General features: G+C 67.0%; 55 protein-coding genes and 1 pseudogene (2 of these 56 running past the window's edge). 27 read left to right on the forward strand and 29 right to left on the reverse strand.

Features of this window, described 5'->3' with window-relative positions; all coding sequences use genetic code 11:
• Nucleotides 1–265: the final stretch of a sulfurtransferase gene (locus EGM71_RS06835; protein WP_188488672.1), read on the forward strand. Its footprint begins 638 nt before the window's first position; 265 of the gene's 903 nt are visible here — the last part of the coding sequence; its start codon lies off the left edge, out of view; its stop codon occupies nt 263–265.
• 322 nt (nt 266–587) lie between these two features.
• On the opposite strand, the gene EGM71_RS06840 is transcribed toward EGM71_RS06835, so the two are convergent.
• A complete protein-coding gene (locus EGM71_RS06840) occupies nt 588–1,154 on the reverse strand; it encodes an N-acetylmuramoyl-L-alanine amidase (RefSeq protein ID WP_188488674.1) in 567 nt (188 codons plus the stop codon).
• Between the two features lie 72 nt (nt 1,155–1,226).
• Between EGM71_RS06840 and EGM71_RS06845 the strand changes: the two genes are divergently transcribed.
• Complete coding sequence (locus EGM71_RS06845; protein ID WP_014036558.1) at nt 1,227–1,754, forward strand: alpha/beta hydrolase; 528 nt, start codon at nt 1,227–1,229, stop codon at nt 1,752–1,754.
• Nucleotides 1,755–1,899: 145 nt separating this feature from the next.
• Nucleotides 1,900–4,038, forward strand: coding sequence for a bifunctional 23S rRNA (guanine(2069)-N(7))-methyltransferase RlmK/23S rRNA (guanine(2445)-N(2))-methyltransferase RlmL (gene rlmKL, locus EGM71_RS06850; RefSeq protein WP_188488676.1), 2,139 nt, complete (start codon nt 1,900–1,902; stop codon nt 4,036–4,038).
• Between the two features lie 155 nt (nt 4,039–4,193).
• On the opposite strand, the gene EGM71_RS06855 is transcribed toward rlmKL, so the two are convergent.
• From EGM71_RS06855 to EGM71_RS06885, 7 genes are all read right to left on the reverse strand, one after another.
• Complete coding sequence (locus EGM71_RS06855) at nt 4,194–4,523, reverse strand: DUF3325 domain-containing protein (RefSeq protein WP_188488678.1); 330 nt, start codon at nt 4,521–4,523, stop codon at nt 4,194–4,196.
• Nucleotides 4,520–6,157 (reverse strand): PepSY-associated TM helix domain-containing protein, encoded by a 1,638-nt coding sequence (locus EGM71_RS06860; RefSeq protein WP_188488680.1) that lies wholly within the window; start codon nt 6,155–6,157, stop codon nt 4,520–4,522. Before EGM71_RS06860 ends, EGM71_RS06855 begins: the two co-directional genes overlap by 4 nt.
• Nucleotides 6,154–6,468, reverse strand: coding sequence for a DUF3649 domain-containing protein (locus EGM71_RS06865; RefSeq protein WP_188488682.1), 315 nt, complete (start codon nt 6,466–6,468; stop codon nt 6,154–6,156). The genes EGM71_RS06860 and EGM71_RS06865 overlap by 4 nt, the downstream gene beginning before the upstream one ends.
• 107 nt (nt 6,469–6,575) lie before the next feature.
• Nucleotides 6,576–8,798 carry a TonB-dependent siderophore receptor gene (locus EGM71_RS06870; protein WP_188488684.1) on the reverse strand — a complete coding sequence of 741 codons (2,223 nt, stop codon included), beginning with the start codon at nt 8,796–8,798 and terminating at the stop codon, nt 6,576–6,578.
• Between the two features lie 292 nt (nt 8,799–9,090).
• Nucleotides 9,091–10,377, reverse strand: a complete 1,287-nt coding sequence (locus tag EGM71_RS06875; RefSeq protein ID WP_188488686.1) for a DUF445 domain-containing protein — start codon at nt 10,375–10,377, stop codon at nt 9,091–9,093.
• Nucleotides 10,378–10,490: 113 nt separating this feature from the next.
• On the reverse strand, nt 10,491–11,369 hold the full coding sequence (locus tag EGM71_RS06880) for a plasmid replication/partition related protein (RefSeq protein ID WP_188488688.1): 879 nt from the start codon (nt 11,367–11,369) through the stop codon (nt 10,491–10,493).
• Nucleotides 11,370–11,432: 63 nt separating this feature from the next.
• A complete protein-coding gene (locus EGM71_RS06885) occupies nt 11,433–12,785 on the reverse strand; it encodes an aspartate aminotransferase family protein (protein WP_188488690.1) in 1,353 nt (450 codons plus the stop codon).
• 104 nt (nt 12,786–12,889) lie between these two features.
• Between EGM71_RS06885 and EGM71_RS06890 the strand changes: the two genes are divergently transcribed.
• Entirely contained in the window at nt 12,890–14,386 is a 1,497-nt protein-coding gene (locus EGM71_RS06890; RefSeq protein WP_188488692.1) for an aldehyde dehydrogenase, read from the forward strand.
• Nucleotides 14,387–14,433: 47 nt separating this feature from the next.
• On the opposite strand, the gene EGM71_RS06895 is transcribed toward EGM71_RS06890, so the two are convergent.
• Complete coding sequence (locus EGM71_RS06895) at nt 14,434–14,628, reverse strand: hypothetical protein (RefSeq protein WP_188489931.1); 195 nt, start codon at nt 14,626–14,628, stop codon at nt 14,434–14,436.
• Here EGM71_RS06895 and EGM71_RS06900 point away from each other — a divergent pair.
• A pseudogene (locus tag EGM71_RS06900) lies at nt 14,558–15,851 on the forward strand (MFS transporter). The gene EGM71_RS06895 and the pseudogene EGM71_RS06900 sit on opposite strands and share 71 nt — an antisense overlap.
• Here EGM71_RS06900 and EGM71_RS06905 read toward each other — a convergent pair.
• The 4 genes from EGM71_RS06905 to EGM71_RS06920 all read right to left on the reverse strand — a co-directional run bounded on the left by EGM71_RS06905 (nt 15,832) and on the right by EGM71_RS06920 (nt 19,682).
• Complete coding sequence (locus EGM71_RS06905; protein ID WP_049416324.1) at nt 15,832–16,293, reverse strand: bacteriohemerythrin; 462 nt, start codon at nt 16,291–16,293, stop codon at nt 15,832–15,834. The pseudogene EGM71_RS06900 and the gene EGM71_RS06905 overlap by 20 nt on opposite strands.
• Nucleotides 16,294–16,378: 85 nt before the next feature.
• Complete coding sequence (locus EGM71_RS06910) at nt 16,379–17,722, reverse strand: diguanylate cyclase (protein WP_188488694.1); 1,344 nt, start codon at nt 17,720–17,722, stop codon at nt 16,379–16,381.
• Nucleotides 17,723–17,817: 95 nt separating this feature from the next.
• A complete protein-coding gene (locus EGM71_RS06915; protein ID WP_188488696.1) occupies nt 17,818–19,380 on the reverse strand; it encodes an MASE1 domain-containing protein in 1,563 nt (520 codons plus the stop codon).
• Nucleotides 19,350–19,682 carry a hypothetical protein gene (locus EGM71_RS06920; RefSeq protein WP_188488698.1) on the reverse strand — a complete coding sequence of 111 codons (333 nt, stop codon included), beginning with the start codon at nt 19,680–19,682 and terminating at the stop codon, nt 19,350–19,352. Before EGM71_RS06920 ends, EGM71_RS06915 begins: the two co-directional genes overlap by 31 nt.
• A 187-nt stretch (nt 19,683–19,869) precedes the next feature.
• Between EGM71_RS06920 and EGM71_RS06925 the strand changes: the two genes are divergently transcribed.
• The gene (locus tag EGM71_RS06925; RefSeq protein WP_223224544.1) at nt 19,870–20,328 is read left to right on the forward strand and encodes a hypothetical protein; all 459 of its coding nucleotides are present in this window, start codon (nt 19,870–19,872) and stop codon (nt 20,326–20,328) included.
• 159 nt (nt 20,329–20,487) lie between these two features.
• Here EGM71_RS06925 and EGM71_RS06930 read toward each other — a convergent pair whose 3' ends face one another.
• Together EGM71_RS06930 and EGM71_RS06935 are read right to left on the reverse strand one after the other, a co-directional pair.
• Nucleotides 20,488–22,080: an MASE1 domain-containing protein gene (locus tag EGM71_RS06930; protein ID WP_188488700.1), complete on the reverse strand. Its 1,593-nt coding sequence runs from the start codon at nt 22,078–22,080 to the stop codon at nt 20,488–20,490.
• 225 nt (nt 22,081–22,305) lie between these two features.
• On the reverse strand, nt 22,306–23,583 hold the full coding sequence (locus tag EGM71_RS06935; protein WP_188488702.1) for an NAD(P)/FAD-dependent oxidoreductase: 1,278 nt from the start codon (nt 23,581–23,583) through the stop codon (nt 22,306–22,308).
• 160 nt (nt 23,584–23,743) lie between these two features.
• On the opposite strand from EGM71_RS06935, the gene EGM71_RS06940 reads away from it, so the two are divergent.
• The 7 genes from EGM71_RS06940 to EGM71_RS06970 all read left to right on the forward strand — a co-directional run bounded on the left by EGM71_RS06940 (nt 23,744) and on the right by EGM71_RS06970 (nt 31,608).
• A complete protein-coding gene (locus EGM71_RS06940; RefSeq protein ID WP_188488704.1) occupies nt 23,744–24,505 on the forward strand; it encodes a gamma-glutamyl-gamma-aminobutyrate hydrolase family protein in 762 nt (253 codons plus the stop codon).
• Nucleotides 24,502–25,899 carry a glutamine synthetase family protein gene (locus tag EGM71_RS06945; RefSeq protein WP_099555094.1) on the forward strand — a complete coding sequence of 466 codons (1,398 nt, stop codon included), beginning with the start codon at nt 24,502–24,504 and terminating at the stop codon, nt 25,897–25,899. The genes EGM71_RS06940 and EGM71_RS06945 overlap by 4 nt, the downstream gene beginning before the upstream one ends.
• 91 nt (nt 25,900–25,990) lie before the next feature.
• A complete protein-coding gene (locus EGM71_RS06950; protein WP_188488706.1) occupies nt 25,991–27,100 on the forward strand; it encodes a polyamine ABC transporter substrate-binding protein in 1,110 nt (369 codons plus the stop codon).
• A gap of 155 nt (nt 27,101–27,255) precedes the next feature.
• Nucleotides 27,256–28,392 (forward strand): ABC transporter ATP-binding protein, encoded by a 1,137-nt coding sequence (locus tag EGM71_RS06955; protein ID WP_010486163.1) that lies wholly within the window; start codon nt 27,256–27,258, stop codon nt 28,390–28,392.
• Entirely contained in the window at nt 28,389–29,321 is a 933-nt protein-coding gene (locus EGM71_RS06960) for an ABC transporter permease subunit (RefSeq protein ID WP_188488708.1), read from the forward strand. The genes EGM71_RS06955 and EGM71_RS06960 overlap by 4 nt, the downstream gene beginning before the upstream one ends.
• Nucleotides 29,318–30,160, forward strand: coding sequence for an ABC transporter permease subunit (locus tag EGM71_RS06965; RefSeq protein ID WP_100439086.1), 843 nt, complete (start codon nt 29,318–29,320; stop codon nt 30,158–30,160). The genes EGM71_RS06960 and EGM71_RS06965 overlap by 4 nt, the downstream gene beginning before the upstream one ends.
• 83 nt (nt 30,161–30,243) lie before the next feature.
• Nucleotides 30,244–31,608, forward strand: coding sequence for an NAD-dependent succinate-semialdehyde dehydrogenase (locus EGM71_RS06970; protein WP_188488710.1), 1,365 nt, complete (start codon nt 30,244–30,246; stop codon nt 31,606–31,608).
• Nucleotides 31,609–31,733: 125 nt separating this feature from the next.
• Here the strand turns inward: EGM71_RS06970 and EGM71_RS06975 are convergent, their stop codons facing one another.
• The 7 genes from EGM71_RS06975 to EGM71_RS07005 all read right to left on the reverse strand — a co-directional run bounded on the left by EGM71_RS06975 (nt 31,734) and on the right by EGM71_RS07005 (nt 37,730).
• On the reverse strand, nt 31,734–32,756 hold the full coding sequence (locus EGM71_RS06975) for a magnesium and cobalt transport protein CorA (protein WP_188488712.1): 1,023 nt from the start codon (nt 32,754–32,756) through the stop codon (nt 31,734–31,736).
• Nucleotides 32,757–32,762: 6 nt separating this feature from the next.
• On the reverse strand, nt 32,763–34,025 hold the full coding sequence (locus tag EGM71_RS06980) for a DUF4105 domain-containing protein (protein WP_188488714.1): 1,263 nt from the start codon (nt 34,023–34,025) through the stop codon (nt 32,763–32,765).
• Nucleotides 34,022–34,903 carry an HlyC/CorC family transporter gene (locus EGM71_RS06985; protein WP_188488716.1) on the reverse strand — a complete coding sequence of 294 codons (882 nt, stop codon included), beginning with the start codon at nt 34,901–34,903 and terminating at the stop codon, nt 34,022–34,024. The genes EGM71_RS06980 and EGM71_RS06985 overlap by 4 nt, the downstream gene beginning before the upstream one ends.
• 64 nt (nt 34,904–34,967) lie before the next feature.
• The gene (locus EGM71_RS06990) at nt 34,968–35,534 is read right to left on the reverse strand and encodes a hypothetical protein (RefSeq protein ID WP_188488718.1); all 567 of its coding nucleotides are present in this window, start codon (nt 35,532–35,534) and stop codon (nt 34,968–34,970) included.
• Nucleotides 35,535–35,611: 77 nt separating this feature from the next.
• Complete coding sequence (locus EGM71_RS06995; protein WP_188488720.1) at nt 35,612–36,223, reverse strand: hypothetical protein; 612 nt, start codon at nt 36,221–36,223, stop codon at nt 35,612–35,614.
• Between the two features lie 38 nt (nt 36,224–36,261).
• Nucleotides 36,262–36,747 (reverse strand): rRNA maturation RNase YbeY, encoded by a 486-nt coding sequence (gene ybeY / locus EGM71_RS07000; protein WP_188488722.1) that lies wholly within the window; start codon nt 36,745–36,747, stop codon nt 36,262–36,264.
• A complete protein-coding gene (locus tag EGM71_RS07005; protein WP_188488724.1) occupies nt 36,744–37,730 on the reverse strand; it encodes a PhoH family protein in 987 nt (328 codons plus the stop codon). The genes ybeY and EGM71_RS07005 overlap by 4 nt, the downstream gene beginning before the upstream one ends.
• Nucleotides 37,731–38,212: 482 nt before the next feature.
• On the opposite strand from EGM71_RS07005, the gene EGM71_RS07010 reads away from it, so the two are divergent.
• Genes EGM71_RS07010 through EGM71_RS07020 form a run of 3 tightly spaced genes read left to right on the forward strand, consistent with a single transcriptional unit; the run spans nt 38,213 to nt 41,222 of the window.
• Nucleotides 38,213–39,169 carry an HlyD family secretion protein gene (locus EGM71_RS07010; protein ID WP_188488726.1) on the forward strand — a complete coding sequence of 319 codons (957 nt, stop codon included), beginning with the start codon at nt 38,213–38,215 and terminating at the stop codon, nt 39,167–39,169.
• 20 nt (nt 39,170–39,189) lie between these two features.
• Nucleotides 39,190–40,113: an ABC transporter ATP-binding protein gene (locus tag EGM71_RS07015; protein ID WP_188488728.1), complete on the forward strand. Its 924-nt coding sequence runs from the start codon at nt 39,190–39,192 to the stop codon at nt 40,111–40,113.
• Nucleotides 40,110–41,222 carry an ABC transporter permease gene (locus EGM71_RS07020; RefSeq protein ID WP_188488730.1) on the forward strand — a complete coding sequence of 371 codons (1,113 nt, stop codon included), beginning with the start codon at nt 40,110–40,112 and terminating at the stop codon, nt 41,220–41,222. Before EGM71_RS07015 ends, EGM71_RS07020 begins: the two co-directional genes overlap by 4 nt.
• A gap of 66 nt (nt 41,223–41,288) precedes the next feature.
• Here EGM71_RS07020 and miaB read toward each other — a convergent pair whose 3' ends face one another.
• A complete protein-coding gene (gene miaB, locus EGM71_RS07025; protein WP_188488732.1) occupies nt 41,289–42,707 on the reverse strand; it encodes a tRNA (N6-isopentenyl adenosine(37)-C2)-methylthiotransferase MiaB in 1,419 nt (472 codons plus the stop codon).
• A 179-nt stretch (nt 42,708–42,886) separates the two neighbouring features.
• Nucleotides 42,887–43,507, reverse strand: coding sequence for a glutathione S-transferase family protein (locus EGM71_RS07030; RefSeq protein ID WP_012510589.1), 621 nt, complete (start codon nt 43,505–43,507; stop codon nt 42,887–42,889).
• 80 nt (nt 43,508–43,587) lie between these two features.
• Here EGM71_RS07030 and EGM71_RS07035 point away from each other — a divergent pair, with 80 nt between their 5' ends.
• From EGM71_RS07035 to EGM71_RS07065, 7 genes are all read left to right on the forward strand, one after another.
• Complete coding sequence (locus EGM71_RS07035; RefSeq protein ID WP_188488734.1) at nt 43,588–44,556, forward strand: helix-turn-helix transcriptional regulator; 969 nt, start codon at nt 43,588–43,590, stop codon at nt 44,554–44,556.
• A 46-nt stretch (nt 44,557–44,602) separates the two neighbouring features.
• Nucleotides 44,603–45,502 carry a lytic transglycosylase domain-containing protein gene (locus tag EGM71_RS07040; protein ID WP_188488736.1) on the forward strand — a complete coding sequence of 300 codons (900 nt, stop codon included), beginning with the start codon at nt 44,603–44,605 and terminating at the stop codon, nt 45,500–45,502.
• Nucleotides 45,503–45,738: 236 nt separating this feature from the next.
• Nucleotides 45,739–46,359, forward strand: coding sequence for a ubiquinol-cytochrome c reductase iron-sulfur subunit (gene petA / locus EGM71_RS07045; RefSeq protein ID WP_004151998.1), 621 nt, complete (start codon nt 45,739–45,741; stop codon nt 46,357–46,359).
• Entirely contained in the window at nt 46,359–47,618 is a 1,260-nt protein-coding gene (locus tag EGM71_RS07050) for a cytochrome b (RefSeq protein ID WP_006429450.1), read from the forward strand. The genes petA and EGM71_RS07050 overlap by 1 nt, the downstream gene beginning before the upstream one ends.
• Nucleotides 47,611–48,360 (forward strand): cytochrome c1, encoded by a 750-nt coding sequence (locus EGM71_RS07055; protein ID WP_188488738.1) that lies wholly within the window; start codon nt 47,611–47,613, stop codon nt 48,358–48,360. Before EGM71_RS07050 ends, EGM71_RS07055 begins: the two co-directional genes overlap by 8 nt.
• Nucleotides 48,361–48,494: 134 nt before the next feature.
• Nucleotides 48,495–49,130, forward strand: a complete 636-nt coding sequence (locus EGM71_RS07060) for a glutathione S-transferase N-terminal domain-containing protein (protein WP_188488740.1) — start codon at nt 48,495–48,497, stop codon at nt 49,128–49,130.
• An 84-nt stretch (nt 49,131–49,214) separates the two neighbouring features.
• Entirely contained in the window at nt 49,215–49,667 is a 453-nt protein-coding gene (locus EGM71_RS07065; protein WP_188488742.1) for a ClpXP protease specificity-enhancing factor, read from the forward strand.
• An 87-nt stretch (nt 49,668–49,754) separates the two neighbouring features.
• Here EGM71_RS07065 and EGM71_RS07070 read toward each other — a convergent pair whose 3' ends face one another.
• The 4 genes from EGM71_RS07070 to EGM71_RS07085 all read right to left on the reverse strand — a co-directional run bounded on the left by EGM71_RS07070 (nt 49,755) and on the right by EGM71_RS07085 (nt 52,406).
• Complete coding sequence (locus tag EGM71_RS07070; RefSeq protein WP_005415950.1) at nt 49,755–50,105, reverse strand: DUF3301 domain-containing protein; 351 nt, start codon at nt 50,103–50,105, stop codon at nt 49,755–49,757.
• Between the two features lie 67 nt (nt 50,106–50,172).
• The gene (locus EGM71_RS07075) at nt 50,173–51,174 is read right to left on the reverse strand and encodes a DUF2272 domain-containing protein (protein WP_188488744.1); all 1,002 of its coding nucleotides are present in this window, start codon (nt 51,172–51,174) and stop codon (nt 50,173–50,175) included.
• Nucleotides 51,175–51,288: 114 nt separating this feature from the next.
• Nucleotides 51,289–52,140, reverse strand: coding sequence for a carboxylating nicotinate-nucleotide diphosphorylase (gene nadC, locus EGM71_RS07080; RefSeq protein ID WP_100439070.1), 852 nt, complete (start codon nt 52,138–52,140; stop codon nt 51,289–51,291).
• A complete protein-coding gene (locus EGM71_RS07085; protein ID WP_005408847.1) occupies nt 52,137–52,406 on the reverse strand; it encodes a Trm112 family protein in 270 nt (89 codons plus the stop codon). The genes nadC and EGM71_RS07085 overlap by 4 nt, the downstream gene beginning before the upstream one ends.
• Before the next feature lie 58 nt (nt 52,407–52,464).
• Here EGM71_RS07085 and purE point away from each other — a divergent pair, with 58 nt between their 5' ends.
• The 3 genes from purE (at nt 52,465) to EGM71_RS07100 (ending at nt 54,580) form a co-directional block, all read left to right on the forward strand.
• Entirely contained in the window at nt 52,465–52,968 is a 504-nt protein-coding gene (purE, locus tag EGM71_RS07090) for a 5-(carboxyamino)imidazole ribonucleotide mutase (RefSeq protein ID WP_005412808.1), read from the forward strand.
• On the forward strand, nt 52,965–54,113 hold the full coding sequence (locus EGM71_RS07095) for a 5-(carboxyamino)imidazole ribonucleotide synthase (protein WP_188488746.1): 1,149 nt from the start codon (nt 52,965–52,967) through the stop codon (nt 54,111–54,113). Before purE ends, EGM71_RS07095 begins: the two co-directional genes overlap by 4 nt.
• Nucleotides 54,114–54,238: 125 nt before the next feature.
• Nucleotides 54,239–54,580: a carboxymuconolactone decarboxylase family protein gene (locus EGM71_RS07100; protein ID WP_188488748.1), complete on the forward strand. Its 342-nt coding sequence runs from the start codon at nt 54,239–54,241 to the stop codon at nt 54,578–54,580.
• Nucleotides 54,581–54,693: 113 nt separating this feature from the next.
• Here EGM71_RS07100 and EGM71_RS07105 read toward each other — a convergent pair whose 3' ends face one another.
• The gene (locus EGM71_RS07105) at nt 54,694–55,272 is read right to left on the reverse strand and encodes a superoxide dismutase (RefSeq protein WP_188488749.1); all 579 of its coding nucleotides are present in this window, start codon (nt 55,270–55,272) and stop codon (nt 54,694–54,696) included.
• 120 nt (nt 55,273–55,392) lie between these two features.
• Here EGM71_RS07105 and grxD point away from each other — a divergent pair, with 120 nt between their 5' ends.
• A protein-coding gene (gene grxD / locus EGM71_RS07110) for a Grx4 family monothiol glutaredoxin (RefSeq protein WP_005415957.1) crosses the window boundary here: on the forward strand, nt 55,393–55,666 show its 5' portion. 47 nt of this gene lie beyond the right edge of the window; the window shows 274 of its 321 coding nt (coding positions 1–274); it begins with the start codon at nt 55,393–55,395; its stop codon lies off the right edge, out of view.

A 55,666-nucleotide genomic window follows, 5' to 3' on the forward strand; every position in this document is an offset into this window, starting at 1 on the left:
CGTGCCGGGCGCGGTCAACCGCCCGTTCGCATTGAATGTACTCGACGGCCGCCTGCGCGACGCCCAGGCGCTGCGCGCCGAACTGCAGGGCGTGATCGGCAATCGCGATCCGCAGCAGGTGGTGCTGATGTGCGGCTCCGGCGTCACCGCCTGCCACCTGTTGCTGGCGATGGAAGCGGCCGGTCTGTCCGGCGCACGCATCTACGCCGATTCCTGGAGCGGCTGGGTGAGCGACAACAGTCGTCCGGTCGCCACCGGCGCCTGAGCAACGCGGGGTCGGATCCGTTTTCCAACGGAAAACGGCTCTGACCCCATCAACCGAAAATCGGGGTCAGAGCCCGTTGCGTAGCAACGGGATCCGACCCCGTGTCGACCAAGGTCGACACCCACCAACAGCAGCGGGAAACTGTCGAAGGCGGGGTGGGGCCGGTTGCGGGGGTGTCCGCGGCATGGATGCCGCGGCCAAGCCCCCATGGACGGGTTTACGGCGTCCCCCGCAACCGGACCCACCCCGCCATCCCACGCAATGCTGCTGTTGTTCTTGCTTCGGCTGTTGCCTCTGCGGGTACAGGGCGCAGCCCTGTCGATCAATCCAGCCCCTGCAACGGCACCTTCGCCAGGATCCGTGCCCACGGGAACAGCGGCCCCGGATCGCGCTTGCGCGCCACCGTCAGCGTCGCATCGTCGCTGGCCGGGACCTGCTCCAGGTCCAGCTGGTCATGCCCGGCAATCCGCCGCAGCGACGGATAGTGCGCCACCAGCGCCAGCAGCAGCCGTTCCAGCGCCTGCAGCTGTGCTTCGGTGTACGCCTCGTCCATCGCCTGCTGGCGGCTGTCGAACCAGTGCGGGTAGCGCCCGGTGTTGACCAGTTCGATGCCCAGCGTATGCGCGTTCATGCCGCGCACGTGGTGGGCCACGCGTTCCGGTGCCACGTACTGCACCACGCTGCCATCGCGGTCGATGTAGAAGTGGCCGCTGTTGCCGGCACCGCTGTCGTACAGCACGCGCTCACCGTACTCGCGGGCCATCGCCAGGTCGGGCAGCTCGGTGCAGTGGATCACCACCATCTCCAGCGTGGCCGGGTCGCGCAGTGGCAGACGGTCTTCGTAGGGCAGGGGCTGCAGTTGCAGGCCGGGCAGGAGCGGGTTGGGCATCCGGCGATGCTAGCATTGCGGCATGAACCTGCCTTCCCTTTCCTCGTTGGCCCGCGCCCACGGAGCACGCGCATGAGCCGCGGCCACTGCATCCTGTCCCATGGCTTCGAGAGCGGCCCGGAGGCGACCAAGGTCACCGCGCTGGCCGACGTGGCGCAGCGCCTGGGCTGGACCCATGAGCGCCCGGACTATACAGACCTGGACGCGATGAGCGAGGTCAGCCGCGTAGGTGACGTGCCGACCCGGCTGCGCCGCCTGGTCGAGCGCACCGCCATCGCCGCCCGGCAGGGCCCGGTGGTGCTGGCCGGTTCCAGCCTGGGCGCCTACATCTCCGCCATCGCCTCGCTGCAGGTGCCGGTCGCCGGCCTGTTCCTGATGGTGCCGCCGACCACCATGGGCCCGATGCCGGCGCTGGACGCCGCCGCCGTGCCAACCACCGTGGTCCAGGCCTGGCATGACGACGTGGTTCCGGCCGCCGGGGTGATTGCCTGGGCGCAGGCGCGTTCGGCGCAGCTGCTGCTGGTCGACGACGGCCACCGCCTGGAGCACCACGTGGAGGCCTCCGCGCAGGCCTTCGAACGCCTGCTGCGGCAACTGTGAAGCCCGGGCGCACGGCGCGCCCACCCGCTTTGACTACAATGGCAGCCCCGCCGCCCCCGGCGCGGGCCTGCCGGCCGTGCCTACGGCCCTCCTTTCCGACCGGCCCGGCCCCTGTGCCGCGCCCGACCACCTGCGAACCGATCCCGTGAAATTCTTCGTCTCCTGTGCCAAGGGCCTGGAATACCTGCTTGCCGATGAACTGTCGGCCCTGGGCCTTGGCAAGGCCACTGCCACCATTGCCGGCGTCAACGCCGAGGGCGAACTGGAGCAGGCGCTGCGGATCGTGATGTGGTCGCGCCTGGCCAGCCGCGTGCTGTGGCCGATCGACGAGTTCGAGTGCCCGGACGAGCAGGCCCTGTATGACGGCGTGCGTGCGCTGCCGTGGCACGAGCACATCAAGCCGGAGATGACCCTGGCGGTGGACGCACATGTGTCCGGCGACAAGATCACCCATGCCCGCTTCGCCGCGCAGCGGATCAAGGACGCCATCGTCGACCGCATGCGCGATGAAGGCCTGGAGCGTCCTTCGGTCAACACCGATCTGCCCGACGTGCGCGTCAACCTGTCGCTGCGCAAGGGCCGCGCCTCGTTGTCGATCGACCTCGGTGGTGGCCCGCTGCATCGCCGTGGCTGGCGTGGCGCCGCCCACGAGGCACCGCTGAAGGAAAACCTGGCCGCCGCGCTGCTGCTGCGCGCGCAGTGGCCGCGCCTGCATGCCGCCGGTGGCGGCCTGCTGGACCCGATGTGCGGCAGCGGCACGCTGCTGATCGAAGGCGCGCTGATGGCCGCCGACGTTGCCCCTGGCCTGATGCGCCACGGCAGCCTGCCGCCGAGCCGCTGGCTGGGCTTCGACAAGGCGGCCTGGAAGACCATCCAGAGCGAAGCACGCGATCGCGAGGCCGCTGGCCTGGCCGCGCTGAAGCCGGTCATCCACGGCAGCGACATCGACCCGACCGCGATCCAGGCGGCACGCGAGAATGCCGAGGTCGCGGGCGTCGCCCACGCGATCCGCTTCACCCGTGCCGACGTTGCCGACCTGGCCGCGCCGGAGCAGGAGATCGGTGCGGTGGTCTGCAACCCGCCCTACGACGAGCGCCTGGCCGCGGATCCGGCGCTGTACCGCGCATTGGGCAATGCCCTGCAGAAGGCCGTGCCGCAGTGGCGCGCCAGCCTGCTGTGCGGCAACGACGAACTGGCCTTCGCCACCGGCCTGCGTGCAGGCAAGAAGTACCAGATGTTCAACGGTGCGCTGGAATGCGCGCTGATCGTCTGCGACCCGATCGCCGTGCCGGGCCGCGACCCGGCGCAGCCGCGCGAACTGAGCGAAGGCGCGCAGATGGTGGCCAACCGCCTGCGCAAGAACCTGAAGAAGTTCAAGAGCTGGCGCGCCCGCGAGGACATCACCTGCTTCCGCGCCTACGACGCCGATCTGCCGGAGTACGCGGCGGCCATCGATGTCTACGAGGAAGACGGTGGCAAGCGCCGCACCTTCCTGCATGTGCAGGAATACGCTGCACCGGCGGCGATTCCGGAGAACGACGTGCGCCGCCGCCGCAACGAGCTGCTGGCGGCCGCGCGCGAAGTGTTCGGCGTGCCGCCGGAGCAGGTCTCGATGAAGTCGCGCGAGCGCGGCAAGGGCGGCAGCAAGTACGGCCGCTTCGAGCAGCGTGAAGAGTTCATCGTGGTGCGCGAGAACAACGCGCTGCTGCAGGTGAACCTGTTCGACTACCTGGACACCGGTCTGTTCCTCGACCACCGCCCGCTGCGCCGGATGATGGCCGAGCAGGCGCGTGGCAAGCGTTTCCTCAACCTGTTCTGCTACACCGGCGTGGCCAGTGTGCAGGCGGCGGTGGCCGGTGCCGCCAGCACCACCAGCGTCGATCTGTCGGCCACTTACCTGCAGTGGTGCTACGACAACCTGGCGTTGAACGGGCAGGGTGGCAACCAGCACCTGCTGGTTCAGGCCGATGCGATGGCCTGGCTGGAAGGCGACCGTGGGCAGTACGACGTGATCTTCTGTGACCCGCCGACCTTCTCCAACTCCGCACGCGCCGATGACTTCGACGTACAGCGCGAACAGCTGAAGCTGCTGCGGGCAGCGGTGGCACGGCTGGCACCGGGTGGCGTGCTGTACTTCTCCAACAACTTCCGCCGCTTCAAGCTGGAAGAGAACGCCATCGCCGAATTCGCCCAGTGCCGCGAGATCACCGCGCGCACCATCGGCCCGGATTTCGAGCGCAACGCGCGCATCCACCGCGCGTGGGAACTGAAGCGGTTGGGGTAAGTCCGGTAGTGCCGGCCGCTGGCCGGCAATGGTGTCAGATCCGCAGAGGGTTCATGGGCGGCCGGCCAGCGGCCGGCACTACCCATATCTGGCCGGCACATCCGCGCCATGCATGGATGGTTGTTCAGTAGATCCACGCCATGCGTGGATGGCGGTTACAGCACCGCCACCACCAGCCCCAACACCGGCAGCGCGATCGCCAGCGGCGCGATCCACTTCGGGCGGTACGGGTACAGCCCGAACGACAGTGCCACGCCGCCCACGGTCATTGCGCCCAGCCACAGCACCGGGCCCATCGCCCAGCCGTGGTCGGCAACGCACAGTGCGAACGCCGCGGTCAGCAGCGCCCAGCCCAGCACCCGCCACTGCGTGCGCCGTGCGGGTGCGGCAGCGGCCTTGCCGTGCAGGTCGTGTTGGTGCTTTTCCATCGCCAGCGACAGCGCGGTGAACGCGGAGAACGACAAGGTCAGTGCCAGCAGCATCATGCGCTGGCCTCCGCTTCGGCCGCTTCCGCCGCTTCGACCGGTGCCTTGGGTGCAGCCGCGGCGGCCGCGCGCTTCTTCTTCTCGGCCGCAGACAGCGGTGGGGTCCAGCGCTGCATGCGCCAGCCGCACAGCGCCAGCATTGCACCGAACGCGATCATCGAAAGATCGAAGCCGGCCAGCACCCAGTCACCATTGCGCAGGGTGATGCCCAGATGCGCGTGCGTGGTCAACGCATTGACCACCGGCACCAGTGCGAACGCGGCCGCACCCAGGTAGAGCTGCCACGCCCACATCATCCGCTTCGGCCAGATGAAGGCAGCCAGCAGCGCGCCGCCCCAGGCGTAGAAGAACACGTTGGCTTCCGCACTCGAGCGCTCGGCAATGTCCAGCGGCAGCAGGCGGTTGCCCCAGAAGTAGGCCGCGAAGGCGATCGGCAGGCCGGCCACGGTGCCGATGTTCAGCGCATCGACCAGGCGCAGGCCGAAGCCGGTGCGCCCACTCTTGGCATGCTTCGGCCGTTCCTTCACCGCCCACAGCACCACGCCGCTGGCGACCATCAGGCAGCCGACCAGGCCGGACAGGAAGAACAGTGCACGCAGGCCCCAATCGGCAAAGCGCGCCAGGTGCAGGCCATACAGCACGCCGCGGGTGGCAGTGGCGCCGCCGGACGGCGGCGTTTCCTCCAGCAACGTGCCATTGACCATGTCGTAGCGAACGGCGGGAGTGTCGGTGGACAGGCGTTTGCCGTCGCGTTGGCGTATGTCGATCACGGCATTGGCTGCGCCCGGATTGGACACGGTGAAGCCGGCCACTTCCACGCCGTGCCAATGTGCACGCGCGCTGTCCAGCAGCTGCGCGATCGGCAGCGGGGTGGCGCGGCCTTCGGCCGGCGCAGTCACCTCCGGCATGCCACCGAAGGCTTCGCTGAAGAATTTGTCCTCGTCCTGCGGGTAGGCCACCTTCACGCCCCACGGCAGGTACATGATCATCAGGGTGACGATGCCGGTGTAGGTGATCATCGCGTGGTACGGCAGCGCCATCACCGCGCTGACGTTGTGGAAATCGAGCCAGGACCGCAGGCCCTTGTCCTTGCGGAAGGTGAAGAAGTCCTTGAATATTTTCTTGTGGGTGATGACGCCGGTGATGATCGCCACCAGCATGAACATCGCGCAGAAGCCGACCAGGTAGCGCGCCCACAGCACCGGGATGTAGTGCAGGTCGAAATGCAGGCGGTAGAAGAAATCACCGCCACGCGTTTCGCGCGCTTTCAGTGCCTGGCCGGTGTTCGGGTCCAGCGTGGCGTCGCCGAAGCCACCACGACGGCCGCGGCTGGGGTCGGCCAGTTCCGGTGGCAGCCGCCAGAACATCTGCATGGCCGGGTTGCGCGGCTGCGGCAGGGTGACGAACCAGTTCTCGGCCTGCGCGGCGTTGGCCTGCAGGTAGTCCACGGCGCGCTGCGCGGCGACGTCGATGCTGACGTTGCTGGACGGCAGTTCCGGACGCATCCAGCGGCTGATTTCTTCGCGGTAGTAGCTGGCCGTGCCGGCCATGAAAATCAGCAGCAGCAACCAGCCGACCAGCAGGCCGGTCCAGGTGTGCAGCCACGCCATCGACTGGCGGAATCCATTCTTCATGCCCAGGCCCCCATCAGGCGCGAAATGGCTGCCATCAGCAGGGTGGGGGCGAGGATGCCGACCCAGGCGCGCAGCGCGCTGCGGGTGGCGAACGCCCACAACGCCGCGCAGGCGGCCACCAGAATGGCCAGCAGCATGCCGGTCAGCACGGTCTGGCCACGTGCGCCGGGCAGTGCCACCGCGCAGAACACGCTGGTCACCGAGGCCAGCGCATAGCCGCCGAAGATTGCAGCCAACGAGCGTGACAGCACGCCCCAGCGCGGGTTGGAGAAGAAGGTGCGGGGGCTGGCGGTTGCGGGCGAGCGGTCCACGGCGTTCCTGCAGGTTTCAGTGAAAAGGAACCGGTGCACCGCAGTGCACCGGGGTTGGCCATCCCTGGCCGGGCAGCGGTCGCAGAACCGGTGCCATCCATCCAGGGTCAGAGCTTCCAGCGCAGCGTCATCGTCACGTTGCGCGGTTCGCCCCAATACACGCCGTTGTAGAAACCGACGTTGTTGAAGTACTTCTTGTCGAGCAGGTTGTTGATGTTCAGCTGCGCGCTGAAGTTCTCGCTGAAGCGGTAGCCGCCGGCGAGATTCACCAGGTAGAACGCGTCCTGGGTGATCTGCGCGCGCTCGGTGCGGCCGCTGGTGAGATAGTCGGCGGCCGGCTTCGTGCTGTTGTTCCAGAGGCGGCTCTGCCAGGTCACACCACCGCCCAGCCAGAAGCGGCCATCGATGCCGCCCGGACGCCAGCTGGTGTTGAGGCGGAAGGTGTCCTGCGGGGTGGTGGTCCGCTGCAGCACGCCGGCGTTGTTGCGGATGACGGTGTGGGCGAAGCCCGCCGAGACATTCCATTGTTCGCCGATGCTGCCCTGGGTCTCGACTTCCCAGCCCTTGACCTTGTTGCCCTTGCCGGTGGACCGATAGGCCTGGCCTCCGTCGGGCAGTGAATTCAGCGGCACCGAATCGTCGATTTCGGCCACGTTGTCCTGCTTGCCTTCGAACACGGCTGCCGAAGCATTCAGCAGGCCGCCGAAGAACTCGGCCTTGACGCCGGCTTCATACATGTCACCGACCACCGGTTCCAGGTAGTTGCCGTTGTGGTCAAGGTAGTTCTGCGGCTTGAAGATATCGGTGTAGCTGACGTAGGCGCTGAAGGTCGAGTTGAAGTCATAGACCAGGCCCGCGTATGGGGTGAGCATATCGTCGGGCTTGTAGCCGGTGCGCGTGGTGCGGTTGCGGTTGCCGGCGGCGTCGTAGCCATAGGCCCAGTTACGGGTTTCCCAGCTGCCATAACGCGCGCCGACCACGGCCAGCAGCGGATCGGCCAGGCGCAGGCGCGCGGCGATGTAGGCGGCGCGCTGGCGCAGCTCGTTTTCAGAGGCCAGGCGGCCGAGGCGGGTGACCGGCAGTACCGGCACGTTGCCGGTCCAGTTCCGCCAGTCAGGCACCACGGCATAGGCCGTGCCGTAGTCGAAGTCCATGTCTTCGGACTCGCCCTTGCGCACCGACTGGCCCAGGCCGAACACGAGTTCGTGTTCGCGCCCGAACAGCTTGAACGGCCCACCCACGTTGATGTCGAACACATCCATTGTGCTGTGTTCATTGAAGTGGGAAATGTAGGCGGTCACGCCGGTGCCGTCGGTGCGCGGATAGCCGGCCGCGCCGTACCAGACGCTGCCGTCGGTATCGCGTACCGCATGGCTGACGTTGCCCTTCACCGACCAGCCGTTGCCCAGTTGCTGTTCCAGGCGCGCGAAGGTGGTCTTTTCCACGATCGGCCAGGCGCTCCAGGTGGCCGACAGGTTGGTCGAGCGCGGCAGGTTGGCCGGCGCGCCGTTGGCGCCCCAGTACGGCACCACGCCCCAGGTCACGCCGGTGGTATGCGGCGACTGGTACTCGTAGCCCACCTCGAACAGCGTGCTGTCGCTCAGGTCGGCCTGGACGATGCCGTAGAACACGTCCTTGTCCAGCGCATAGACATCACGGAACGAGTCGCTCTGCTGCTTGGCGGCGACCACGCGGGCGCGGATGCGCCCGTCCCAGGCGACGGGGCCGCCGAGGTCGGCTTCCAGGCGACGGTTGCCCCAGCGGCCGAGGGTCAGGTTGGCACCCATCTGGAAGGTATCGGTCGGGCGCTTGCGGATCATGCTGATGGTGCCGGATGGATCGCCCGCGCCGGTGGTCAGGCCGGTGGCGCCGCGGATCACCTCGATGCGCTCGTAGATCACGTTGTCGGTGTTGGTCTTGACCGAGCCACCGAAGGTGTTGAGCATGCCGTCGATCTGGAAGTTGTCGATGGTGTAGCCGCGCGAGACGTAGTTGATGCGTTCGCTGTCGGTGACCGACACGCTGACCCCGGTGACCTGGCCCATCACGTCCGACAACGAGAACAGGCCCATGTCATCCAGGCGCTGGCGGGTGATGACCGTCACCGACTGCGGCGTCTCGCGCAGCGACAGGTCGAGCTTGGTCGCACTGCGCGCGCTCTTCACCGTGTAGCTGTTGGGAATCTCGCCGTCGGCGGTCACCTTCACGGTGTCCAGCGTGCGCGCGGAGGATTCGGCAGTGCCGTCGGCATGGGCCAGCGGAGCGATCATCAGTGCGGTCACGGCCAGGGCCAGCAGAGTAGGACGAGGGGGATTGAGCGGCATTGCCATCGGTGCGATTCCATGCAGGACGAAACAGGCGATGGAATGCGCAGGCACGGCAGCCATGCGCTCCGCGCACGTCGCCCAGCGAGTCCCATCGACGATGCGCCGCCCGCGCAGTGCGGGCGACCCGGTAGTCGGGGGATGTACACGGGCGAAGGGGCGGGCGGGTACGTGCTTCCGTGCCCCGCTTGGCTAAGCGTACAACCGATTAGCAAATGATAGGCATTCGCATTTCGTTAATCAAGCGTGACGGCTTGCCGCGTTCCGGCGGTCGCGAATCGGATGGCCGGGCGCGCGTCTAGAACCTGAACACCACGGTTGCCGCATGCAGCAGCAGGCCGATCAGCCCGCCCACCAGCGTACCGTTGAAGCGGATGAACTGCAGGTCGCGACCGACGCTCAGTTCCAGTTGCTCGACCAGGTGCCGTTCGTCCCAGCCCTTCACGGTCTGCGCGATATGCGTGGTTACGCCCTCGCGCAGGCGGCCGGTCAGGCGCTGCGCACCTTCCAGCAGATGCTGGTTGAGGGCCTCGCGCAGCGCCGGGTCGGCCTGCAGGCTGCTGCCCAGTGACGCGAGGCTGCGCTGCAGGTGGCCGACCAGCGCCGAGTCCTCGCGCTGCAGGTCGGCGCGCAGGCTGGCATGGATGCGCGCCCACAGCCCCTGCACGTACTCCTGCAGGGCGGGGTGGTCGATCATTTCCTGCTTGAGCTGTTCGATGCGCTCGGCCAGGGCCGGATCCTCGCGCAGGCGCTGCACGTAGTTCTGCAGCCAGGTCTCGTAGTCCTGGCGCAGCGGATGCTGCGGCTCGGCCAGCACCTGCTGCAGTTCTTCCAGCACCGCCCGTGCCAGGCGCTCGGCCAGGCTGTCGCCGATCTCGTCTATCGGCTTGACCCAGTTCACCGTGCTCGACAACGTCGGCCATTCGCGCTGGATATAGCGCACGATCAACTGCGAGGCGCGTTCCTTCACCTCCGGTTGTTCCAGCCAGCGCCCCAGCCGTTGCAGGCCCTCGTCCAGCACGCGCTGGTGGCGCCCATCGGCGGTCAGCAGGGCCAGCAGTTCACCGGCGGTGGCGGCGGCATTCCACTGCCGCAGCTGCTGCACCACGAAGGCATGCAGCTGCCGGCGCACCGCGGTTTCGTCGAAGAAGTCCAGTGCCTGCAGGGCCCAGCCGCGGGCCATGTCGGCCAGCATCCGCGAGCGTGCCGGGTCGGCCAACCAGCTGCCGAGGCGGCTGGCCGGATCGAACACCTGCAGCTTGGCCAGCAGCACACCCGGTTCCAGGAACTGGTCGCGCACGAACAGGGCGAGGCTGTCGCCGATGCGCTCCTTGCTGCGCGGAATGATCGCGGTGTGCGGAATCGGCAGGCCCATCGGGCGCCGGAACAGGGCGACGACCGCGAACCAGTCGGCCAGTGCACCGACCGCAGCCGCCTCGCAGAACGCCGAGACCCAGGCCCAGATGCCGCGCTCGCCCTGCCAGTGGCTGACCGCGAATCCGGCCAGCATCAACAGCAGCAGGCCGAGCGCGAGGGCTTTCAGGCGCCGCAGTTGTGCGCGGCGCGGATCGTGGGCAGGCGTCATGCCGGAAGTCTACCTGCCACTGGATGAGCACCGGGTAGTGCCGGCCGCTGGCCGGCACCTGCAGTTCACCCGATACGTTCATGGCGTTGCCGGCCAGCGGCCGGCACTACCGGTTACTGGATTTCGAGCTGCTTGCGCAGCGCGGCCAGCTGCGCGCGCAGGGTGTCGTTCTCGCGGGTCAACGCGACCACGCGACGGCGCAACGCCGGTGCATCCTCGCCCAGCTGCTCCAGCGCCGACAGCACTTCGGCATCGCGGCTGGCGATCTGCTCCTCGTCCGCGTCCTCGAAGTCCATTTCGGCCGCTTCCGGCTTTGCTGCGCGAGGCTTGCGCTTGGACTCGCGCACGCGCTTGGCGGCCTGCTTCAGCTCGTCCTTGCCACCGGCGGCGGCGGCGCGCTGCTCGTCTTCCGGCAGGTCGGCCACGGCCGCGGCGGCGCTGATCGAGATCATGCCGGCCTTCACCGCTTCCACCACTTCGGCCGCAGCCTGGGCGTGAATGCGTTCGATCATGCCGACCTGGCTGGTGCTCAGCTTGGCTTCGCGGGCCAGCTCGGCGCGGCTGATCTTCGGTGCCGGTTCCCACGGCGGGCTGTCTTCCCCGGCCTCTTCGACGACGTCGGCGGTGCCATCGCTCTCGCGCTGCAGCTGCGCCTGCTCCACCTGCTTGCGGGCGGCCAGGATGTCGCGCTTGCGCAGTGCCAGCACGCCGCGCTGGAAGTCGGACACGCTGCGGCGGCCCAGGTGCTGCTCGATCATCCACAGATGCACGTCTTCCATGCTCTGGAAGCGGGTGTTCTGCACGGTGTTGAAGGGCAGGCCATGCTTCTGGCAGATGCCGAAGCGGTTGTGGCCGTCGACCAGCACATCGCCCCACAGCACCAGCGCATCGCGGCAGCCTTCGGCCAGGATGCTGCGCTCCAGCGCGTCATGTTCGTCCGCGGTCAGCGGGTCGATGTAGGCCTTGAGTTCTTCTTTGACGACGATATCCATGGGCACGGCAGCGAGCAGGAGCGGAACCGCCCATTGTACCCGCTCGCCACCCCCGGCCCGGGCTCAGGCGGTGGCCCGGATCATCTCGCCCAGGGTGCCGGTGATCTGGTCGATCTGCGCCTTGTCCACGATCAGCGGCGGCGACAGCGCGATGATGTCGCCGGTGCAGCGCACCAGCAGCCGGCCGTCGTGGAAGCAGCGCCGGAACACCTCATAGCCACGGCTGCCGGGGGTATCGCGGCGCGGCGCCAGTTCGACCGCGCCGACCAGCCCGAAGTTGCGGATGTCGATCACGTTGGGCAGGCCCTGCAGCGCATGCAGTCGTTCCTGCCAGTACTCACCCAGTTCGATGGCACGTTCGAACAGGCGTTCCTCGACATAGACCTCCAGCGTCGCCAGCGCCGCTGCGCAGGCCAGCGGGTGCCCCGAATAGGTATAGCCATGGAACAGTTCGATGGCCTGTGGCGGTGCCTGCATCAGGGTTGCATGCACGGCGTCGCTGGCCAGCACGCCACCCAGTGGTACCGCGCCGTTGCTGACCGCCTTGGCGAAGGTCAGCAGGTCCGGAGTGACCCCGAAGCGCTGCGCGGCGAACGGCATGCCGACCCGGCCGAAGCCGGTGATGACCTCGTCGAACACCAGCAGGATGCCGTGGTGGTCGCACAGCTCGCGCAGGCGCTGCAGATAGCCGGGCGCGGGCAGGATGACCCCAGCGGAACCGGCAATGGGCTCGACGAACACCGCCGCGATGGTGGAGGCATCATGCAGTGCGATCAGCCGCTCCAGGTCGTCGGCCAGCTCCGCACCCTGGCGTGGCAGGCCCTTGCTGAACGCGTTGCGCTGCAGGTCCAGGGTGTGCCGCAGGTAATCGATGCCACCCAGCTGCAGGCCGAACGGCTTGCGGTTGTTGGGCAGCCCGCCCAGCGCCATGCCGCCGAAGCCGACCCCGTGGTAGGCCTTCTCGCGGCTGATGAAGCGGGTGCGCTGGCCCTCGCCACGCTGGCGATGGTAGGCCAGCACGATCTTCATCGCGGTATCCACCGCCTCGGAGCCGGAACTGGTGAAGAACACATGGTTGAGCGGGGCCGGGGCCAGTGCCGCCAGCCGTTGCGCCAGCGCGAAGGCCGGCGGCGAGCCCATCTGGAACGCCGGCGAGTAGTCGAGCGTGCGTGCCTGTTCGACGATGGCCTCGACGATGCGTGGGCGGGCGTGGCCGGCGTTGCAGCACCACAGGCCGGCAGTGCCATCGAGGATCTGGCGGCCGTCGACATCCTCATAGTGCATGCCTTCGGCGCGCACCAGCATGCGTGGTGCCGCCTTGTACTGGCGGTTGGCGGGGGACGGCATCCAGTACGCGTCCAGTGACTCGGGGCGCTGGGTGGCCAGGTCGTGCAGGTCGCTCGCGGGATGCTTCATGCCAGCTCCGTCGGGTCCGATGCAACGAATGTAACGCAGCCGCGTCACGGCGGAGTCGCGGCGGCCCCGGTATAACCAAGGCTTGTTGAATGTTGGAGCTTCCCATGGCCGATTCCCCCGACCGCAGTCATTGGCAGGCGCTGGCCCTCCAGCTGTCGATACCCGGCCAGGCCTTCATCGATGGCCGCTATGTCGATGCCGCCAGCGGCGCCCGCTTCGACTGCATCAGTCCGATCGATGGCCGCGTGCTGGGCGCGGTCGCCGACTGCGACGCGCAGGATGTCGAGCGCGCGGTACGGGCTGCGCGACGCAGCTTCGAGGCGGGCCACTGGTCGCAGGCCACTCCGGCCCATCGCAAGCGCGTGCTGCTGGCACTGGCGGCATTGGTGGAAGCGCACGCCGACGAACTGGCCCTGCTGGAAACCCTGGACATGGGCAAGCCGGTGCGCGATGCGCGCCGCATCGATCTGCCTGGCGTGGTGCGCTGCCTGCGCTGGACCGCCGAAGCGGTGGACAAGCTGTACGGCGAGGTCGCGCCGACCGGCCCACATGAGCTGGGGCTGGTCACGCGCGAGGCCGCGGGTGTGGTGGCGGCCATCGTGCCGTGGAATTTCCCGCTGCTGATGGCCTGCTGGAAGATTGCGCCGGCCTTGGCCATGGGCAACTCGGTGGTGCTCAAGCCATCCGAGCGGTCGCCGCTGAGTGCGCTGCGGTTGGCGGCGCTGGCCGCCGAGGCTGGGCTGCCGGAGGGTGTGCTGAACGTGCTGCCGGGCCACGGTGCGCGCGTCGGTGAACCGCTGGCCCTGCACATGGATGTGGACGTGCTGGCCTTCACCGGCTCCACGGCCACCGGGGCGAAGCTGCTGCAGTATTCAGGGCGCTCCAACCTCAAGCGGGTATGGCTGGAGTGCGGTGGCAAGAGTCCGCATGTGGTGTTTGCCGACGCCCCTGATCTGGATGCCGCCGCCAAGGCGGTGGCACAGGGCATCTTCTTCAACCAGGGCGAAGTCTGCACCGCCGGTTCGCGGTTGCTGGTGCAGCGTTCGATCCGTGAGGATTTCGTGCACCAGGTGGTTGCCTACGGCCAGCACATGCAGCCGCAGCATCCGCTGCAGGCCGATGCGCCGATGGGCGCGCTGGTGGATGCCGCCCACCTGGCCAAGGTGATGGACGATATCGCACGCGCCGAACGCGAGGGCGCCCGGTTGCTGCTGGGTGGGCGGCGTGCCGAGGTGGAAGCCGGCGGCAGCTACGTGCAGCCCACCGTGTTCGACCAGGTGCGGCCGGAGCAGGCATTGGCACGCGAGGAAGTGTTCGGGCCGGTGTTGGCTGTGCTTGGTTTCGAGGACGAGGCCGAAGCGGTGCGCGTGGCCAACGACAGCCGCTATGGCCTGGCCGCCGGCCTGTGGACGCGCGATCTCGGTCGCGCCCATCGCGTCGCCCGCCAGCTGCGCGCCGGCAGCGTCTGGGTGAATGGCTGGGATGGCGGCGACATGACCGCCCCGTTCGGTGGCTACAAGCAGTCCGGCAACGGCCGCGACAAATCGCTGCATGCGTTCGACAAGTACAGCGAGATCAAGGCGACCTGGATCCAGCTGTAACGACACCTGGCTTTGCGCTCGCCTGCAGGGCCGAGCCCTGCTCGACGCTAAAGGAGAATGGCGCCTGCCCCCTCGTTGGCATCGGTGTCGGCTGAAACCATCGTCCCGTGCGGCCGCCAGCCCGTGGCAGAATCGGGCGATCCGCCGTTACCCGTGTTGCCGATGTCGACGATCACCGCTGCCGCGCCGCCCGTGAATTCCCCCAGTCGAGTCCTGCTGGCCAGCCTGATCGGCACCACCATCGAGTTCTTCGATTTCTATATCTACGCCACGGCTGCAGTGCTGGTGTTTCCGCACCTGTTCTTCCCGGACAGCAGCGAACAGGCAGCCCTGCTGCAGTCCTTGGCAACGTTCGCGGTGGCGTTCATCGCGCGTCCGGTCGGCTCGGCGGTGTTCGGCCACTTCGGTGACCGCATCGGACGCAAGGCCACCCTGGTAGCGGCGTTGCTGACCATGGGCGTGTCCACGGTGCTGATCGGCCTGTTGCCGACCCATGCGCAGATCGGGCTGTGGGCACCGGCGCTGCTGGCGCTGTGCCGTTTCGGCCAGGGCCTGGGGCTGGGGGGGCGAGTGGGGCGGGGCGGTGCTGCTGGCCACCGAGAACGCGCCGCCTGGCAAGCGCGCCTGGTACGGCATGTTCCCGCAGCTGGGTGCACCGCTGGGCTTCCTGCTGTCGGCCGGTATCTTCCTGGTGCTGGGCCGCTGCCTGAGCCAGGACGATTTCCTGCAGTGGGGCTGGCGCATTCCGTTCGTGGCCAGCGCGCTGCTGGTCGGCCTCGGCCTGTGGGTGCGGCTGAACATCCACGAGACCCCCGACTTCAAGAAGGCGCTGGAACAGAAGGCGCCGGTGCGGCTGCCGATGCTGACGGTGCTGCGCGACCACCCGGTGCCGATGCTGCTGGGTACGCTGGGCGCCTTTGCCACCTTCGTGCTGTTCTACCTGATGACGGTGTTCAGCCTCGGCCACGGCACGGCGGTGCTGGGCTACAGCCGCGAGCAGTTCCTGCTGATGCAGATGGCCGGCATGCTGTTCTTCGCGCTGGGCATCCCGCTGTCGGCGCGCTACGGCGACCGCTGGGGCACGCGCCGCACGATGATCGTGGCCAGCGTGCTGATCATCGGTTTCGGCGTGCTGTTCGCGCCGCTGTTCCAGCCGCACAGCCCGTGGCTGGTCACCGCCTTCCTGTGCCTGGGCCTGTTCCTGATGGGCCTGACCTACGGCCCCTGCGGCACCTTCCTGGCCGAGATCTATCCGGTGGAGGTGCGCTACACCGGCGCCTCGCTGTCATTCAACCTGGCCGGCATCCTTGGCGCCGCCCCCGCGCCCTACCTGGCCACCTGGCTGGCCGAGCGCTTCGGGTTGGTCGCGGTGGGCTACTACCTGTGCCTGACCGCGGTGGCGACGCTGTGCGCGCTGGTGGCACTGCACCGGCGCGCGCTGCGGTTCAGCCAAAGAAGCGCTTGAGCGTGCGGCCCAGCCAACCACCGCCCTGGTGCTCGCGGGTGAACTGGTTCAGGTGCGCCTTGACCTGTTCGGCGTAGGCCTGGTCGTCGCCGCGGATGTGGTTGAACAGCCAGCGCGAGAGCATGGTGCGCAGTTCGTCGCTGATGTCCTCGCCGGCCTGGAAGCGCAGCCGGTACTCGGCCACGCGCTTGATGAAGATTTCATGCACGCGCTTGTGCGCGGCACAGAACGGGTAGCCCGCTTCCTCCATCAGCTCTTCCTCGAATGCGAAGTGCGACATGGTGTAGTCGACCACCTCGTCGATCACTTCACCCACCGCTGCACGCTGCAGGCTGGTCTGCGCCACGTGCAGGTGGTTGAGCATCTCGATGATGCGGCGGTGTTGTTGGTCGATCACATCGATGCCGATGTTCAGATCGTCCTGCCAGACCAGTAGTGCCATCCCCGGCTCCCCTTCATGCGTATGTCGGGGCCGACTGTAGATCCGCCGCGCATGGGCGGCGTTGATCTGGATCAAAGCGCGCCGCTCAGGGCAGGGCGGGCTCGCGTGGGCGCAGCGGGCTGGCCACCGTGGTGCAGCTGACCCGGTTGCGGCCGCCGGCCTTGGCCAGGTACAGCTGGCGGTCGGCCTCGGAGATCAGCCGGTGCAGTGCGTCGCGTTGCGGACGCAGGCAGCACAGGCCGATGCTGACCGTCATGCGCAGGGTGGCAGTGCCGATGTCCACTTCCAGCGCGGCGATGCGCTGGCGCAGTTCCTCGAAGTACAGCACCGCCTCGTCCTGTTCCATGTCCGGCACCAGCAGGCAGAATTCCTCGCCGCCGAACCGCGCGATCAGGTCGTGGCTGCGTGCATGCGCGGCCACCGCGCCGGCCACCGCGCGCAGCGCATCATCGCCGGCTTCGTGGCCGTGGGTGTCGTTGATGTGCTTGAAGTGGTCGATGTCGATCATCGCCACCGCCACGCACTGGCCGTGCAGCTGGAGCTGCGGCAGTTGGCGCTGGCTCTGCTCCAGGAAGAAGCGCCGGTTGGGCAGGCCGGTAAGGAAGTCGCGGGTGGCCAGATCCTGCAGGGTGCCGATCAGTTCCAGCTGATCCACGTTCTGCGAGACACGGCAGAAGAATTCCTCGCGCGAGAATGGCTTGCGCAGGAAATCGTTGGCGCCGTTCTTCAGGAAGCGCGGGATCAGTGAGGCGTCGGTATTGCCGGAGATGCCGATCACCGCCACCTTGTCGCGCGAGCGCAGGGTGCGCAGGCGGCGGGTGAACTCCACGCCCTGCATGCCCGGCATTTCCTGGTCGACCACGGCCAGGCGGATCGCAGGGTGCGCTTCGATCGCAGCCAGTCCTTCGTTGCCGTCGGCCGCTTCGTGGACCTCATGGCCATACATGCGCAGCAGGGCCGCGGCATAGCCGCGTGCGGAAGGCGAATCGTCCACCACCAGTGCGGCGATGCGACGGTTGCGTTCCAGGCGCTGCACCAACCACACCAGGTAGTCGATGCTGCCCGGCGTGTTCTTCAGCACGTAGTCGATGATCTGCTGCTGCAGCACGCGCTTGCGCAGGTCCTCATCGTAAACGCCGCTGACCACCACCGTCGGCAGGTCGCGCTTGAGGAAGAATTCGACCACCGCATCGCGGTCGCCGTCGGCCAGGACCAGTCCGGTCAGCACCAGGAACCAGCCCCCACCTTCGCTGAGCAGGCGGTCGGCCTCGGCCAGGGTGGACGCGATCACCACCGGCAGTTCCAGGCGCTGCTCGATGGCTTCGCGCAGCATGCCGGTGAACGCACGGGAGTTTTCGACCAGCAGGATCCGCTGTGGCAGCGGATCGGCCAGGTCGCCATCGACGGCGGCCTGCGGCAGGACGGGCATGATGCGGTGGCTCACGAGGGAGGGGCTCGGCACGGATAGCGGCGGTTTCGGGCGCAACTTTAGCGGAGCGGCGTGCCCTGCGCGTCGTTCGCCGATCAGGCAGGCGATGCGAATGCCGCCGCTGTACCCGCAATCGATTCGTGCAGGACAAGCCGGAGCCGGTTGCCACGGCAATGCACCGTGCCGCCGTAGGCCATTAAACGGCCGGCCAGACGCTCGGTGGCCTGCTGAACGGTCCGGTTCGACAGCGTGCAACCGCGGTCAAGCAGGCCCACGACCACCACGATGCCGCGGCGGTCGCCAGCCTGGCCGCTCCGGGCGCGCACGCTGACCTGCCCCGACTCCAGCTCCAGCAGCAGCGACACCGCCTCGATCAGCGAGCGGTAGATGGCGAGCTGCAGGTCCACAGTCAGCAGGCAGGGGTTGCCCTCCAGCCGGGGCGGAATCACGCGATGGGAGTTGTCCCAGTTCTCGCACGCGCCGCCAACCCGCAGCGCGATATACAGCCCAACCTGCTCCAGCCCCGTGGGGTAGACCAGACTGGCCTGTTCACGGAACAGCCGCGAGTGCACGGATGAGGCATGCTGCAGGCTGTTGGCCACCGCATGATGCCCCTGCGCCTTCAGCCAGCTGACCATCTCGCCGAGCGAGCTGTCCATGCCTTCGCCGAGTTGCTTGAGATGGGAAGCGCGCTCGCGAAGCTCACGCTCACGGGTCTGGTCCGAACTACGTGCCAAGCGCAACGTGGTTTCCTCTGCCAGTCCACGGGCCCGTGCACGCTCATGGTGATAGCTGATGCTGGACCCCAGGGCGAGCAGTGCGACACTCATCACGGCCATGTTCTGCTGGGTGGCGAAGGTGCCCAGGTCGAACGAGGACGGTAGGCCGGTGCTGGGTGTGGCGAAATGGAGTGGAAGGTTCAACAGCGGAATCGCGATGGCGGCGCCACGCCACCCATGCATGAAGGTCAGGGCGATCGCTGGGAGGGAGGACAGCAGAACCAGATGGGTGCGTGTGGTGTGGCCGCTGATGGCCGTAAGTTGCATGCACAGGCCCAGGGCCAGCATCACCAGGATGGCCGTGACCGTAGGCGCAGCAAAGCGGCGCATCCAATTGGGGGCCGCGTGTCGTCGCGACCAGAGGAATGCCAACGGCACGAGGGTGATGATGGCGGCGAAGTGGCCAAAGATCGTGCGATCAACTGCGCTAAGCAGGTTGCTCGGCGGCGGGTTCGACCACAGAGCAAATGAAATGCCCATATTGAGTGCCGGGACGAACAGCGCCATGCAGAAGGTCAGCGACAGCAGCCAGAGGCCGGTGGCGGACTCCGATGGCATTCTCATGCGATGCAGGTAGACCACCAGCATCGCCACCGGCATCAGCAGCGTCGAGGCCAGGATGACCCAGGCCAGGCCGTAGCTGTCGATCATGGGGATGCGCAGGGTTGCGAAGTACGCGTACTCGCCAAGCAGCAGGTAGGGCCACAGGCGGGTCGGGGCGATCAGCAGTGCCGCTGCCCGGATGCCCGCAGGCAGGAAGAACTGATCCAGCGAGAACTGACGCGAGGCAAGGCAGCCCAGGGCGTAGACGGCCGCGAGTGCGATTCCGACGGGTCGGATCCGGAAGCTCAGTTCAATTGCTTCTTTGAATCGGTCCAAGCCCGCGCCTCTTGTCTCCCGGCCAATGATGACTGGCCGCTTCCGCAGACATTATCGACAGTTGGAGATGGGCGCAATCGAGGTGTCAGGCCTCTCTTTGCGCTGCAATCGGCGGCCTCCCATGCTTCGTGGCCCTGCACGCCCGGCAGTGCGGCGGCATAGCCACCCGCGGACGGTGAATCATCCACAATCAGCGCGCCCGCAGGGCGATCGCGTTTCAGTCGTTGCACCAGCCACATTCGGCGGTTGATGCTGTCCGCTGTGTTCTCCATCACACAATCGACGATATCCTGCTGTTGCACGCGCTTGTGCGGGTCCTTGTCGCAAATGCCGCTGACCCGCGCCGTCGGCGGATTTCACTGCGGGTATTGGCGATTTCGGACGCAGCTTCGGCGTGGCATGGGTTTGCATCGATCCAGTGGATTATGTCCGATAGGCACTGCGGAGTCTGCCCGGTATATGCTGATGTGATTGGCGGTAGCATCCTTCTTGATCCGTATTGCATCCAACCTGGAGGTTAGTGTGAGAAGTTTCCGAATTCATGCATTTGCTGGTGCATTGATGTTGGTGCCGGTATCCGTTTTTGCTTTTGCCCCGAGTGACGACCATGGAATCAAGATGGCCGGGCAAGGACTCGGCCAGTCGATTCCGCAGGCGCAAGACCTGAGCGTGGATCCCGGCTGGTTGGTCTATGGGTTCGAGCGCGATGGCATGGATTATTTCCAGGTAAATGATCTCGCGGGCCGCGTGCACATCGTGATCGGCAATGCTGCCGGCACGTTCTGGGTGCTGCCGGCAGGTGACCCATCTGCGAAGGTGTCGTTGCCGGAGCAGCGCCTGCCTGTTCCCGCCAAAGCCATCAGAACGGTTGTCTATCGGACCCCCGCATTCACTCTGGTCAGATATGCAAGCGGAGCGGATGTGTTGTGGGCGGTAGAGGCACCCTGATACTGCCTGTTGCCGGGATATCGGCGAGCTTCAGTATCAGACTGCATGGGCACCCGGTGTTCGCCGGGTGCCCATGACGCCCTGGGCCAGGGGGATGAGCGGGACGCTTATGCGATTCCGCTGCGTTGGTCCGATCCGGTCGCTTGACTGTGAAATGCACTACTGCAGCGCAGAGGGTGCGGGGCAGCTGTACCGCGATGGAGTGCTGGGCACTGTTTCAAGTTTGGTTTCGCGGTCGAGGAACAGAATCCTGACCCGGTTGCCATAGCAGTCAACAGTCCCGTCATAGGCGAGGGTTCGCCCGGTCAGTCGCTCGAACGCGGCCATGGTTGTCTGCTGGGAAAGGCGCCGACGCGACTCCAGCAGCGACACGACCATGAGGATTCCGCGCCTGGAGCCCATTCCGCCGCACCTTGCACGAATGCGAATCTGGCCACCTTCATGCTTGAGAAGAATGGAGACCGCATCAATGAGTGTCCGGTAAGCGGCCAACTGCAGTTCCACGCTCAGGTTGCAGGGGTCGCCTTTCAGATCCGGGCGGAGAACGCGCTCCGTCAGCTTCCATGACTCACGGATGCCACCCGCCTGCAAGGCCACGTAAAGCCCAAGATGCTCCAGGCCCGAGGGATAGACCATGCTTGTCTGTTCGCGGAAGAGCCGCGAATGTACATTCGAGGTATGCAGTAGGCTGCTGGCCACTGCGTGATGTCCCTGGGCCTTGAGCCAGTCGGCCAGCTCAACCAGCGACGTATCAATGCCGTCGCCGAGCTTGCGAAGGTGCAGGGCACGCTCGCGCAGCTCCATCTCGCTGGCCAATTGCGAGCTCCTCGCAAGATGGATGGCGTCCCTTTCCCCCATCTCGCGCAGCCTGTAACGGTGGTAGAAGTGGGTGATGCGTGATCCGAGCAGCAGCAATACGATGCCGCTGATCGCCATGATCTGCTGGGTGATGAAGGCCGCGGGATCGAATGCGGTTGGATGGGTGTTGGGCGTGGTCAGGCCGATGACCATGTTGAGCACCGGTACTGCAAGGGCAGCACCCTTCCAGCCATACAGGCAGGTAAGTGCGGCCGCGGGGAGTGCCAACAGCAGCAGGAACGTTGCCTTCAATGCAATCCAGTCTGCGGGCAGTTGAGTCGCTGCTATCCCGATCAGCAGCATCGATGAAAGTGCTGCCAGCATCGGGGTCTTTCGTCGAGCGTTCCACTCCTGCCCCACGTCCTGTCGCGCCCACAGCATGGCGATGGGGGCCACCGTCAGAATGCCGATGAAATCACCCACGCTGAAGCGCGCGGCATTGGTCAGGAAGGGCGTGGAAGGAGGTGTTGGCCAGAGCAGATGGGAAAAGCTGAGGTTGAGCAGAGTAACAACGACGCTGGAAGCGGCGGCAATCAACAAGAGGCCGATCGTCTGCGACTCCGCCATCAGTCGTCGTTGCAGCTTCACAATCAGCATCACTGCTGGCATGAGGAATGCGGAGGCAACAATGACCCATGTCAGGCCGTACTTCTCGATCATCGGCACGCGGGACTGTGCAAAGTACGCATATTCGCCCAACAGCAGGTAGGGCCACAGGCGCGGCGGGCACAACAGCACGGCTGCCACCCGGATGCCGGCTGGCAAATAGAACTGATCCAGCGACAGTTGTCGGGTTGCCCAATAGGCCACTGCATAAAGCAAGGCCAGCATCAGGCCAGCCGGACGAATGCGCACCTTCAGCAACAATCCTTCTTTCCACCAGTCCAATCGCACGTCCCCCTCTCCTACGCGTCCCCTGTCAGCATCCATTCGCCGCGGGGCCCGGTTTCTCAGGACGGTATCGGTCTGCGAACGATTATGCAATTGCACAGCTGCGCATTTAGGGAATTGACCAACCATCCATCACAGATATTGTGTGAAAATCTGTGACGTGTGCAGCATGATCGGCGCTGCGGTGCGCTTGTCAGAACGTTCAATACAGGTGGAGATGCAGAATCTTCACCATAACGCATCCCGCAGCTTGTACCAGGACATCGCCGCCACCAGCAGCGGCGTGCGCAGCAGCCGGCCGCCGGGGAAGGGCGCATGCCGCAGGCGCTGGAACACGTCCAGGCGTTCGCTCTGGCCGGCAATGGCGGCGGCGATCACCTCGCCGGCCAGCCCGGCGGCGGCCACCCCATGGCCGGAGAAGCCCTGCGCGAAGTACACGTTGCCGTCCAGCCGGCCCCAATGCGGGGCCCGGTTGCGGGTAATGTCGACGTAGCCGCCCCAGACCTGGTCCAGTGCCACGTCGGCCAGCTGCGGGAACACCTGGTGCATGCGCCGCTGCATCACCCCACGCAGGCCGGGTGGGGGCAACGCCGAGTAGCTGGCGCGCCCGCCAAACAGCAGCCGATGGTCATGGCTGAGGCGGAAATAGTCCAATGCCCAGGCGGTGTCGGCCACGGCCATGTCGTTGCCGATCAGGGCGCGGGCGCGCTCGGCCCCCAGCGGCGCGCTGGCGCCGATATAGGTGCCGACCGGCATGATCCGGCGTTCCAGCTCGGGCAGCAGGCCCTGCAGCCAGGCATTTCCGGCCACCACCAGATGCGCGGCGCGTACGCTGCCCTGCGCGGTGTGCAAGGTGGGCTGCGGTCCGCGCTGCACGCGGGTTACCGCCGAATCCTCGTGGATCACCACGCCGGCCGCGCGCGCCGCATCGGCCAGGCCGCGCGCATAGGCCAGCGGGTGCAGGTGCGCGCTGAGCGGATCGAACATCGCGGCGCGATAGCGCGGGCTGTCCAGCTGCGCGCGCAGGACGTCACGCTCCCACCATTGCATGGGGTAGTCGTAATGGCGTTGCAGGTGCTCGCAGTTGGCCCGCAGCTCGCGCTCATGGCGTTCGCGGATGGCGACGCTGGCGTGGCCTTCCACCCAATGGCAGTCAATGCCGTGGCGATTGATGCGTGTGCGCATCGCCTGCACGGCGTCGCGCGACCAGTCGAACAGGTGGCGCGCATCATCACGACCGAGCTGACGCTCCAGCTCATCCACCTCGCAGCCGTAGCCGACCAGCGCCTGGCCACCATTGCGGCCGGACGCGCCCCAGCCGATCCGCTGCGCGTCCAGCACTACCACGCGCCGGCCACGTGCGGCCAGTTCCAGGGCTGCGGTCAGGCCGGTATAGCCAGCGCCCAGCACCGCGACATCGGCCTGCACATCCCCTTGCAACGAGGGCAGGGCGGGCGGTTCGGGCAGGCTGGAGGCATACCAGCTGGGCGGGAAGGCGGCGCTCACTGCAGGCCTCGCGGGTGCAGGGCGGGAGGGCGGAGCGGGGCAGGTCGATCAGCGTTCACCCCGGTAGTTTCGCCGATGCGTGACGGCCGTGGTGTGACGGCACCGACTTGCCGCCGTCGCCGGGCGACGGGTAACGTGTCGGCACGCCAAGGAGTTTTCCATGCGCCGCCTGCCCTGGGTGGGCCTGCCCACCGACAGCACCGTGCTCGGCCATCACCGTTTCGCGGTGGCCGGCGAGAAGTACGTGCGCGCGCTGGCCGAGGCGGCCGAGGTGACTCCGGTAGTGTTGCCAAGCCTGCAGCCACCGCTGCCGGCCGGCGACTGGCTGCAGGGGCTCGATGGCCTGCTGTTGACCGGTGCAGTCAGCAATATCGAACCGCAGCACTATGAAGGTGGTCGCAGCTGGCCAGGCAATCCGCACGACCCGGCCCGTGATGCCAACGCGTTCGCGCTGCTGCAGGAAGCGCTGGCGTTGGACCTGCCGGTGCTGGCGATCTGCCGCGGCTTCCAGGAATTGAATGTGGCACTGGGCGGCAGCCTGCATCCGCAGGTGCATGCGGTGCCCGGCCTGGCGGATCATCGTGAAGATCCGCGGGCGCCGGTGGACGTGCAGTACGGGCCGGCGCATGCGGTGACGCTGGCCGCCGATGGCTGGCTGTCGCAGTGGCAGGGGGGCGATCGCGTGCAGGTCAATTCGGTGCACGGGCAGGGCATCGCCCGCCTCGCGCAGGGCCTGCAGGTCGAGGCCCGGGCCGATGACGGGTTGGTCGAGGCGGCACGCAGCCTGCACCATGGTTTCGTGCTCGGCGTACAGTGGCACCCGGAGTGGCGTGTCATGCAGGCGCCGTTCTATCACGCTATTTTCCGTGCGTTCGGCCAAGCTTGCCGGCAGCACCAACAGAACCGACTGGATTCCCGATGAGTTCCCGAACGCGCCCGCGCAAGACGGCCACGCCCCCCGCACCGCAGGAAAGCAGCCTGCTGCGCTGGTTGAAGGAGCGGCGTATCACCGAGGTCGAATGCCTGGTGCCGGACATCACCGGCAACGCGCGCGGCAAGATCATTCCCGCCGACAAGTTCTCGCATGACTACGGTACGCGCCTGCCCGAAGGCATTTTCGCGACCACCGTCACCGGTGAGTTCCCTGACGACTACTACGAGCTGACCTCGCCGTCGGACTCGGACATGATGCTGCGCCCCGATCCGGACACGGTGCGCATGGTGCCGTGGGCGGCCGACGCCACCGCGCAGGTCATCCACGATTGCTATACCAAGAATGGCGAGCCGCACGAGCTGGCGCCACGCAACGTGTTGCGCCGCGTGCTCGCGGCCTATGCCGAACTGGGCCTGCGCCCGGTGGTGGCGCCGGAGCTGGAGTTCTTCCTGGTGCAGAAGAACACCGACCCGGACTTCCCGCTGCTGCCACCGGCCGGCCGCTCCGGGCGCCCGGAAACCGCGCGGCAGTCGTACTCGATCGACGCGGTCAACGAATTCGACCCGATCCTCGACCTGATGTACGACTACGCCGATGCGATGAAGCTGGACGTGGACACCCTGATCCATGAATCCGGCGCAGCGCAGCTGGAAGTCAACTTCACCCATGCCGATGCGATGGACCTGGCCGACCAGGTGTTCCTGTTCAAGCGCACCATGCGTGAGGCGGCGATGCGCCACGGTGTCTATGCCACGTTCCTGGCCAAGCCGATGGAGAACGAACCGGGCAGTGCCATGCACATCCACCAGAGCCTGGTGCGGGTGAGCGATGGCAGCAACGTGTTCGCCGGTGAGACCGATGCCGAGGGCGAGTTCAGCCCGGTGTTCGGCCACTACCTGGGCGGCCTGCAGAAGTACGTGCCGCAGGCGATGGCGTTCTTCGCGCCGAACGTGAACTCCTATCGGCGGCTGGTGTTCGGTGAGGTCTCGCCGAGCAACGTGCACTGGGGCTATGACAACCGCACCTGTGGGCTGCGCGTGCCGCTGGACACGCCGGAGAACATGCGCGTGGAAAGCCGTTTCGCCGGGTCCGATGCCAATCCCTACCTGGCGATGGCCGCGACCCTGGCCTGCGGCCTGCTCGGCATCCGCGAGCGGCTGGCGCCGGATGCGCCGGTGACCGGCAGCGCCAAGGAACTGGGCTACAACCTGCCGCGCTCGCTGGGCGAGGCGCTGGACGGGCTGGAGCAGTGCAGCGAGCTGCAGGCGCTGCTGGGCGAGCGTTTCTGCCGGGCCTACATCTCGGTCAAGCGCAAGGAATACGAGACCTTTTTCCGTGTCATCAGCTCGTGGGAACGCGAGTTCCTGCTGCTGAACGTCTGAGCATCCGGAATAGAAAAATCCGCCGCCGGGGGGTAGGCTGGCACCCGTCGCCGGCCCCGCCGGCCCCCCTTCCCGCATTCTGGAGCACCCGATGACGCTGCGTATCCTCACGCTCGGCCTGGCCTCCGCCATGCTTGCCGCCTGCAGCGGTGGCAACGGCGGCGCGCAGGACAGCCAGGTCCTGAACGTCTACAACTACAGCGATTACATCGCCGAGGACACCATTCCGACCTTCGAGAGGGAGAGCGGGATCAAGGTGACCTACGATGTGTTCGACAGCGATGAGATGGTCGAGACCAAGCTGCTGGCCGGCAACAGCGGCTACGACGTGGTGGTGCCGACCCTGAACTTCTTCGGTCGCCAGATCCAGGCCGGCGTGTTCCTGCCGCTGGACAAGAGCAAGATCCCGAACCTGGCCAATCTGGATCCGGCGGTGATGAAGCGCATCGCCACCCAGGACCCGGGTAACCAGTACGGCGTGCCGTACATGATCGGCACCACCGGCATCGGCTACAACGTCGACATGCTGAAGCAGCGCTTCGGCGGCAGCGCCGACATCGCCAACAGCTGGGACCTGGTGTTCAAGCCGGAGAACATCAGCAAGATGAAGGACTGCGGCGTGACCATCCTGGACACGCCGGCCGACATGATCCCGATCGCGCTGCATTACCTGGGCCTGGACCCGCACAGCGGCGACCCGGCCGAGCTGCAGAAGGCCGCCGACCTGCTGAAGTCGATCCGCCCGTACGTGCAGAACTTCCACTCCTCGCAGTATGTGGGCTCGCTGGCCAATGGCGGCACCTGCCTGGTGGTCGGCTGGTCGGGTGACATCATCCAGGCCCGCGACCGTGCCGAGGAAGCCAGCAATGGCGTGCACGTGGCCTATTCGATCCCGAAGGAAGGCGCCCCGCAGTGGTTCGATATGCTGGCGATCCCGAAGGATGCCAAGCACCCGGAAGCGGCCTACGCGTTCATCAACTACCTGCTGCAACCGAAGGTCGCCGCGGCCAACACCAATTTCATCCACTACGCCAATCCGGTGCCGACCGCGACCCCGCTGGTGGACGAGGCGATCCGTACCGACCCGACCATCTACCCGCCGGCCGACGTGGCCGAGAAGATGTTCACCTATTCGATCAACACGCCGGAGACCGACAAGCTCTACACCCGGCTGTGGACCGAGGTGAAGACCGGGCGCTGAGCCGGTCTGGCGCCGCCGGGCCCTGCCCGGCGGAGGGCGGTGGTAGCGCCGGGCCCTGCCCGGCGGGGGCCCGGTCGCCCGTTGCCGTCATATCCCCATCGGCCCCCGGCCGTTAGAATGGCGGCCGCTGTCCACCGCCCGCTCCCGGAGCCCCCATGCCCGTTGAAGCCCAGCCGGTAGCCGCCGTCGTCGACACGACCGGTGCGCCCGGCTATCTCTCCATTCGTGACCTGCGCAAGGAATTCGACGGTTTTGTCGCCGTCGACGACGTCAACCTGGACGTGCGCAAGGGCGAAATCTTTGCCCTGCTCGGTGGCTCCGGCAGTGGCAAATCGACCCTGCTGCGCTGCCTGGGCGGCTTCGAGACGCCCACCAAGGGCAGCATCACCCTCGATGGCCAACGCCTGGACGCGCTGCCGCCGTACCAGCGGCCGGTCAACATGATGTTCCAGTCGTATGCCCTGTTCCCGCACATGACGGTCGAGCAGAACATCGCCTTTGGGCTGAAGCAGGACGGCCTGGGCAAGGACGCGATCAGCAAGCGCGTCGGCGAAATGCTGGACCTGGTGCAGATGGGCCATTTGGGCAAGCGCAAGCCGCACCAGCTGTCCGGTGGCCAGCAGCAGCGCGTGGCGCTGGCGCGATCGCTGGCCAAGGGGCCGAAGCTGTTGCTGCTGGATGAGCCGATGGGCGCGCTGGACAAGAAGCTGCGCTCGCAGATGCAGCTGGAACTGGTCAGCATCATCGAATCGTCGGGCGTGACCTGCGTGATGGTCACCCACGACCAGGAAGAAGCGATGACCATGGCCACCCGCATCGCGGTGATGGATGCCGGCTGGATCCAGCAGGTCGGCAAGCCGGACGAGGTCTACGAGCAGCCGGCCAACCGCTTCGTCGCCGAGTTCATCGGTTCGGTCAACCTGTTCGACGGGGTGATCGACGAGGACCTGCCCGAGTACGTGACCGTGCGCTCGCCGCTGTTCCCGGCGCCGATCTACATCGCCCATGGCATCACCGGGTATGAAGGGCAGCCGGTCGCGTTCGCGCTGCGCCCGGAGAAGGTGATGATCGGCAAGGACGAGCCGGAAGGGCACACCAACAAGGCGCAGGGCGTGATCGAGGACATCGCCTATTTCGGCAGCCATTCGGTCTACCACGTGCGCCTGCCCAGCGGCGCCAAGGTGCTGGCCAATTTCGCCAATTCGCAGCGCTGGGCCAGCGATGGCCTGACCTGGGGCGACAGCGTGTGGGTGCACTGGCGCGACAACGACGGCGTGGTGCTGACCTCATGAGCGTCGCCGGCCTGAAGCGCTGGCTGCCGGGGCTGCGTGCCACGGTGATCGGCATTCCGTACCTGTGGCTGCTGCTGTTCTTCGCAGTGCCGTTCCTGATCGTGCTGATGATCAGCTTCTCGCTCAGCCGGGTCGGCTCGCCACCGTACACCTGGCTGCTGCAGTACGCCGACGGCGGTTTCTCGCTGAAGCTGAACCTGGAAAACTACCTGGCGCTGTTCCGTGATTCGATCTATGCGCAGGCGTTCCTGAGCTCGATCAGGATCGCGGCCATCTCCACCTTCCTGACCCTGCTGATCGGCTACCCGATGGCCTATGCCATCGCGCGCCTGTCGCCGGCCGCACGCAACGTGGCGATGATGCTGGTGGTGCTGCCGTCGTGGACCTCGTTCCTGATCCGCGTGTACGCGTGGAAGGCGATCCTGGACCGCAACGGCCTGCTCGACCAGTTCCTGCAGTTCACCGGCCTGCAGGCGCTGATGACCAGCATGGGCCTGCCCAAGCTGCAGCTGATCGATACGCCAACTGCCGCCTACATCGGCATCGTCTACTGCTACCTGCCGTTCATGGTGCTGCCGCTGTACGCCAACCTCGTCAAGCATGACCATCGCCTGCTGGAAGCGGCCTACGACCTCGGTGCCAAGCCGTGGCAGGCGTTCCTGCGCATCACCCTGCCGCTGTCGAAAGCCGGCATCATCGCCGGCTGCATGCTGGTGATGATTCCGGCCATCGGTGAATTCGTGATCCCCGAGATGCTCGGTGGCTCGGAGACCCTGATGGTCGGCCGCCAGCTGTGGAACGAGTTCTTCAACAACCGCAACTGGCCCGGCGCTTCGGCGATGGCGGTGGCGATGATCCTGTTGCTGCTGGTGCCGATCCTGCTGTTCAACCGTTCCCAGCAGCGCCTGCTGGAAGGGAAGCAGGCATGAGCCCGCGTACCGCCAAGGGCCTGGGGCTGGGCGTGCTGCTGCTCGGCTTCGCCTTCCTGTACCTGCCGATCCTGCTGTTGATGTTCTATTCGTTCAACAGCTCGCGGCTGGCGATGGTCTGGGCCGGGTTCTCCACCCGCGCCTACAGTGACCTGTTCGCCGACCGCGCGCTGATGGATGCGATGTGGACCAGCCTGGTGGTGGCGTTCTGGACCGCCTGTACCGCCACCGTGCTGGGCACGCTGGCGGCGATGGTGATGACCCGCTTCAAGCGATTCCGTGGCAAGCCGATGTTCGGTGCGCTGGTCACCGCGCCGCTGGTGATGCCGGATGTGATCCTGGGCTTCTCGCTGATGGCGCTGTTGGCCTCGATGGGCGCGATTCCCGGCTTCCCGGCGCGCGGCCTGACCACCATCTGGATCGCGCACGTCACCTTCACCCTGTGCTTCGTCACCGTAGTGGTGTCCTCGCGCCTGCAGGAAATGGACCTGTCGCTGGAAGAAGCCGCGATGGACCTGGGCGCCAGCCGGCTGACCGTGTTCGGCCGGATCACCCTGCCGATCATCGCGCCGGCGCTGGTGGCGGGCTGGTTGCTGGCGTTCACCCTGTCGCTGGATGACGTGGTGGTGGCCAGCTTCGTGGCCACGCCGGGCTCGACCACGTTGCCGATGAAGGTGTTTGCCTCGGTGCGCATGGGTATCAGCCCGAAGATCAACGCACTGGCCACCCTGCTGGTATCGGCGGTATCGATCGCCGCGGTGATCGGCTGGTACATCAATGCCCGCGCCGAGAAGCGGCGCCAGCGCGACCTGCAGCTGGCGCGGCAGGACAACGGCTGAGCACACGACCTGTCGACAGCGCCGGCAACACCCGGCTCACGGACAGCGGCGCACAATGGGGGTCTTCCAGATGGAGATCCCCCATGACCGTCGAGATCATCGACCCGGCCACCGGCCAGGTGACCTACCGCCATGAACTGATGGGCGCTGCTGACATCGAGCAGCGCCTGCAGGCTGCCGCCGATGCCTTCCCCGGCTGGGCCGATCACTCGCTGCAGGATCGCGGTGCCATCCTGCGCCGGATCGCCGCCCAGCTGCGCGCGCGCCGCGATGATCTGCAGCGGGCGATGACCCACGAGATGGGCAAGCTCAAGGCCGAGGCGCTGGCCGAGGTCGACAAATGCGCTGCCGCCTGCGAGTACTACGCTGACCACGCGGCCGACTATCTCAAGCCGCAGCTGATCGACACCGAAGCCCAGCGCAGCTATGTGCGCTACGAGCCGATCGGCTGCGTGTTCGCGGTGATGCCGTGGAATTTCCCGATCTGGCAGGTGTTCCGCTTCCTGGCACCGGCGTTCATGGCCGGCAACGTGGCCCTGCTCAAGCACGCCAGCAATGTGCCGCAATGCGCCGACCTGATCCTGGCGGTGTGCCGTGACGGAGGCCTTCCGGATGGCGTGTTCGATGTACTGCACATCGACAACGACCAGGCCGCCGAGGTGCTGCGCGACGCACGGGTGAAGGCGGTGACGCTGACCGGCAGCGAGCGGGCAGGGCGTTCGATCGCCTCCAACGCCGGCAGCCAGCTGAAGAAGTCGGTGATGGAGCTGGGCGGCAGCGATGCCTTCGTGGTGCTGGACGATGCCGACCTCGACAAGACCGTGGCTGCGGCGGTGAAGTCGCGCTTCGACAACAGCGGGCAGACCTGCATCGCGGCCAAGCGCTTCATCGTGGTCGATGCGGTGGCCGACGAGTTCACCCGACGCTTCGTTGAAGCGGCGGGCCAGCGCCAGTATGGCGATCCCAACGAGCGCGGCACCACGCTGGCGCCGATGGCCCGTGCCGACCTGCGCGACGAACTGCACAAGCAGGTGCAGGCCAGCGTGGCCAAGGGCGCGCGCGTTCTGGTCGGCGGCGAGCCCGTTGCGGGTACGCATGCCGGCTATCCCGCCACCGTGCTCGACCAGGTCGGCCCGGGCATGCCGGCGTATGACGAGGAGCTGTTCGGTCCCGTGGCCGCAGTGATCCGGGTCAGCGACGAGGCCGAGGCACTGCGCGTGGCCAATGACACCCGCTTCGGCCTGGGCGGCAGCGTGTGGACCGGCGATCCGGTACGTGGCGAGCGCTTCGCACAGCGCATGGAATGTGGCGCTGCGTTCGTCAACGCCATCGTCAAGAGCGATGCGCGGTTGCCGTTCGGTGGCAGCAAGCAGTCCGGCTTCGGTCGGGAGCTGGCTGACCACGGCATCCATGAGTTCATGAACATCAAGACCGTCTACGTGGCTTGATGCCGAACGGTAGTGCCGGCCGCTGGCCGGCATTGCCTGGTTGCCGGCCAGCGGCCGGCACTACCAAAGGCGGGTCATGTGCCACGATACAGGTATGGTGGGTATCGACCGTTGGGCGATACGCGCTACAACCACTTCGCGCGCTTGAATAGCCGGTACAGCCCCACGCACACGCCACCCACACCGACAATCATCAGCGGGTACGACCACGGTTCGCTCAGCTCCGGCATGTGGCTGAAGTTCATGCCGTACCAGCTGGTGATCAGCGTCGGTGCCGCCAGCAACGCGGCCCACGCGCCGAGGCGCTTGACCGTCTCGCCCTGCGCCAGCGTCACCAGCGACAGGTTCACGCTGAGCGCGGTGCCCAGCATTTCGCGCAGGGTATCGATCACATCACTGATGCGTACCGCGTGGTCATGCACGTCACGGATGTACAGCTTCACTTCGTCCGGAATCAGCTCGCCCTGGTAGCGGCGCAGCTGCGCCAGCACGTCCTGCAGCGGCGCCACCGCCATCCGCATCTTGTTCAGTTCGCGCTTGAGCTCGTACAGCCGCACCACGGTGCTGCGCTTGTAGTTCTCGGCGAAGATGTCCTTTTCCAGCAGGTCCAGCGTGTCGCGGAAGCGGTGCACGATCGGCAGGTAGTTGTCGACCACGAAGTCGGTCACCGCGTACAGGCAGTACGACGGGCCCATCTTCAGCAGCTGCGGCTCGCGCTCGACCCGTGCACGTACCGGTGCGTAGGACAGCGAGGCGCCGTGGCGCACCGTCACCAGGAAGCGCGGGCCGAGGAAGGCATGGGTTTCGCCATACTGGATGCGCTCGTCGACCATCTGCGCGGTGGTCACCACCACGAACATCGAATTACCGTAGGTCTCGACCTTGGGCCGCTGGTGCGCGTTGCGCGCATCCTCGATCGCCAGGTCGTGCAGGCAGAATTCCTCCTGCAGTTTCAGCAGCACATCGTCGTTGGGATCGTACAGGCCGACCCAGACGAAGCCATTGCCACTGGCAATGACATCGCTGATGGCGTCCAGGCTGATGTCGTGGCGTTTGCCCTCGTCATCGTAGTGGACGCAGTTGATGACGCAGGCGGGGTTGGCCGAAGCAGGGGCGGAAGCGGAGGCGGGCAATGACATGCCCGCCATCGTGCGTCAGTGCCGTGTTTCGGACAAGTGAGGACGGCGCCCCAGCACCCAGGCCAGTGCCACGTGCACGGGCAGCAGCAGCACGATCCACTGCACGTTGTACTGGGCCTGCAGGCTCAGCCAGTGCAACACCAGCGCGGCCACAGCCTGTACCGCCAGCAGCCACAGTACGACCCTGAACATGCGGCCCGGCACGCGCCGGCGCAGCAGTGCGATCGCGCCCGGCAGCAGCAGCACGGCCAGCGGCGAAAGCAGCAGCAGGTTGCGGTTGGCCCAGGCAGCGTAGTGGGTGCTGAAGCCCCACAGGAACACCAGCAGGCTGCCGGCGATGGCACACAGCAGCCAGAACGGCAGGGCCAAACCGGCCAGCAGGCGCGGGCGACGGCGCAGCGCAACGATGCCGCCGGCCACGACCAGCCCGAGCAGCAGCCACGGCCACCAGCGGCGCGCGAATTCCTTCGGCTCCGGGTCGATGCGGTGCGGCAGCAGTTCCTGTTCGGACTGCACCAGCGGCCGCCCATCGCTGTTGCGCGCCTGGCGCAGTGCATCGGCCAGGCGCATCGGCACGAAGGCTTCCTGCCAGCGCGACAGTGGCTGGTCGGCGAACGGACCGAGGCCGACATCGAAGCCCAGCCACATCCACGGTGCCGGCGAGGCCAGGCGTACCGACTCGCTGCGATAGGTGTTGCCACGCGAGCGCCCCGACAGCTGTGACTGCAGGCCGCCATCCAGCGCCTTGTTCACCGTGTCGCGCACCATGGTGGCGCAGTTGGCGGTGTAGTAGTCGTAGTGGTAGCGCGCGTTTTCCGGCTTGGCCCGTTCGGCCAGGTCGGCGGCCAGCGCACGCGCCTGCTCGGGGCGCAGGTCCAGCCACTGCACGCTGGCGCCACGGCCGGTCTCGTCGTAGTACGACAGGTCCTGCTGCAGCGGCAGCGCGACCAGGTAATACATCATGTCGCCGCGCACGAAGCGGCTGATGAAGTCGTCCTCGGACGGATCGAAATAGCCGAAGTTGTACGAGGTTGCTTCGCCACTGACCGGATCGATCACGACGATGGCGTCATGGCCGAAGCGTTCGAAGAACACGGTGCCCGGCTGCATGGTCACCACACCGATGCGCGGGGCCGGAGCCTCGGCGCTGGCAGTGGCAGGGACAGGCGTGGCTGCCGCCGGCTGCGCGAAGGCGGCCAGCGGCAGGGCCGTGGCCAGCACGCACAGTGCCAGCCATGCCGTCAGGCGCAGTGCCTGGAGGGGGCCACCGCGCTTCAAGCGTCGTCCTGCGCGTCCGGCGGCAGCACGGTCACGTGGAAGGCCTGTACCCGGCGCGCATCGGCGCGGGCTACGCGGAACATGAAGCGGTCCAGCGCCAGCTCATCGCCGACTTCCGGCAGATGGCCCACGGCCTCGGTGACCAGGCCACCGATGGTGTCGTAGTCCTCGTCGGAGAACGTCGCGCCGAAGCGCTCGTTGAAGTCGCCGATCGGGGTCAGCGCGTCGACCACGTACTGGCCGTCGGACTGGATGGCGATCTGCGCCGACGGATCCTCGGCCTCGTCATGCTCGTCGTCGATCTCGCCGACGATCTGTTCCAGCACGTCCTCGATGGTGCCCGGGCCGGCAACACCGCCGTACTCGTCGACCACGATGGCCATGTGGTTGCGTGACAGGCGGAACTCCTTCAGCAGCACGTTGAGCTTCTTCGCCTCCGGGATCAGCACCGCCGGGCGCAACAGCTCGCGCACGTTGGCCGGGCCGTTGTCGGCGACCACGCCGCGCAGCAGGTCCTTGGCCAGCAGGATGCCAAGGATGTCGTCCTTGTTCTCGCCGTGCACCGGGAAGCGCGAATGGCCGGATTCGACCACCTGCTTCATCAGTTCCAGGAAGGGCGCTTCGACCGGCAGCGAGACCATCTGCGAGCGCGAGATCATCACGTCGCCCACGGTCAGCTCGGCCACCGAAATGGCGCCTTCCATCATCTTCAGGGTATCGGCGGCGATCAGACCCTCTTCCTGCGCGGTGTGCAGGACAGCGACCAGCTCGTCGCGGGTATGGGGTTCGCCGGAGAAGGCGGAGGTCAGGCGTTCAAGCCAGCCGCGCTTCTTTTCACTGGGCTCCTGTGCGGAGCTACTACTGTCGTCTTCTGACATCTCTGGAAAAAGGGCACCCGGCAAGCCGGGCGTTGGCCCAAGTCTAGCAGGATGTGGCGGCCTGTCAGTGACCGTCGCTGCCCGGTCCGGTGATTGGGGGTGGGGCCAGTTCAGGCCGGGCGGGGGCTTCTTCTTCGGGCAGGTCCAGGCTGTAGGTGCAGCCGGCCAGGGTTTTGCCGGGATGAGAGGCCACGGTGGAGACGCTGAGGATGATCGACTCGATCTGGGCCTCGCCGGTCTTCGGGTCGGTCACGTCGCGGCTGACCAGCTCGCGCCCGGCCATGAACTTGCCATCCTGGTCGTAGCCGGTCTCCAGCCCCAGCTGCCTGGCCAGCGGCCGTGGATCAGCCTGGTCGAGGATCGCCATGACGCTGGACCCGGCCACGGCGACCCGTTCGGTGCGGGCGCCGAACACGCTGATCGGCTGGGCCAGCCGGTACTCGCTCATGAACTGGTTGCCCTGCGGCAGCGGCTGCAGGCCGTGGGCGACGGCTTTCAGTGGATCAGCCAGCAGGGGCGCCAACGCGGCCTGCTCAGCCACGCCCTGGCGGCATTCGATCAGCGCCGGCAGGTCCAGGGCGGCGGCCGGGGCGGACACGGCGAGCAGCAGGGGCAGGGCAATACGCAGCACGGGCACAGGATCCGCAACGGAAGGCAGGCCGGTGATCGTACCGGTCCCGCTCAGCCATCGCGAGCGCCCCAAGGCAATCAGGGCGGATACCGGCGCGTGGTCGCAGGGTACCAGCGCAGCCTGACCGGGTAGCCCAGTCGCACCTGCAGGTGGTCGCGCACAACCGCCGCCGTCGCGCGGTTGGCTGGGGTATCCCGCAGCTCCACCTCCAGCTCCCCGGTCGTGACATCCAGGCTATAGCCGAACAGGTCGGGCAGCTGGGCCAGGAGCCAGTCCCGCTGTGCGTGCAGGCGGCGCTGCATCTCGGCCTGGGTCATCGCTGCGCCGGTGATGTAGCGCACGCGTTGCGGGCCGTCCGCGCCTGGATGTGTCTCATCGGCCTCGGGTGAGCCGCCGGTCAGTCGCACCACGACGTTCCAGCCCGTTGCGTTGTTCACCCAGATGCCGGCCAGGCGTGCCGCGTGTCGCGCTTCCAGGCGTTCCCTCAATGCGTACTGCTGCGCTTCGGCGACAGTGTGGCGGGCATCAGTTTCGCTGCTGCCGAAGAAGGCCTGCACCTCGGCGACCTTGGTGGCGATGTCGGCGGCACTGTCGCTGACCGGGAATGGCGACGGTCGCTCCCGGTCGGGGTCGATGCCCGGGGCGGCCGCCACCTGCAGCAGGGCAGCGAAGAGTGCTGGCAGCAGCATGGGGTCGTCCTCCGTGATGAACCCGTTGTGCGTGGGCGTCAGCGCTCGCCGGCGTAGGGATCGGCGATGCCGAGCTCGGCCAGGATCTCGCGCTCAAGCTGTTCCATCGCGTCGGCTTCCTTGTCGTCCTCGTGGTCCCAGCCGAGCAGGTGCAGCACGCCGTGCACGGTCAGGTGCGCGTAGTGGGCGTTGAGCGCCTTGCCCTGTTCGTCGGCTTCGCGGGCCACCACCGGTGCGCAGATCACCAGGTCGCCCAGCAGCGGGAACTTGACGCCCTTGGGCAGGCCTTCGGGCACTTCGGCCGGGAAGCTGAGCACATTGGTGGCGTAGTCCTTGCCGCGGTAATGGCGGTTCAGCGACTGCCCTTCCTTGGCATCGACCACGCGGATGGCCAGGTCGGCCTCGCGGATGCGGCTTTTCAGCGCAGCGGCCACCCACTTGCGGAAACTCACCGCCGCCGGCAGGCCGGTGCGCGGCAGGGCATAACTGACGGCGACGTCCAGTCGCACGGGACCACGGGTCATGGAGTTGCTCCAGGTTGGATCTGATGCAGGTCGCGGCGGTCGTAGGCGCTGACGATGCGCGCCACCAGCGGATGACGCACCACGTCGCGGGATTCGAAGAAGGTGAAGCTGACGCCCTCGACCTCGCGCAGCACGTCGATCGCGTCGCGCAGGCCGGACTTCACATGCTTGGGCAGGTCGGTCTGGGTCAGGTCACCGGTGACCACCGCAGTGGAGCCGTAGCCCAAGCGGGTCAGGAACATCTTCATCTGCTCGATGGTGGTGTTCTGCGCCTCGTCCAGGATCACGAACGCATCGTTGAGCGTGCGGCCGCGCATGTAGGCCAGCGGCGCGATCTCGATGACGTTCTTCTCCAGCAGCTTGACCACCTTCTCCACGCCCATCATCTCGTACAGGGCGTCGTACAGCGGTCGCAGGTAGGGGTCGACCTTCTGGCTCAGGTCACCGGGCAGGAAGCCCAGCTTCTCGCCGGCTTCCACCGCCGGGCGCACCAGGATCAGGCGCTGCACCCGCGATTCGTTCAGTGCTTCGACTGCGCTGGCCACGGCCAGGAAGGTCTTGCCGGTACCGGCCGGACCGATGCCGAAGTTGATGTCATGCGTGGCGATCTGGTGCAGGTAGCGGCCCTGGTTGGCGCCACGGCCACGCACGGTACCGCGCTTGACCTTGATCGCCACCTCCTGCGCTTCGTAGGAGCGTTCGGCGATCTGCTCGACGTTGGCCTGCGCCAGGCGCAGGTGGATGGCGTGGTTGTCGAAAGTGGTTTCGCCGGCTTCGGCGTACAGCGCTTCAACCAGCTTCTGCGCCTCGATGATGGCTTCGTTGGGCCCGCTGACGCGGAACACGAAGCCACGATTGGCGATCTCCACGCCGAGCTTCAGCTCGATCTGGCGCAGGTGCCCGTCGAAGGGGCCGCACAGGTTGGCCAGTCGCTCGTTGTCTTCCGGCGACAGGGTGAAGTCTCGATGCTCGATGCTTTTCATTGCTCGGGGTGGGGCGGAAGCCTTCCACCGCAGTGTATTCAGGGAGGATAAGGGTAGCGCGCGCGTGGGGCACACGGCCAGCAGACGGTCGATACAGCGTTTTCCACACCCGATGTGGACGGGGTGCGCGGAAACCTGTGGATAGACCTTGGCAATGCTTGTGCCACAAGGCTCATGAGGTCCTGGTGAAAAAAGCGTCATGGTTGCCTGTCGCCGCAGCTGCACTGTCACGGGCGGCCTGCAGGGGGACGTTCATCGTGATGGCAGTGCAGGTTTCATTGCCGTGCGAGCAACAGCGCCACGTCCTGCCGGATTTCCACAGCGGTTGTGGAATGATGCCGAACCAACCTGTGGATAGGTGGTGCAGAGCCTTGCAGCAAAAGGCTTGCCAACGGATGGTGAAAAAACCGTCAGGGCTGATCGGAATCATTGAGGGTGCACGGGGCGCATGGCACCGTGGCGCCGTGGCAGGAGGGGATGGCATGGGCATCGGCAACGGGATGCGTGGAATCGGACTGGCGGGCATCGGCTTGCTGGCAGGGTGTGGGCAGGCACCGCCTGCAGCGCTCGGCACGCTGGAGTGGGACCGGATCACGGTGCCGGCACCGGCGGCCGAAGTGATCGCTACGGTGGAGGTGCGCGAAGGCCAGCCGGTCAAGGCCGGCGCGGTGCTGATGCAGCTCGACCCGGCCCGCGGTGACGCGCAGTTTGCTGCCGCGCAGGCCGATACGATGCGCGCGCAGGCACAACTGGAAGAGCTGAAGATCGGCCCGCGCCAGGAACAGATCGCGCAGGCCCGGGCCCAACTGGCGGCGCTTCGCGCGCAGGCCGTCGAAGCCAGCGCCTACTACCGACGGGTACAGCCGTTGGCACGCCAGCGCCTGGTGGCCGCCGCCGAGCTGGACCGTGCGCGGGCGGCCGCCGGCAACGCGGAGTCCAGCGCACGTGCGGCCGAGCAGGCCTTGCTGGAGCTGGAGCACGGCAGCCGCGCACAGGACATCGCGCAGGGCCAGGCGGCCGCCGACGCCGCACAGGCGCAGCAGGTGGTACAGGGCGTCAACCTGCAGAAGCTACAGCTGCGCGCGCCGCGCGATGGCGTGGTCGATGCCCTGCCTTACCGGCAGGGTGACCAGGCGCCGATCGGGGCGCCACTGGCGGTGATGCTGGTCGGCGAGCGCCCCTATGCACGCGTCTACCTGCCGCAGCCGCTGCGCCTGCAGGTCAAGGTCGGGCAGGCTGCGCAGATACAGCTGGAGGGGGGAAGCACCGTACTGAAGGGGCATGTACGCGCGATCCGCAGCGAGCCTTCATTCACCCCGTACTACGCACTGACCGGCGATGACGTCGCGCGCCTGAGCTACCTCGCCGAGATCGAAGTGGACACGGCCACCGACATGCAGAAGCTTCCGGCCGGGCTGCCGGTGCAGGTGCGCTTCTGAACACCGGCGACGACATCGCGGTGCATGCGCAGGGCCTGACCCGCCGCTTCTGCGAACTGCTGGCCGTCGACAACGTCGACCTGACCGTGCCGCGTGGGCAGGTGTACGGCTTCCTGGGGCCGAATGGATCCGGAAAGTCGACCACCATCCGCATGCTGTGCGGCCTGCTGGAGCCGAGCGCTGGGCAGATCGAGGTGCTGGGGTTGGCGGTTCCCGAGCAGGCCGAAGCACTGCGCCGGCGCATCGGCTACATGACCCAGCGCTTCTCGTTATATGAAGACCTGTCGGTGCGCGAGAACCTGGAATTCCTCGCCGCCATCCAGGATCTGCCACGCGCGCAGGCCCGGCAGCGGGTCGACGAACTGCTGCAGCAGTACCGGTTGCAGGACCGGCAGCCACAACTGGCCGGAACCCTCAGTGGTGGACAGAAGCAGCGCCTGGCCCTGGCTGGCGCCGTCGTGCACGCGCCCGAGCTGCTGTTCCTGGATGAGCCGACCAGCGCGGTCGATCCGGAATCGCGCCGCGATTTCTGGGAAGCCCTGTTCGAACTGGCCGACGCGGGAACCACGGTGCTGGTGTCGACCCACTACATGGACGAAGCCGAGCGCTGCCATCGGTTGGCGATCCTCGATCGCGGCGCGTTGGTGGCCGATGGCACGCCGGCTGAGCTGTGCGCACGGTTGGAAGGGCGCACGCTGCAGGTCACCGCATCGCAGCCGCGCCTGGCCAGCCGCGCACTGGCCGATCTGCCCGGCGTGCTCAGCGTGGCGCAGATCGGCACCCATCTGCGCGTGCTGTGCAATGAGGGCGCAGCGGACGTCGCAGTGCTGGCCCGTGCGCTGGCCAACGCTGACCCGCAGGCCCGCATCGAGACGGTGGCGCCGAACCTGGAAGACGTGTTCGTGGCCGCCACCCGTGGCCGCGGCAGGGAGCCGGCGGCATGAACCTGCGCCGGCTCTGGGCGATCATGCTCAAGGAACTGCGGCAGCTGCGCCGCGACCGCATCACGCTGGCGATGATCGTTGGCATTCCGGTGATGCAGCTGTTGCTGTTCGGCTATGCGATCAACCTCAACCTGCGTCATCTCGATGCGGGTGTCGCCGACCAGGCCAACAGCGCCGCTTCGCGCGCACTGGTGCAGGACATGGTGGCCACCGGCGTGATCACGCCGCGCAGCGAGGCCTACACGCCGGACCAGCTGATGCAGGCGCTGCGCCGTGGCGAGATCAGCGTCGGCATCGTGGTGCCGGCCGACTTCGAGCGTCGCCGCTTCGACGGTCGCGAAGCGGTGCAGGTGCTGGTCGATGGCAGCGACACCGTGGTGCAGAGCGCGGCGATCCAGCTGGCACAGGTGCCGTTGGACACGCGCCCGACCAGTAACACGCGGCCACTGCGCGACGGCAGCATCGCCAGTGGTCCGGTCAGCGTGACCAGCTTCTACAACCCGCAGCGGCGCTCGGCGGTGAACATCGTGCCGGGCCTGATCGGGGTGATCCTGACCATGACCCTGGTGATGTTCACAGCGGTGGCGGTGGTGCGCGAACGCGAGCGCGGCAACATGGAACTGCTGATCGCCACGCCGGTGTCGCGCAGCGAACTGATGGTCGGCAAGGTGCTGCCCTATGCAGCCATCGGCCTGTTGCAGACCACGCTGGTGCTGGTGCTGGGCACCTGGCTGTTCCAGGTGCCCATTCGCGGCAGCCTGCTGGACATCTACCTGGCCGCGGTACTGCTGGTGCTGGCCAACCTGGCGCTGGGTCTGTTGATCTCCACGCGCGCGCGCTCGCAGTTCCAGGCGATGCAGATGACGTTGTTCCTGTTCCTGCCGTCGATCCTGTTGTCGGGCTTCATGTTCCCGTTCGCCGGCATGCCGCGGCCGGTGCAGTGGCTGGCCGAAGTGCTGCCACTGACCCATTTCCTGCGCCTGGTGCGCGGCATCATGCTGCGCGGGGCCTCGCTGTGGGAGCTATGGCACGACGCGCTGGCGCTGCTGGCCTTCATCGTGGTGATGATGACCCTGGCGATCCTGCGCTTCCGCAAGCGGCTGGATTGAGGCATGCCGACCAACGGGCGGCATCCACCCCGGTAGGGGCCGACCGTTGGTCGGCACACCCAAACCTTATTCCGCCACCACCCGTGCGCGCAGCGAATTGGTCAGCGCTTCGGTGATCACCACGTCCACGAACTGGCCGATCAACCGCGCCGGCGCGGGGAAGTTCACCGACCGCATGTTCTCGGTCTTGCCGGTCAGCTCGTTCGGGTTCTTGCGCGAGGGCCCTTCCACCAGCACGGTCTGCACGGTGCCGACCATCTTTTCGGAGATGCCGGCGGCATGCGCATTGATGCGCTCCTGCAGGCGCGACAGGCGCGCGTGCTTCTCGGCATCGCTGATCGTGTCCTCCAGGTCCGCAGCTGGCGTACCCGGGCGTCGCGAATAGATGAAGGAGAAGCTGTGGTCGAAGCCGATGTCCTCGATCAGCTTCATGGTCTTCTCGAAATCGGCATCGGTCTCGCCGGGGAAGCCGACGATGAAGTCCGAGCTGATCGAGATGTCCGGGCGCACCGCACGCAGCTTGCGGATCTTCGACTTGAATTCCAGCGCGGTGTAGCCGCGCTTCATCGCCGACAGCACGCGGTCGCTGCCTGCCTGTACCGGCAGGTGCAGGAAGTTGGCCAGCTGCGGCACGTCGCGGAACGCATCGATCAGCGAATCGCTGAACTCCAGCGGGTGCGAGGTGGTGAAGCGGATGCGGCCGACGCCATCGATCTCGGCGATGGTGCGGATCAGCAGGCCGAGGTCGGCAAATTCGCCCTCACCATACGGCCCGCGATAGGCGTTGACGTTCTGGCCGAGCAGGTTGATCTCGCGCACGCCCTGCGCGGCCAGCTGCGCCACTTCCACCACCACGTCCTCGAACGGACGGCTGACTTCGGTGCCACGGGTGTAGGGCACCACGCAGAACGAGCAGTACTTGGAGCAGCCTTCCATGATCGACACGAACGCCGAGGCGCCTTCGGCGCGCGGCTCGGGCAGGCGGTCGAACTTCTCGATCTCGGGGAAGCTGATGTCCACCTGCGGGCGCTTCTGCTCGCGGCGTGCGCGGATCAGTTCCGGCAGGCGATGCAGGGTCTGCGGGCCGAACACCAGGTCCACGAACGGGGCGCGCTTGATGATCGCTTCGCCTTCCTGCGAGGCAACGCAGCCGCCCACGCCGATGATGACCTCGCGGCCCTTGTTCTTCAGGCCCTTCCACACGCCCAGCTGGCTGAACACCTTCTCCTGCGCCTTCTCGCGGATGGAGCAGGTATTGACCAGGATGACGTCGGCGTCGTCCGGGCTGTCGGTCAGTTCCAGGCCATCGCTGGCGGCAAGCACGTCGGCCATCTTGGCCGAGTCGTACTCGTTCATCTGGCAACCGTGGGTCTTGATGTACAGCTTGCCTTTCACCTGGTCGGGCTTGCGCGGACCGGCGGGCAGGGCAACGAGCGGGGTACCGCCCGGCGTGGCGGGCGGAAAGACGTCTGGCGTCCCGGTCATGGCGCTTAATCCATTCGGGTGGCGGGAAAGCGGGCAATTCTACCCGCATCCCGCGCCAGCCGCCGCGATCATGCAGCGCCGGGCCTTCAGTAGAGCCAGGCCAGGCCTGGCTGCCTTCCCTCCCGCAGGCGCCGCGAACGGGCTCATCCACGCATGGCGTGGATCTACTGCAACCGCGCTTACGCCGCCGCCAGCTCCGCATCGATCTGCCGCGAACGGTCGAAGGCGGTCATCGCGCTCATCCGTGCAATGTAGTCAGCCGTGGCCGGCGCAGGCTGCACCAGGCCGAAGGCCGTGGTCCAGGCCAGCGCATTGCCCCACAGCACGTCGGCGGCGCTCATCGTCTCGCCGAGCAGGTAGGGGCCCTGTGCCAGCTGGGCCTCGATCACCTGCAGCACGGTCTCGGCGTCGTTGTACGGCGACATCAAGCGCGGCGGCGGCTCGCGATGCATCGCCTTGTCGATCATCGCCGGCTCGAAACAGGCGCCATAGAAGGCCATCCAGCGCAGGTAGGGCCCGCGCAGGGCGTCGCCGATCGGCGGCGCCAGCCCGGCTTCCGGATACAGGTCGGCCAGGTACAGATAAATGGCTACCTGCTCGGTCACCAGCGCGCCGTTGTGGACGATGGCCGGCACCTTGCCCATCGGGTTGATGGCCAGGTAGGCCGGGGCCAGGTTGGCGCCGGCCTTCAGGTCCAGCACCTGCATGCGGTAGTCCGCACCCAGCGCTTCGAGCAGGGCCACGGCGCCGCTCGAGCGCGAACGGGCGGCGTGGTACAGGGTGATCTGGCGTGAGGTCATGGCATTGCTCCTTGCGGTGGGTGGTGAACTGGAGGCCATCCTGAGGCACTATTGCGGACGACTTCTGTCCTCGATCCTTCATGCGCCATACCGCCCATCGACTGCTGCGCCTGATCGCCCTGCTGCAGGCCCGACGCCAGTGGTCGGGGGCTGAGCTTGCCGAGCGCATGGGCGTGGACCGGCGCAGCATCCGCCGTGACATCGAGCGCCTGCGCGAACTGGGCTATCCGGTCCAGGCCTCGTCGGGGGTCGGTGGCGGCTACCAGCTCGGGGCAGGGGCACCGGTACTGCCGATGCTGCTGGACGAGGAGGAGGCGACCACCCTGGCGATCGCCCTGCGTGCCGCGTCCGCGACCGTCGCCGGCATCGACGACACCGCCCGTGGCCTGTTGTCCAAGCTCGACCCGCTTGTGCCGACCCGTCGCCGCCAACAGGCCGGCGAGGTGCATGCCGCCACCGCCACCCTGTCCGACCTTCCGTCCACCGACGCACGCCTGCTCGGGCGGCTGGCCCAGCACTGCCGGCAGGCGTCACGGCTGGCCTTCGAATACCGCAGCGCGCAGGAGGCGGTGACCCAGCGCGAGGTCGAGGCGCAGCACCTGGTCAACTACGGGCGGCGCTGGTACCTGCTGGCCTGGGACCTGGGCCGGCAGGACTGGCGCACCCTGCGCGTGGACCGGATGGGCGCGGTGCGCGAATGCTCCGAGCCGGGCATGCATCGCCGCACGCCCGCACCACCGGATGTGATGGTGCGGCAGGCGGTCAGCCAGGCCCCGTTCGCGCTGCAGGCCATCGTCCGCCTGGCCGGCAGCCGCGCCGAGCTGGAAGGCCGCATCCCGCCCTGGTGTGGCGTACTGGAGGCTGATGGCGCCGACCATTGCCTGCTGCGCATGGGCGCCGAGAGCCGCGGCATGATGCTGGCGCAGATCCTCAGCCTGGACCGGGTGCCGGTGGCGTTGTGGACCACGCCGCCGGGCCTGCGCGATGAACTGGCACAGCGCCTGGCCGGATTGGGGCAGGTGCTGGCTGTGCCGCCGGTCACAGCCTGAGCCGCGTCGCTTGGCAAGCCCCGGCGAAGCTGGGACACTCGCCGGCATGAAGGGGATACTGGGGACAACGGCGATCATCATCGCTGCGCTGACCGCTGCGCCGGCCAGTGCGGGCACCCTGTTCAAGTGCCAGGGCGCCGACGGGGTCACCAGCTATGTCAGCAAGCGCGTGGCCGGGGCCCGTTGCAGCCCCATCAGCTACAGCCGCGACATCCGCCCGGCACCGCGCCCGGTCGTGGCCGCGCCGAAGCCGGCGCCGACCACCGTGGCCAGCATCGAGCGCAACCCGGTGGCGGTGGCAGCCAGCGCTGCGGCACCGGCGCCAGCCGCCGTACCCGCGCCCCCGGTCGCCTCGCGCAGCGGGCGGATGGTCAGCGGCCAGGTCTATTCCTTCATGAAGGATGGCGTGCGCCACTACACCAGTGCGCGACCGACCCAGGTGGCCAACCTCGGCCCGGTGCGCACCATCCGCTACAGTTTCATGGAGCGCTGCTACGCCTGCGGCGTCAATCCGCGCGTGGACTTCGGTTCGGTGCGCTTGAACACCACCGCGTTCCAGACCGAGATCACCTCGGCCGCACGCGAGTTCGGTGTCGACGAAGCCGTGGTGCGCGCCATCATCCATGCCGAGTCGGCCTACAACCCGACCGCGCTCAGCCGCGCCGGCGCGCAGGGCCTGATGCAGCTGATGCCGCCAACCGCAGCCCGCTTCGGGGTCAGCGATTCCTACGACGCCGGGCAGAACATCCGTGGTGGCGTGCAGTATCTTGCGTGGTTGCTGAAACGTTTCAATGGCGACCTGACCCTGGCCGCGGCCGGCTACAACGCCGGCGAAGGCGCGGTCGACCGCCACGGTGGCGTGCCGCCCTACAGCGAGACCCAGTACTACGTACGCCGGGTCGGGCAGCTGGCCGAGCGTTACCGCACCGCCCTGAGTCACCAGTAGGTGCCGCCGACCGTTGGTCGGCACTCCCCTTTGAACAGGTGGGTGCCGACTGTCAGTCGGCACTCCTTTGAAAGGTAGAGCCGGCCGCTGGCCGACAACCCCGCAATCAATGTTGTTGCAGTGCGTTGTGTGGCGCGCGACGGTTCCGCTACACTCGCCCATGATTCAAAGCGGCTCTGGCCCCCACCGGATCCGCTGGCAGCCTTAAAGCTACCTAATCAATATCGGAGTGCCGGATGGCCAACGATGGGGTACACGATCCAGTCAACACCGGACGTCGGCGTTTTCTTTCTGCCACCACTGCTGTGGTGGGCGCCGTCGGCGTCGGATTCACCGCCGTTCCTTTCATCAAATCCTGGAACCCCAGTGCCCGCGCCAAGCTTGCCGGCGCACCGGTGGTGGCCGACATCAGCGCCCTGCAGGAAGGCCAACGCCTGATCGTGGAATGGCGTGGCCAGCCGATCTGGATCGTCAAACGGTCCAAGGCAATCCTGGATGCGCTGCACGGGCTGGATGGCCGCCTCAAGGACCCCGAGTCCGGCGAGAAGGACCAGCAGCCGGACTACGTGCTGAAGCAGAACCCCGAGCTGCGCTCGATCAAGCCGGACATCTCCGTGCTGGTCGGCCTGTGCACGCACCTGGGCTGCTCGCCGGAAATGGTCGCCGAGATCCGGCCCGAGCCCTACGACCCGCAGTGGAAGGGTGGCTACTTCTGCCCCTGCCACAAGTCGCGCTTCGACATGTCCGGCCGCGTCTTCAAGGACGTGCCGGCGCCGATCAACCTGAAGGTGCCCGCGCACCACTACCAGGACGACAACACCATCATCATCGGTGTCGATCCGCAGGGGGCTGCCTGATGGCCAATATCCTCAGCCGTACCGCCAGCGGCGTCGCCGACTGGGTCAATGCCCGCGCGCCGGGCCTGATGCCGGTCTATCGCAAGCACGTCAGCGAGTACTACGCGCCGAAGAACTTCAACATCTGGTACTACTTCGGCTCGCTGGCACTGCTGGTGCTGGTCAACCAGATCGTCACCGGCATCTTCCTGACGATGCACTACAAGACCAACGCCGCCGAGGCGTTCGGCTCCATCGAATACATCATGCGTGATGTGGAGTGGGGCTGGCTGATCCGCTACATGCACTCCACCGGTGCCTCGCTGTTCTTCATCGTGGTCTACCTGCACATGTTCCGCGGCCTGCTGTACGGCAGTTACCAGAAGCCGCGCGAGCTGGTGTGGATCCTGGGCATGCTGATCTACCTGGTGCTGATGGCCGAAGCCTTCATGGGCTACGTGCTGCCGTGGGGCCAGATGTCGTTCTGGGGCGCCAAGGTGATCATCTCGCTGTTCGGCGCGATACCGGTGATCGGCAACGGCCTGACCGAATGGATCATGGGCGACTACCTGCCCAGCGACGCCACGCTCAACCGCTTCTTCGCGCTGCACGTCATCGCCCTGCCGTTGGTGCTGCTGTTGCTGGTGGTGCTGCACCTGGGCGCGCTGCATGAAGTGGGGTCGAACAACCCGGATGGCGTGGAGATCAAGAAGGGGCCGAAGGGCAACCGCTGGTCGCCGAACGCTCCGGCCGACGGCATACCATTCCACCCGTACTACACGCTCAAGGACGGCGTCGGCGCCGGCTTCCTGCTGATCATCGCCGCCTTCATCATCTTCTTCGCACCGGGCTTCGGCGGCCTGTTCCTGGAGCACGACAACTTCACCGAGGCCAACCGCCTGGTGACTCCGGAGCACATCAAGCCGGTCTGGTACTACACGCCCTACTACGCGATGTTGCGTGTGGTACCGAACAAGCTGGGCGGCGTGCTCGTGATGTTCTCGGCCATCGCCATCCTGTTCCTGGTGCCGTGGCTGGACAAGGCCAGGGTGAAGTCGGTGCGCTACCGCGGCTGGATCTCGAAGGTGATGCTGGGCGTGCTGGCGGTGTGCTTCGTGTGGCTGGGCGTGATTGGTTCCGGCCCGGGCACCGACGTGCATGAGACCTATATCGGGCGGGTGCTGACCTTCCTGTACTTCGCGTTCTTCATCACCATGCCGCTATGGACAAGGTTGGACAAGACCAAGCCGGTACCGGAGAGGGTGACCACGCATGACTGAGCGCTGGATGGTCCGGCTGGCCCTGACGGCCACCCTGATGCTGGGCAGTTTCCTGGCCTCCGCCGCCGAGGGCGGCACCAAGCTGCTGCAGGCCGGCAACGACCTCGGTGACCGCGCATCGCTGCAGCGCGGCGCGCAGCTGTACATGAACTACTGCTCCGGCTGCCACGCGCTGAAGTACCTGCGCTATTCGCGGATGGCGCAGGACCTGGGCCTGACCGAAGAAGAGGTGATGAACAACCTCAACTTCACCGGCTCGGCGATCGGTGACCCGATCCCGGTGGCGATGCCCAAGGAGAACGCCGAGAAGTGGTTCGGCAAGATGCCGCCGGACCTCAGCCTGATCGCGCGGGTACGCGGCAGCGACTGGGTCTACACCTATCTGAAGTCGTTCTACCTCGACAGCAGCCGGCCACTGGGCTGGAACAACGCCTTGTTTGCCAATGCTTCCATGCCCAACCCGTTGTGGGAGATGCAGGGCCTGCAGCATGCCGTGCATGGCAAGCCCGAAGCGCCGGGCATGGACCCGCCGGTGACCGGCCTGCGCCTGGAAACGCCAGGCAACGTCGATGCAGGACAGTACGACCAGGCGGTGCGGGACATCACCAACTTCCTCGAGTACGCCGGCGAACCGGCCGCACTCAAGCGCCAGCAGCTGGGCGTGTGGGTGATCCTGTTCCTGGCCCTGCTGACCTTCCTGCTGTACCTGTTGAAGAAGGAATACTGGAAGGACGTTCACTGATTCTGCCGCCGGCCATCGCACGGGCCTATTGGCTTTTGTGATGGTCGGTTGCACACTCGGGGAGGAGTCGATCGCTGGCACGGTGCCGGCGGCGCCGATGCGGCAGGCGGTCTCCTGTCGTGGGAGAGCCTTTGATGGCGGCGAGCGTACGCATGCGCAATACACTGACGCTGTTTTCCTCGAACGACGACGTACTGTGCCACCGTGTACGCCTGGTCCTGGCGGCCAAGGGCGTCACCTTCGACTTCGTTCCGGTCGATCCGCAGAACCCGCCTGAAGACCTGATCGATCTCAATCCGTACCACTCGGTACCGACCCTGGTCGAGCGCGAGCTGGTGCTGTACGCCGCTTCGGTGGTCAGCGAATACCTGGATGAGCGCTATCCGCACCCGCCGCTGATGCCGGTCGATCCGCTGTCGCGTGCACGCATCCGCCTGGCGATGCTGCGCATCGAGCACGACTGGGTGCCGCAGGTGCAGGCCATCCAGCTGGGCAACAAGACCCAGGCCGAGGCGGGGCGCAAGCGGCTGAAGGAACTGCTGACCGCCTCGCTGCCGCTGTTCAAGGCCAGCAAGTTCTTCCTCAACCCGGAAATGAGCCTGGCCGACTGCGCGATGGCGCCGATCATCTGGCGCCTGCAGTCGCTGGATGTGGCGCTGCCGAAGGACGGCAAGGCGATCGAGGACTACGGCAACCGCATCTTCCGCCACCCGGGTTTTGTCCGCAGCCTGACCGACCAGGAAAGGAAACTGCGCGACCTGCCGGTCTGATCCGGCCCCGGCTTACCCGTCTGCACGCCTACCCGCGTGCAGGCGATCCGCCCCGGCAGGGCGCCGGGCGCGTACACTTCACGCATGACCGAAGACTTCTTCCACATGACCAGCCACCGCCCGTACCTGCTGCGGGCGCTGGTGGAATGGATCAACGACAACCAGCTGACCCCGCACATCCTGGTCGACGCCGGCGTCCCCGGCGTGCAGGTCCCGCCTTCGGCGGTCAAGGATGGCCGGGTCGTGCTCAACATCGCCGAACGTGCCGTCGTGCGGCTGATGATCGACAACGAGATGGTGAGCTTCTCGGCCCGCTTCTCCGGAACCAGCTACCCGGTGCAGGTACCGATCAGTGCCGTTCTGGCTGTCTACGCCCGCGAGACCGGGCAGGGCATGGCGCTGCCGGATGACATCCCGGGCAGCGAAACCGCACCGACCAGCGACGAACTGCTGCACGAGGACGGCACGCCGCCGGAAGATACGCCGCCGGCCAGTCCGCCGCCCAAGGGCCGCCCGAACCTGCGCGTGGTCAAGTAATGTTTCCGACGCCGCCCCGATGGGCGGCGTTTTCCTTTGCAGGATCTACCGGTGGGTGCCGACCGTTGGTCGGCACACCTTCAGCCCTTACACATCCTCGGCATCCTCCACGTCCGGCCGGATCTGGCTGATCCGCGCCGCACCAGGGCCGGTGAACGAGATCAGCTGGTCGCCACGCAGCACCATGCGACCGACATGGCGATCGATGCCATCGTAGGAATACTCGAACTTGAAGGTGCGCTCGAAACCGAGCCGGCCATCCTCGCCGCGCGACAGGCGCAGGCCGGTGGCGTGCACCGCCTGGTCGAGCCACTGCACATCGGCGGCGCGGCAGGCGTTGCGGCCCAGCTCAACGGCGCGCTCGGCGGCCGAGCGTGCGGCGTTCCAGAAGAAATAGATGATTCCGCCGGCAATCAGCAACAGCAGCAGGGTAGGCATGGCGTCAGCCGTCAGAGGTCGATCCCGCAAAGATGGCGGCGAACGCGCGCTGGATCAAGCGTCCGTATCACCGCCTCGGCAGCGGTTCGTCCGTCATCGGTGATGCGGGCGCGGTAGACGGCGCGGTCGCCGGCACCGTCTGCATCGGCGCGGCGGAGGGCGAAGGCATCACCAATGGCGCGGTCGCGGTCAGTTGCAGCAGGGCCGCCCAGTCCTGGCGGTTGAAGCTGCATTCGTCCTCGCGGCCCGGCGTGCAGCTGGGGTCGATGCCGGTGCTGTTGCGTTCGCGCGCCGGCGGCAGCTTGATCAATCCGGTGCGGTCCAGCGGCAGCAGTCGCATCGCCACCGTGTTCATCACATTGCCGCCCACCAGGTACAGGGTCTGGTCGCCGCCGAGGTTGGCGGCCACCACCACTTCGCAATGCGATTTCCAGTGGCCCACCGAACCATTGCCAAGCGCCTGCACCAGTCCGCTGTAGCTGAGCGTGCTGCTGCGGTCGCGCAGGAAGCACAGCAGATCGCCTGGCGCGGGTTTGGCCGTGGCCGGGTCGACCAGCCGGTACGGCACGCCCGAGGGGCCGCCCTGGTACGCGGCACGGATGTAGTCGATGTGGCGCGGCGACGTGTTGAAGCCGGGAACGCCGGACTGCACCATCACCCAGGAAATGAACGCGGCCGACCACGGGTTGTCGATCAGGAAGGCGCGGCAGTCGCTGTCGGTGTAGCGCGTGCCCAGCGGTGCCAGGCAGCTGCTGGCGCCGGCGATGCTGCCCATCGCGTTGAGCGTGCCGCTGTTGCGCCAGTAGCCGGCCACGCGCTGCCAGGCGATCAGCCCGTTGTCGGCGAGGTGATCGCTTTCGGCTTCGGTGACGCTGAGGCTGGCGGCGCGGCCATCGCGATCGATGAAGGGGCGGAACCACAACCGGTGCTCGTTGCAGGCGGTATTGCGGATGGCTACCGCCAAGGGACTCAGGCCGAAGCGGGGTGGTACATCGCAGGCTTCAGCGGCTGCGGCGGACAGCGGGGCTGCCGCGAGCAGCAGGCAGGCAGGCAAGAGCATCCGGCGCATGCGCGGCTCCTGTGGGGGATGCCGGCAGCGTCGCAGCGCTGTCGTGAACGCCGGGTGTGAGAACGGGGTCAGATCCTTTTCCCATGGAAAAGGGAGCTGACCCCGGGTCAGGCCTCAGCCCGGCGGCGGGCCCAGCTTCAGCGACAGATCGATCGCCTGCACGTGCTTGGTCAGGCCGCCGATGGAGATGCAGTCGACGCCATCCTCGGCGATCGAGCGCAGGCCACCCAGGCCGACGCTGCCGGAGACTTCCAGGGGAATGCGGCCGGCGGTGATGCGCACCGCCTCGCGCCGCAGGTCGGGACTGAAGTCGTCCAGCAGGATGCGCTCGCAACCGGCTTCAAGCGCCTGGCGCAGCTGTGCCAGGTCCTCCACCTCGACCACCAGCGGCAGCGCGGGCCACTGCCGGCGTGCGGCGGCTACCGCCGCGGCCAGCGAACCGGCGGCGCGGATGTGGTTCTCCTTCAGCATCACCGTGTCGTACAGGCCGAAGCGGTGGTTCTCGCCACCGCCGCAGCGCACCGCGTACTTCTGCGCCAGGCGCAGGCCGGGCAGGGTCTTGCGGGTGTCGAGGATGCGCGTGCCGGTACCGGCCACCGCCGCCACGTAGCGGGCCGTGGTGGTCGCCGTACCGGACAGCGTCTGCAGGAAATTGAGCGAGGTGCGCTCGGCACTGACCAGGCTGCGGCTGTGCCCATGCAGCAGGGCCAGCACGGTGCCGGCGGTGACGGCATCGCCTTCGGAGATACGCCATTCAATGCGTACTTCGGGGTCGAGCGCGCGATGTGTAGCGTCAAACCAGGGGCGCCCGGCGATCACCGCATCCTGCTTGCACAGCAGGTAGGCGCTGTCGGCCTGGTCGGGGAGCAGGGCGGCGGTAACGTCGCCGCTGCCCAGGTCCTCGGCCAGCGCGCGCGCGACATCGGCGGCGACCAGGGCCGCATCCGGCGTCGGCAGCGTGCTCATGCGGCCGGGAAGTCCGCGATCTGGGCGGTCGGGATGGCTTCCTCGGCCAACAGCACCGGGATGCCGTCGTCGACGCGGAACACCTGCTTGCGGTCACGGGTGACCAGCGCTTCGCGCAGCGGCTGCGCCAGCGGATTGCCATCGGCCTTGTTCACCGCGCCGGCGGAAATGGCCTTGTTGAGGGCTTCCAGGCCCTTGCCATCCAGCAGGGACAGGGGCTGGCGGGTGTCCGGCGACACCAGCAGGTCGAGCAGCTTGCGATCCATGGTTCTTCGTCTTGCGTGGAAGACGGCTAGAATACGTCTTTAAGGCAGGTGACGGCCAATGACCCCCAACCCGATCGCGCCGCTTGTCGGCATCGTCATGGGTTCCCGTTCCGACTGGGAAACCATGCAGCACGCCGCCCAGAAGCTTGAAGCCCTGGGTGTTCCGTTCGAAGTGAAGGTGGTGTCCGCGCATCGGACGCCGGATGTGTTGTTCAGTTACGCCGAGCAGGCGGGCCCGCGTGGCCTGCGCGCGATCATCGCCGGTGCCGGCGGGGCCGCGCACCTGCCGGGCATGATCGCCGCCAAGACCGCCGTGCCGGTGTTGGGTGTACCGGTGCAGTCCAAGGCCCTCAACGGCATGGATTCGCTGCTGTCGATCGTGCAGATGCCGGCTGGCATCCCGGTCGCCACCTTCGCCATCGGCAATGCGGGTGCGTCCAATGCGGCGCTGTTCGCTGCCGCGATGCTGGCCAGCGACCAGCCGGCGATCGGCCAGGCGCTCGACGCCTTCCGTGCACGCCAGACCGAAGACGTGATGGCCCACGACGATCCGCGCCAATGAGCCTGACCGTCGGCATCCTGGGCGGAGGTCAGCTCGCCCGCATGATGGTCCTGGCCGGTGCACCGCTGGGACTCCGCTTCGAGCTGTATGACCCGGCCGCCGACGCCTGCAGCGGCCCGCTGGCGCCGCTCACCGTCGGTGCCTTCGATGACCGCCAGGCCCTGGCGGACTTCGCTGCCAAGGTCGATGTGGTCACCTTTGATTTCGAGAACGTGCCTGCAGACAGTGCACAGTTCCTGGCCGACCGCGTGCCGGTCTACCCGCCGCCGGCCGCACTGGCCGTGGCCCAGGACCGGTTGAGCGAGAAGACCCTGTTCCAGCAATTGGGCATTCCGTTGCCGGCCTTCGCCGACATTCGCAGCCGTGACGAGCTGGCGGCGAAGGCCGCCGAGTTCGGCCTGCCGTGCATCCTCAAGACCCGCCGCCTCGGCTACGACGGCAAGGGCCAGTTCCGCCTGCGCAGCGAGGCCGACATCGATGCCGCCTGGGATGCGCTGGGCGCGCAGGTCGAGCGCACCGGATTGATCCTGGAAGGCTTCGTCGCCTTCCAGCGCGAGGTCAGCGTGGTTGCCGTGCGTGGCCGCGATGGCAGCTTCGAAGCCTGGCCGATCACCGGCAACTGGCATGTCGACGGCGTGCTGTCGGCCAGCGTCGCACCGGCGGTGCTGTCCGACGCCGAGCAGCAGGCGGCGATCGGCTATGCGCGCCGTGTCGCCGAGCACCTGCAGTACGTCGGCGTGTTCGCACTGGAGCTGTTCTGCCGCGATGGCGATCTGTTGGCCAACGAGATGGCGCCGCGCGTGCACAACTCCGGCCACTGGACCATCGAAGGCAGCGAGACCTCGCAGTTCGAGAACCACCTGCGCGCCGTGCTGGGACTGCCTCTGGGCAGCACCCGCATGCTCGGCCATGCCTGCATGCTGAACTGGCTGGGCGAGATGCCCAACCCGTTGCCGGTGCTGGCCCAGGCCAGCGGCCATTGGCACGACTACGGCAAGTTGCCGCGTGAGGGCCGCAAGGTCGGCCATGCCACCCTGCGCGATGATGAGGCCGCTGCGCTGGCCGATGCGCTGGACCAGGTTGGCCTGGAGCTGGATCGCCAGGCCCAGGTGGCGCCGGCGGTACACGCGCTGCGCAACCGCTGAGCCGGGGCGTGCCGGCCAATGGTCGGCACAACCCCGTGTGCCTGCAACGGTGTGGCGCGCCGGTGCAGGCATCGGCGCAACATTCCCGGTGGTAGCGTGAAGCTCCTTTCACAGGAGTCACGACCATGCTCGACTGGAATGCCTACCGCAAGGAACTGAAGGGCCGCATCGGCGAGATCGGCAAGCTTTCGCCTGACACGGTCAAGGGCTACGCCACACTGTCCAGTGCCGGCGCCCAGACCAACCACCTGGATGCCAAGACCCGCGAGCTGATCGCGTTGGCGGTGGCGGTCACGACCCGCTGTGACGGCTGCATCACCGTGCACGTGGACGCGGCGCTGAAGCATGGCGCCAGCCGCGAGGAAATCGCCGAGGCGCTGGGCGTGGCGGTGTCGCTCAACGCGGGCGCCGCGCTGGTGTATTCGGCACGGGTGATGGACGCGGTGGCCGCACACGAGAGCGCGTGAAGCCACGCTCTGCTTCCAGGTAGTGCCGGTCGCTGACCGGCAATTCCGGCATCCTTGTACGCCCACTGGGTTGCCGGCCAGCGGCCGGCATTACCCGCGGCCGGGTCCCTGCCTCAGCGCAGCTGGTTCTCGGCGAATTCCCAGTTGACCATCTGCCAGAACGCGTCCAGGTAACGTGCGCGGTCATTCTGGTAGTCGGTGTAGTAGGCGTGCTCCCACACGTCGCAGCACAGCAGTGGGGTGCTTTCGCCGGTCAGTGGCGTGCCGGCGTTGCGGGTGGCCTGCAGGCCCAGCTGGCCGCCGGGATGCTGCACCAGCCACACCCAGCCCGAGCCGAACAGGCCCAGCGCAGTGCGGTTGAACTCCTCACGCAGGCGCTGCGCGTCACCGAACTGGCGCTTGACCAGCTCGCCCAGCCGGCCCTGCGGTTCGCCGCCGCCGCGCGGGCGCAGGCACTGCCAGTAGAAACCGTGGTTCCAGGCCTGGGCGGCCGCATCGAACAGCGAGCCCTGGGCATGGCGCACGATCTCTTCCAGTGACGCTTCCTCCCACTCGGTACCGAGGGTGCCGGCGTTGACCGCGTCGATATAGGCGCGGTGGTGGCGACCGTGATGCAGCTCCACGGTCTGCGCGGACAGGTGGGGCTGCAGGGAGCCGGAGAGGTAGGGCAGGGCAGGCAATTCGACGGGCATGGACAGGTTCGTGGCCAGGGGACGGCGGCAGCCTGTTCCATCCGCTTACAATGGCGGCTACCTTGGGCAGTCTAGCCGACCATCACGGTCGGTTTGTCCGGCGAAGCAAGGAGTGTGGTTGTGGCGGTAATGCAGCAAATCCAGGCCGAGGTCGATCGTTACCCGCTCGTGCTGTTCATGAAGGGCACCCCGCAATACCCGATGTGCGGCTTTTCCAGCCGCGCCGTGCAGGCGTTGATGGCCGCCGGCGCCGTCACCCTGCGCACCGTCAACGTGCTCGAAGAGCCGGAGATCCGCGCCAACCTGCCGCGCTTCTCCAACCTGCCGACCTTCCCGCAGCTGTTCATCAACGGTGAGTTGATCGGCGGCTGCGACATCGTCATGGAACTGTTTG

Origin of the sequence: Stenotrophomonas maltophilia (genome assembly GCF_006970445.1) — a bacterium.
Lineage (GTDB): Bacteria > Pseudomonadota > Gammaproteobacteria > Xanthomonadales > Xanthomonadaceae > Stenotrophomonas > Stenotrophomonas maltophilia_AU.

Coding starts and splice junctions, on each gene's coding strand:
- EGM71_RS06840 (WP_188488674.1), bottom strand. CDS start 1,154: ATGCCCAACCCGCTCCTGCCCGGCCTGCAACTGCAGCCCCTGCCCTAC.
- EGM71_RS06845 (WP_014036558.1), top strand. CDS start 1,227: ATGAGCCGCGGCCACTGCATCCTGTCCCATGGCTTCGAGAGCGGCCCG.
- EGM71_RS06855 (WP_188488678.1), bottom strand. CDS start 4,523: ATGATGCTGCTGGCACTGACCTTGTCGTTCTCCGCGTTCACCGCGCTG.
- EGM71_RS06860 (WP_188488680.1), bottom strand. CDS start 6,157: ATGAAGAATGGATTCCGCCAGTCGATGGCGTGGCTGCACACCTGGACC.
- EGM71_RS06870 (WP_188488684.1), bottom strand. CDS start 8,798: ATGGCAATGCCGCTCAATCCCCCTCGTCCTACTCTGCTGGCCCTGGCC.
- EGM71_RS06875 (WP_188488686.1), bottom strand. CDS start 10,377: ATGACGCCTGCCCACGATCCGCGCCGCGCACAACTGCGGCGCCTGAAA.
- EGM71_RS06880 (WP_188488688.1), bottom strand. CDS start 11,369: ATGGATATCGTCGTCAAAGAAGAACTCAAGGCCTACATCGACCCGCTG.
- EGM71_RS06885 (WP_188488690.1), bottom strand. CDS start 12,785: ATGAAGCATCCCGCGAGCGACCTGCACGACCTGGCCACCCAGCGCCCC.
- EGM71_RS06890 (WP_188488692.1), top strand. CDS start 12,890: ATGGCCGATTCCCCCGACCGCAGTCATTGGCAGGCGCTGGCCCTCCAG.
- EGM71_RS06895 (WP_188489931.1), bottom strand. CDS start 14,628: ATGGTGGTGCCGATCAGGCTGGCCAGCAGGACTCGACTGGGGGAATTC.
- EGM71_RS06905 (WP_049416324.1), bottom strand. CDS start 16,293: ATGGCACTACTGGTCTGGCAGGACGATCTGAACATCGGCATCGATGTG.
- EGM71_RS06910 (WP_188488694.1), bottom strand. CDS start 17,722: ATGCCCGTCCTGCCGCAGGCCGCCGTCGATGGCGACCTGGCCGATCCG.
- EGM71_RS06940 (WP_188488704.1), top strand. CDS start 23,744: ATGCGCCGCCTGCCCTGGGTGGGCCTGCCCACCGACAGCACCGTGCTC.
- EGM71_RS06945 (WP_099555094.1), top strand. CDS start 24,502: ATGAGTTCCCGAACGCGCCCGCGCAAGACGGCCACGCCCCCCGCACCG.
- EGM71_RS06950 (WP_188488706.1), top strand. CDS start 25,991: ATGACGCTGCGTATCCTCACGCTCGGCCTGGCCTCCGCCATGCTTGCC.
- EGM71_RS06955 (WP_010486163.1), top strand. CDS start 27,256: ATGCCCGTTGAAGCCCAGCCGGTAGCCGCCGTCGTCGACACGACCGGT.
- EGM71_RS06960 (WP_188488708.1), top strand. CDS start 28,389: ATGAGCGTCGCCGGCCTGAAGCGCTGGCTGCCGGGGCTGCGTGCCACG.
- EGM71_RS06965 (WP_100439086.1), top strand. CDS start 29,318: ATGAGCCCGCGTACCGCCAAGGGCCTGGGGCTGGGCGTGCTGCTGCTC.
- EGM71_RS06970 (WP_188488710.1), top strand. CDS start 30,244: ATGACCGTCGAGATCATCGACCCGGCCACCGGCCAGGTGACCTACCGC.
- EGM71_RS06975 (WP_188488712.1), bottom strand. CDS start 32,756: ATGGCGGGCATGTCATTGCCCGCCTCCGCTTCCGCCCCTGCTTCGGCC.
- EGM71_RS06985 (WP_188488716.1), bottom strand. CDS start 34,903: ATGTCAGAAGACGACAGTAGTAGCTCCGCACAGGAGCCCAGTGAAAAG.
- EGM71_RS06995 (WP_188488720.1), bottom strand. CDS start 36,223: ATGCTGCTGCCAGCACTCTTCGCTGCCCTGCTGCAGGTGGCGGCCGCC.
- ybeY (WP_188488722.1), bottom strand. CDS start 36,747: ATGACCCGTGGTCCCGTGCGACTGGACGTCGCCGTCAGTTATGCCCTG.
- EGM71_RS07005 (WP_188488724.1), bottom strand. CDS start 37,730: ATGAAAAGCATCGAGCATCGAGACTTCACCCTGTCGCCGGAAGACAAC.
- EGM71_RS07010 (WP_188488726.1), top strand. CDS start 38,213: ATGGGCATCGGCAACGGGATGCGTGGAATCGGACTGGCGGGCATCGGC.
- EGM71_RS07020 (WP_188488730.1), top strand. CDS start 40,110: ATGAACCTGCGCCGGCTCTGGGCGATCATGCTCAAGGAACTGCGGCAG.
- miaB (WP_188488732.1), bottom strand. CDS start 42,707: ATGACCGGGACGCCAGACGTCTTTCCGCCCGCCACGCCGGGCGGTACC.
- EGM71_RS07030 (WP_012510589.1), bottom strand. CDS start 43,507: ATGACCTCACGCCAGATCACCCTGTACCACGCCGCCCGTTCGCGCTCG.
- EGM71_RS07035 (WP_188488734.1), top strand. CDS start 43,588: ATGCGCCATACCGCCCATCGACTGCTGCGCCTGATCGCCCTGCTGCAG.
- EGM71_RS07040 (WP_188488736.1), top strand. CDS start 44,603: ATGAAGGGGATACTGGGGACAACGGCGATCATCATCGCTGCGCTGACC.
- petA (WP_004151998.1), top strand. CDS start 45,739: ATGGCCAACGATGGGGTACACGATCCAGTCAACACCGGACGTCGGCGT.
- EGM71_RS07050 (WP_006429450.1), top strand. CDS start 46,359: ATGGCCAATATCCTCAGCCGTACCGCCAGCGGCGTCGCCGACTGGGTC.
- EGM71_RS07055 (WP_188488738.1), top strand. CDS start 47,611: ATGACTGAGCGCTGGATGGTCCGGCTGGCCCTGACGGCCACCCTGATG.
- EGM71_RS07060 (WP_188488740.1), top strand. CDS start 48,495: ATGGCGGCGAGCGTACGCATGCGCAATACACTGACGCTGTTTTCCTCG.
- EGM71_RS07065 (WP_188488742.1), top strand. CDS start 49,215: ATGACCGAAGACTTCTTCCACATGACCAGCCACCGCCCGTACCTGCTG.
- EGM71_RS07070 (WP_005415950.1), bottom strand. CDS start 50,105: ATGCCTACCCTGCTGCTGTTGCTGATTGCCGGCGGAATCATCTATTTC.
- EGM71_RS07075 (WP_188488744.1), bottom strand. CDS start 51,174: ATGCGCCGGATGCTCTTGCCTGCCTGCCTGCTGCTCGCGGCAGCCCCG.
- nadC (WP_100439070.1), bottom strand. CDS start 52,140: ATGAGCACGCTGCCGACGCCGGATGCGGCCCTGGTCGCCGCCGATGTC.
- EGM71_RS07085 (WP_005408847.1), bottom strand. CDS start 52,406: ATGGATCGCAAGCTGCTCGACCTGCTGGTGTCGCCGGACACCCGCCAG.
- purE (WP_005412808.1), top strand. CDS start 52,465: ATGACCCCCAACCCGATCGCGCCGCTTGTCGGCATCGTCATGGGTTCC.
- EGM71_RS07095 (WP_188488746.1), top strand. CDS start 52,965: ATGAGCCTGACCGTCGGCATCCTGGGCGGAGGTCAGCTCGCCCGCATG.
- EGM71_RS07100 (WP_188488748.1), top strand. CDS start 54,239: ATGCTCGACTGGAATGCCTACCGCAAGGAACTGAAGGGCCGCATCGGC.
- EGM71_RS07105 (WP_188488749.1), bottom strand. CDS start 55,272: ATGCCCGTCGAATTGCCTGCCCTGCCCTACCTCTCCGGCTCCCTGCAG.